Genomic DNA, 57,671 nt, shown 5'->3' on the forward strand with positions numbered 1-57,671 from the left:
CACGGAGGGGGCAGGGCAGGGGGCTGCCCTGCCCCGAGGAGCGATCGCGGGCGATCGCGGTGGAGGAGCGCCGCGGCGTTACCGGCAGAAGCCGTCGATGCAGATCTTGCCTTCGCTGCAGGGCGTCTCTGGATCGCAGTCGCCGCCGAGGTTGTCGCTCGACCCGCAGACCTGGTGCTCGCCGGAGAACGTCGCCACCGTCCTGCACTCGCTCAGCGAGGGCGACTGGTTGTCGCAGGCGTTCGGGTTCGGCTGGTCGCACGAGATGTAGCAGCTGTGGTGCAGACAGATCGACCCCGGCGCGCAGACGTCCTGCGCTCCATCCTCGCCGCACACGAAGTTGCTCGACTGATTCGGGATGCAGCCGTTCTCGACCCAGACGTCGCCCTCGGGGCAGGCGGCGCCGTCGCTCCTCGGAACACAGGCGCCGTCGACGCAGACGGCGGAGGGGCCGCCGCAGTCGTCGGTGATGACGCAGGGCTGCGCAGGGCGGGAGCAGATGCCGAGGGTCTCGTCGCACCGGTAGCTGCTGGGGCAGTCCGCGTCCTCGCTGCAGGCGGGCGTGCATTTGCCCTCGACGCACTTGTCGTTGACCGGACACTGCGTCTGATCGAAGCACTGGTCCTGAGGCGCGGTGCAGATGCCGCTGACGCAGAGGTAGTCCGCGCCGAGGCGGGCGCAGTCGGCGTCGGCGCCGCACGCGGCCGGGCTCGCCGGCACGCACGTCGCGTCGGCCTCGTCGCCCTCGCAGACATAGCCGTGGATGCACCCGAGCGGCTCGCCGCTCGGAAGGACCTGAGCGCAGCTGCCGGGCTGACACGTGCCATCCGGCGCGCAGGTCTCGCCATCGGCGCAGTCGTCCGGGTTGCCGCAGTACACGACGTCGCCGGGGGCCCCGCCGCTGCCCCCTTCCCCGGAGGAGCCGCTCGGGACGCAGGCGGCGGTGCGGTCGTCGGCGATGACGCACTCGAAGCCCCGGCTACACCCCCAGGTCGTGCAGTCGCCGATGTGGCATTGGTTGTCCTCGCCACAGGTCTCGTTGATCCAGCAGTCGGCTGGCCCGTCACAGCCGCTCGGGATGCCGGGCGTGCAGTCCTCGACGACTGCATCACAGAAGGGGCTGTCGGCGTCGTCGTCGTAGATGGGGCAACCCGCGAGGAGGGGCGCCAGCACGCTCGCGAGACCCAGCAGAGTAAGTCGCTTCATTCACCGTCTCCCGAAAGCATTCGGCCGCCCGGCGTCGAGGAGCCGCGCCCTCGCGCGTGACGGTCGCGACCGGACGAGCGTAGCAAGCGACATGCCCCATACAAGCCTGGCAGGTCGCGGCGTATTTCGGCCGATCGCGCGCTCGCCGTGAAGCCGCGTTCACGTCGGCATGTGGCGCGCGAGGCGAGGCGAGGCGCGGCCCGGCCCCGATGTGCCGTGCCTCGCGGAGGTCACGCGGCGGCGGACGCGACATCAGGGGGCAGGGGGGACCCCAGGGGAGGGGGGAGCCGCAGGGAACCGTGAACCCTGAACCGCCGAGGAAAGCGGAGGACGGCGCGGCGCGGCGCGACCCTTTGGGGCGCACAGGGGAACCCGTGCTACCGTTCCGCCGAGTTCCGGGCGGCTACCTCCGAACGAGGAACCCCGGCAGGCTCGCGCCTGGGGGGACCAGCCGTTCGCGAGGACACGGGGACCGGTCGAGCAGATGGATGTCACCTGCGAGCGTTGCAGCACCGAGTACGAGTTCGACGACGCGCTCGTGTCGGAGCGCGGCACGACGGTCAAGTGCACGAACTGCGGCTTCCAGTTCAAGGTCCGCCGCACCGACGGCGCGCTCCCCGAGAAGTGGGTGGTGCGCACGCTCGGCGGCCGGGAGCTCGAGTTCAAGATGCTCCGGGAGCTCCAGGCGGCGATCACCCAGGGCCAGATCACCCGCGATGACGTGATCTCGCGCGGCAACGCGAGGCCGCGGCGGCTCGGGTCGATCGCGGAGCTGGAGCCGTTCTTCAAGGGGCCCGGCAGCATCGTGATGGCCGGGACCGCGCTGGGCATCGGCGGGCCCTCGCCGTTCCCTGGCCGCTCGAGGTCGCTGACGCCTCCAGGGCTCGGCGGTCCGGCGCCGGCGCAGACCGAGCACTCGGTCGCGATCCCGCTCCCGCGGGCGGAGAGCGACGCGGACGTCGCCCCCGAGTCCATCCACGAGGCAGAGACGGTCGTTCGGGACGTGCGGGAGGTCCAGTCGGGCAGGGAGCGCCCGTCACCGCGCCGCGGGGCGCAGACCGCGGCCTATGACTCCGAGGCCAGCGCCCCCGCGCGGGTGATGACGAAGCCGGGCGCGCTGCCCGGGGTCGTGGTGCCGCCGGAAGAGGCGCCGCCGCTGCCGGACGGGCACCCCGCGCGCCGGCAGGAGCCGCGGACCCTCCGCGGCGCGGGGGTCGTCGAGGCGCGCCAGGGCAGCGCCAGGCCCGCGGACGCCGGCGGCGAGGGGCAGGGGCGCGCCGCAGGCGTCGTTCCGCTGCGGATGCCGAACAGCGTCCCACCGCCGCGCATCGAGCGCGCCGACAGCGCGGGAGAAGAAGCCCCCGTGGCGAGGCGCGGGGCGCCGCGCGCGGCGGGCGAGGACCACGCGTCGCGGCGGGCGGCGACGTCGGGGTCGCCGACCGCACCCGCGGAGCCGGAGGGGCGTCCCTCCTATGTCGACGAGGGGGACGGCGACGCGGGGATCACGTCGCTGCCCTCGAGGAGGACGGGGATCGCGCGGTGGGTCGTCGGCCTCATCGTCGTCGGCCTCATGGTGGTGAGCGCGGCGACCCTCGGGCCGAAGTACCTCAAGCCGGCCGTACAGGCCCGGCCTGCCGCGAGCGACGATCGCGTCTCGGCGCTGCTCGCCGAGGGCGAGAGGAGCCTGGCCGAAGGGGATCCGGAGACGGCGAGGGACAAGCTCGTCAAGGCGAGCGCGCTCGCCGAGGACGACCCGCGCGTCGCGGCGGCGCTGGCCCGGGTCGAGACGGTGAACGCGGACGTGCGGTGGCTGCGGCTGCAGCTGCTCGTCGCAGGGGACGCGGATCTGGACACGGCGCGGCACGAGCTCGACATCGCGATCGAGCGCGCCCGCAAGGCGGTCGAGCACGCGCGGCGCGTCGCGCCGGCGAACGCCGAGGTGACCCGCGCGGCGATCGATCTGCTCCGCATGCAGGGCGACCTCGCCTCCGCGCGGAAGCTCGTCGGCGCGATCTCGGCCGAGAGCGCGCAGCCGGAGAGCGCGCTGACGCTGGCCGCGCTCGATCTCGCGGAGGCACATCCGAGCTGGGCCGCCGTCGTCGAGCGGCTCCGGACGGCGGCGAGCATCGAGCAGAGCCCCGGGCGAGCGCGGGCGCTCCTCGTCTATGCGCTCGCGAGGTCCGGCGATCTCGCGGCCGCGCGCGCCGAGAACGAGCGCCTGCTGGCGACGAGCCGGCAGCACCCGCTCGCGCGGCCGCTCCGGGCCTTCATCGACCGGATCGAGAAGGCGCAGGGCGAGCCAGGAAGCGTCGCCGAGCCGGCGTCGAGCGCGCGCGCGGGGAGCCCGCAGGCGGGCGCTCCTCCGCCGAGCCCAAAGGCCGCGGCGAGCGCTCCTCCCGCGAGCCCGTCGGCCGCGCCGGGGCGCCCTCGGCGCGCGCCGGAGTCAGAGCTGGACGACGGCCGCGTGCCCGACGACTACGTCGCCCCGGGCGGCGCCATCGATACGAGCGATCTGCCCGGCGTGCATCCGCCGCCGACCGCCGCGCCTGGGGCGACGGCGCCGCCGATCGACACCTCGGATCTGCCTGGAATGAAGCATGAGTAAGCGCCGAGCTCGCGGGGCGCGGTGGACGGGCGTCGGCGCCCTCGCCGTGGCGGCATCGATGGCAGGGTGCACCGGGAGAGAGCGGGCGGCGGCGCTGCCGGCGCCCGCCGCGGCGGGCCTCGACGAGCCGGCGGTCATCGAGATCGATCTCTCGCGCGGGCTCCCCGAGAGCGCGTCCGCGTCGCTCTTCGGCCCGCCGAGCGGCAGGACCCACGCGCAGCTCGTGCAGTCGTTGCGAGCGCTGTCCGGGTCCGCGAGCGCGAAGGGGTTCCTCGTGCGGCTCGGGAGCGCGCGCCTCGCGTTCGCGCGGGCCCACGAGATCGGCCGGATCCTCGGCGATGTCCGCGCGGCGGGGCGACCTGTCGTGTGCCACGCGGACGAGTACAACAACGCGACCATGCTGCTGGCGTCCATCGCCTGCAGCAAGCTCTGGCTCAGCCCTGCCGGGCAGGTCGACACGGTGGGGATCGCGGCGCAGCTGGTGTTCGCGAAGGGGCTCCTCGACAAGCTCAACGTGGACGTCGACTTCCTCCAGGTGGGGAAGTTCAAGGGCGCGAGCGAGCCGTTCACGCGGGAAGGGGCGAGCCCCGAGGCGCGTCGATCGCTCGAGTCCGCGCTCGGCGGGGTCCGCGAGGCGTGGCTGTCGGCCATCGTGGAGGGCCGCGGCAAGGAGGAGCTCCGGGAGGCCCTCGAGGACGGCCCGTTCGCGCCTGAGGAGGCGAAGGCGAGGGCGCTCGTGGACGAGATCGGCGATCTCGAGTCCGCGACCGAGGACGCGAAGAAGCTCGCCGGCACCGAGCGCACCGTGCCTCGGTTCGGCGGCGCTCCGCGCGATTCGAGCTTCTCCCGGAGCCTCGTGGACGTGTTCCGCTCGGTCTCCGGGGCGAGCTCGCTGGGGACGCCGCATGTGGCGGTCGTCCCGGCGATCGGCGGCATCTCCATGAGCGCCAAGGGGATGCCCATCGGCTCATCGGACGGGATCGGCGAGCGCGAGCTCGGGCAAACGATCACGCGCCTCATCGAGGATCAGAGCGCGAAGGCGGTCGTGCTCCGGATCGACTCGCCCGGCGGCTCGGCGCTGGCCTCGGATCTGCTCTGGCAGAAGCTGATGCGGCTGCGGCAGAAGAAGCCGCTGGTCGTCTCGATCGGCGGGATGGCCGCGAGCGGCGGCTACTACCTCGCCTGCGCTGGCACCAAGATCGTCGCCGAGCGGACGAGCATCATCGGCTCGATCGGCGTCGTGGGCGGCAAGTTCGCCGTCGGGAAGGCGCTTGCGGACATCGGGATCAACGCGGAGACGGTCGCGGCCAACCCGGATCCTCAGCGGGCAGCGCGCGCCGCGTACATGTCGGCGCTCACACCCTGGGACGAGCCCACACGCGCCCGTGTGCTCGCCTCCATGGAGGCGGTTTACGATCTGTTCCTGAAGCGCATCACGGCGGGACGGAACCTCCCGTTGGAGACGATCGCGCCGTCGGCGGAGGGACGGATCTTCGGCGGGGTCGAGGCCGCAGGGCGCTCGCTCGTCGATGAGCTCGGCGGCCTGGAGCGAGCGATCGCGCTCGCGCGCGAGCTGGCGGAGCTGCCGGCGGACGCGCCGGTCGAGATCGAGCAGGACGACGGCGGGCTGCTGGAGCTCCTGGCGACGGGCGACGAAGCCAGCGAGGGCAGCGCTCGGGCTCCCGACCGCGCAGCGCTCAAGGAGCGCGCGCGGGACGCGATGGCTTCCGTCCTCCTGCCGGAGTGGCTCGGCGTCGCGCCGGAGGTCGGGACCTTCGCCGCCTCCATGGCGCCTCTCCTGGCCGGAGAGAGGGCGCTCACGGTGGTACCGTTCGCGGTGACGCTCCGGTAAAGCGCGAGATTGCACCGGAAGACTGGCCTTGTACCTCGGTCGTTCTGGTAGGCTGAGCGGGTTCAGCATACCCGAAGCGGGTCGCCGAAATGAGCTCTTCACCTCCGGATCGGGCAGCATCAGCGTCGGGCGCGAGGAGGTCGCTGCATTCGCCGGAGCTGATGGAGCCCGCCGGGCCCGCCTCTGCGGGGCAGCTGGTCCTCGCGGGGGCCCGCGCGATCGCGCCGGTGTCGCGCCACCGCGGCCCGCGGGCTGAAGAGGCCTACTGGCGCGCGCGGATGGACGAGCGCCGCGCCGCCGGCGACGCGCAAGGGGAGCGCGAGGCGGCCCTCGCCCTCGCGAGGATCCTCGCCGCGCGCGGCGTCGAGCTGGACCAGGCGACGACGCTGGCGCGCCGGGCGCTCTCGCTGGGCGACGACCCGGCGATGAGGAGCGAGCTCGCCGGCTGGCTGGCCGGGCTGGGCGAGCCAGCCCTGGCCGCCGCGGCGCTGCGCGGCCTGCGCGACGACGCGCAGCCGCCCGGCGCGACGGCGCGGATGCTGGTGAAGATCGCCGTGCTCCTCGCGCGCGCCAGCGACGTCGCGGGCGCGGTCGACGCGCTCGAAGAGGCGAGCGAGCTCGCCCCGGACGACGCGATGGCGAGCGAGCTGCTCGGCACGATCGCGGCCTGGGCGTCGGACGAGGTGTTCCCCGCGGCCGCGGCGAAGGCATACCTGGAGGCGGCCAAGCGGCGCGAAGCCGCGCGGGAGCGGGAGGCGGCGTTCGAGGATCGCCTGCGCGCCTTCGAGATCGCGCCTCACGACGACATGGCCGCCAAGGCCATGGCGGCCGCGCTGTTCCTGCGCAGCCGGCAGGGCGCGGCCGACGAGGTGCTCCGGACGCACGCCGACGCGCTCGCGGCGCGGGCGCCTCGCGGCGAGGGCGAGGCCCCCGGCCCCTCCGCCCTGCGGCGCGCGATGGAGGTGCACGGCCACCGGCTCCAGGGCGCGACGAACGAGGGCGACTGGGCGCGCGCCGTCGGGTGCGTGCTCGACGCGGGCCTCGACGGGGCGATCGACGGCGACGCCGCCCGCGCGATCGACGAGGTGCTCGAGCAGGCGGGGCTCTACGAGCTCGTGGCCGCGCGGATCGAGCTCAGGGCGGAGCAGCGGGTCGGGGCGCCGAGGGCGGAGGCGTACGTGGCGCTCGCGCGGCTCCACGCTGGCCCGCTCGCGAGCCCCGACCGCGCCGTGGAGGCCTGGATCGAGGCCGCGGCGAGCGACTCCGGCAGCGCCGCCGCGCGCTCCGCGCTGCGCGACCACGCGGCGACGCTGCACGACATGGCGCCCCTCGTCGAGGCGCTCATCCGCATCGGCGAGGGCTCGGACGCGAGGGCGATGGAGGACGCGGCGGGGCGGATCGACGCGCTCTCGGAGCTCGCGCGCCTCGCGGAAGAGAAGATCGGCGACCCCGGCCTCGCGCGCTGGGCGCTCGAGGCGCTGAGGGACGTCAGCGGCGACCCGACGCACGCCGAGGCAGGGCTCCAGCGGATCGCCGATCGGCTCAAGGGGCAGGACGAGGCGCTCGCCGCGGCGCAGCGCGCGCTCCGCGGCGCGGACACCGCCGAGGGGCGGATCGACGCGCTCCGCCGGCTCGTCGTGATCTACCGCGGCCGCCCGAAGGAGCGCGCGGCCTACGAGGAGGCGCTCGTGGGGCTCTCGCGGGCGCTGCCGGCCGACCGCGGCTGCCTGCTGGCGCTCGATCGGCTGAGCCGGCGGACCGGCGGCGGCGCCGCGCTCGACGCCCTGCTCCGCGCGCGGCTGGCCGAGGCGACGCGGGCGCCCTCGGAGGCCGAGGGCGCGCGCTCCGCGAGGTCCGAGGCGATCCGCGCGGCCTCGCTGACGCGGGTCGAGCTGGTGCGCGCAAGGCTCCTCCTGTCGGCGATCGCCCGGCGGCAAGGCCAGGACGCCCGCGCCCTCGACGAGGTGTTGCCGCTGCTCGGCGAGGCCCCGGGGCACCGCGGCGCGGCGAGCGCCGCGCTCGTGCTGGCCACGCGGACCGGGCGCCTGCGGGAGCGCGCCGACGCGCTCGTGCAGCTCGCCGCGCCGGTCTGGCCGGCGCTGCGCGCGGTGCTGCTCTCGATCGCCGCCGCGCTCTACCACCGGACGCAGCGGGCGCGCGAGGCGGCGCTCTCGCGCGAGGTCGCGCTGCTCGCCTGCGAGGCCGATCCGTCGTCCGCGCGCGCCGTGGCCACGCTCGCCTCCCTCCTCACGGCAGATCTCGCCGCCGCCGCGGAGGCCGGCGAGGCGCCTCCGTTCGAGGTCGACCGGGCGGTGGCGGCCGCGATCGAGCGCTCCATCACCACGGTGTTCCCGCGCGGCGCGCTCTGCGACGGCCTCGCGAGGGCGCTGGAGGCGCTGGGTGAGCTGCCGCTCGCGCTCGCGTGGACCCAGCGCTGGCTCGCGCTGCGGCCAGGGTGCCCCCAGGCGACCGCGGAGCTCATCCGCCGCGCCGCGGCCGCCGGCGACGCGGCCCGGCTCTCGGACGCGCTCGCGTGGATCCTGGCGCAGCCCAAGCCGCTCGGCGAGATGGCGGCGGCGCTGGCGAGCGCGCTGCACGCCCTCTACGACCTCGATCCCGAGCGCGGCACGGCGCTCGCGAGGCGCTCGCTCGACGTCTTCGGCCCGCAGAACCCGCTCTTGCGCGAGCGGCTGCTGGAGCTCGCGCGCCGGGCGGGCGACCCTCACCTCGCGGTGACCGTGCTCGAGCGGTGGCTGGCCGTCGAGATCACGGCGGCGCACGCCCCCGAGCTGATGTTCATGCTCACCGATTGCCGGCTCGACGGCGGCGATCCGGACGGGGCAGCGCAGGAGCTCGCGCGCGCAGCCGCGGTGCAGGCCGACCCTCACGAGATCCTCGCGCGGGTCCAGCGCCTCGAGTCGTCGCTGCTCGACGCGAAGGGGCTCAGCTCCGACGGCGCCATCGCGCTGGTCGAGGCGAAGGCCCGGGCGTTCACCGCGCAGGGCGCCGGCGCGGAAGCCGCGGCCGCGGCCGCGTGGCGTGAGCTCGGCAGCCTGCGCTGGGACCTGGCGGAGGATCACCGGGGCGCCGAGGAGGCGTTCTTCCGCGCGAGCGAGCTCGCGCCGAGCGGCGGCACCGAGCGTTACGCGCGGGACATGTGCGAGTTCGCGGGCGTCGAGGCGGCGATCGAGGCGATCGTCGCGCGCGCCGCGGAGGCGCGGAGCGAGAGGGGAGCGCAGCCCGCCGCGGACGAGAACAGGTGGTCGGGCGACGTCGGGCCCGAGCGGCGCAGGCGCGCCAACCTGCTGATCGAGGCCGCGAACCTGGCGCACGAGCACGGCCTGCCCGAGCGCGCGCTCTCCGCGGCGGCGAGCGCGATCGAGCTCGATCCCCTCCGCGCGGACGCCGTCGCGCTGGTCGAGAAATCGGCGGACGCCGACGGCGGCATCGTCGTCCTCGACAAGACCTACCGGCTGCTCGCCGACGCGGCCCTGGGCTGCTACGGCCGCCGCGCCGCCCATTATCGCGCGGCGCGGCAGCTGGAGAGGCGCGGCGCGTTCGAGCTCGCGCTCGCGCACGCCGTGGCCAGCTTCGAGGCGGTCCCGACCGAGGGCACCTCGTACGTGCTGCTCGCTCGGCTCGCCGAGCACGTCGGCGAGCCGTCGGACGCCGTGCGCGCGCTCGAGCGGGTGGCGACGACGGCCGATCCGGCGTCGCGCAACGCGTGGTTGAAGCGCGCCGCGGCCCTCACCGGCCGCACGGAGGAGGGCCTCCGGCTGCGCCTCGACATCCTGCTCCGCGCGATGGTCGTACGCCCGGACGCGGCGCTCGTCGAGGACGTCGGCGCCGCCATCCGCGATCTCATCGCGTGCACGGGGCAGCCGGAGGTCGAGGCCATCCGCTTCGACCGCGCGGTCAAGGCGAGCATCGCGAAGCTCGACGGCCCCGAGGGGGCCCGCGCGGGGCTCGCGATGGCGCGCATCGCCGTCGCCGTCCTCGACGCGCCCGCGCTCGCGCTCGCCGCGATCGAGCGCGCGATGCTCGCCGACGGCGACGTCGACGAGTTCCAGACGCTCCTCGACATCGTCGACGAGCTCGCGCGGCAGACCGAGCCGGCGTCGCACCTCGTCGCGGCGGTGTACGCCGCGGCGATGAGGCCGCACTCGAGCGTCGGTCCCAGCCTGCTCAGGTGGGCGAGCAAGCTCGCTGGCGCCCTGAACGTGCCGCCGGTCGCCGCGGCGCTGCTCGTGGAGGCGGCCCGGCGCGCGCCGGAGGACGACGCGCTCGCGTACGAGGCGGAGGGGGCCGTCGAGGCCAGCGGGGACGAGGCGCTGAAGCGCTCGCTGGACGACGCCTTGCCGGTCGCGCGGCGCCTCGAGGCGCTGCTGCACCTCGCCGACAAACACGAGCGCGAGGGCCAGCGCGCCGAGGCCACCGTCGCCCTGGAGCGGGCGCTCGCCGGCGGGCAGCTCGTGGGCGAGACGCGCGACGAGGTCGTCACCCGGCTGCGCCGGCTGTACGCGGCCGAACGTCGCAGCGCCGATCTCGAGACGCTCGTCCAGTCCGAGCTCGCGCGCATCGACCTGCCGGATGCCGTCCGCCTCGGGTTGACGCGCGAGCACGCCGGCATCCTCGCCGCCGGCGGCGATCTCCATGGCGCGGTGGAGCTCCTCCTGGAGGCGGCCCAGCGGACGCCGTTCGACAAGGCGCACATCGACGAGCTCATCCGGCTCGCGCGGAGCACCGACGATCGCCAGCGGCTCTTCGACGTGCTCACGCGCCTCCAGGGCATCCTGAGCGGCGACGAGGAGCGGCTGGTCGTGCTCCGCGAGCTCGCGCCGCTGGCCCAGGAGCTCGGCGATCGCGGCGCCGCGGTGGCGCTCTACGAGGCGATCGCCCGGCTGGATCTCACCGACATGCACGCCGTCGAGGTCGTCGAGCAGGACGCGAGCGACCGCGGCGATCACGCCGCGGTCGCCGCCCTCCTCGCGCGCCGCATCGAGGCGGCCCCGCTGCCGGACACGCGGCGCGCGCTGCGGCTCCGGCGCGCCGCCCTGCTCGAGCAGCGCCTCGGCCTCCTCGACGAGGCGTGCGCCGAGCTGGAGGCCCTGCTCGCGGTGTCGCCGGACGACGTGAGCGCGCTGAGGTTCCTCGCGGACATCCACGAGCGGCTCGGGACGCCGCTGCGCGCCGCCCCGCTCTGGTGCAGGCTGGGCGATCTCGCGACGACCACCGACGAGCGGGCCGAGTACAGCCTCCGCGCGTGCAGCAGCTACCTCGGCGGCGGGGACGTCGAGTCCGCGAAGGACACGCTGGAGAGCGTCGCCCGCATCGCGCCGCGCGAGGCCGTGATCGAGCTCCGCGTCGAGATCGCCCGCCGGGAGGGGGACGGCCACGCGCTCGCCGCGGCGCTCGATCAGCTCGCCAGCGCGTCGCGCGACGCCCCCGAGCGGCGCGCGCAGCTGCTGGTCGAGGCGGCGCGCGCCACCTCGATGCTCGGGGACGACGCGACGGCGCTCGAGCGCGCTCGCCGCGCCGTGAAGCTCGCCCCGGAGTCGCCCGACGCCGTCCTCGAGGCGCGGCGCATCGAGTATCGCCTGCGCGGGACCGGGACGCCGCGCGACGCGCAGGCCGCGGTGGAGGAGCTCGGCCGCATCGCGCCGCGCCTGCGCCCGGCGCACGTCGACCTGCACGCGTTCCTGCTCGCCGAGACGCTCGACGTCATCCAGGGCCACGGCGCCGGCATGCGGGAGCTGACCCGGCGCCACGCCGAGGTCGGCCCGAGCACGCTGGTCGCGCTCGGCATGGCGGAGCGGCTGGCCCTGAAGCGGAACTTCTCTGCCGCCCTCCCGCTGTTCGATCGCGCGCTCGGCGGCGATCTCCAGGGGATGCGCGCGCGCGGTCGGGTCGCGCTCGCCGCCGCCGAGACCGCTCAGAGCGCCGGCGATCTCGAGGCGGCCGCGCGCCTGCTCGAGGAGGCCGCGGCGGAGCCGGAGACGCGCACGCTGGCGCTGCGCCGCCAGCTCGAGCTCACGGCTGCGCGAGGTGAGCCCGAGGCGGCCCGGAAGGCGCTCGAAGAGCTCGCCGCGCAGAGCTCGGGGATCGATCGCGCGCGCGCGCTGATGCAGCTCGCGCGCCTGCACGTGTCGAGCGACCCGGATCGCGCTGCGAAGATCCTCTCGCAGGCCACGGTGCTCGCGGGCTCGGATCGCTCGCTGGGGCTGAAGATCGCCGAGCTGAACGCCGAGCTGGCCAGCGAACGGGCGACCCTGCCTCCCGAGGAAGTGCTCCAGGCTGCGACGCTCCGGGCAGCCGCGGCGGAGCCGGTCCAGGCGGCACCAGAGGCGCCGCCCAGCGCTGCGTCGGCGGCGAACGGCGCGAACGGCGCGAACGGCGCGAACGGCGCCGGACCCGCGAGCAGCCGAGCGCCGTCGAGCGGGGTCGGGCCGGCGAGCAGCCGCGCGTCGTCGAGCGGCGCCGGACCCGCGAGCAGCCGAGCGCCGTCGAGCGGGGTCGGGCCGGCGAGCAGCCGTACGCCGTCGAGCGGGGTCGGGCCGGCGAGCAGCCGAGCGCTGTCGAGCGGGGTCGGGCCGGCGAGCAGCCGAGCGCCGTCGAGCGGGGTCGGGCCGGCGAGCAGCCGAGCGCCGTCGAGCGGCGGCGCGCCGGCCTCGAGCAACCCGCACATCGATCTCGTCGAGCTCAACGACCCGCTCGACGAGGGGTTGATCGCCGACGACCCGTCGCAATCGACCCCTCTCGCGGTGTCGGACGACGATCTGCTCGACGGGGCGGCGAGCGCCGCCGCCTCGCCGGCGCCGTCACCGAGCGCTGTGTCAGGTGCCGCGGAGAGCACCGCCGCGCGCGGCGGCGTCGCGTCGGGCCGCTCCAGCGCCGGCGCGCCGCAGCCCGGGCCCCCGGTCTCCGCCCCGGCGTCGATCCAGCCGCCCTCCTCCGCGACGCGGCTCGTTGCCGCCTGGTCGCCGTCCGCGGCCGAGAGCTTCGAGGAGGCAGCGCTCTTCCGCGAGCTCGCCGCGGGCTCGTACGACGCTGGCGAGCGGCTCATCAAGAGCTTCGCTCCGCGCGACGATCGCTCCCGGGAGGCGCTGGCGGTCCGGCGGATGCAGGCCCACCTGCGCCTCGGCGATCGGGGCACCCTGGAGCGCCTCCAGGCGGCCGCGATCGCCGACAAGAACATGACCTACGCCCGCGCCATCGAGCACGTGCTGCGCGCCTTCGACGGTGACGAGCCGTCCGATCGGCCCGGCGAGGGCGTCGTCACGCCGCCGCCCCTCGCCGCGCAGCGCGACGCGCCGGAGCTCGTCAGCGCGCTGCTCTTCCGCGATCTGGAGTCGCCGGTCAACGAGGCGCTCGCGATCGTCTGGGAGACGGGCCTCTACCGCCGCGACGCAGGCCAGTCCGGGCTCGTCCCCTCCGAGCGGATCCAGCCGACGTCGCCTACCCTCCTCGGGGAGATCTACGGCGTCATGGCCGCTCACCTCGGCCTCCTGCGCACCGCGCTCTTCCACCAGCGCGCTCCCTTGCCTGCTCCGTCGCCGCCGGAGGGGCAGATCATCCGGGTCAACCCGCCGGCCGTGCTGCTGCGGGGCGAGGTCCGCGAGGACACCCCCGAGCTGCGTTACCTGCTCGGCGCTCAGCTCGCTGGCGCCATGCCCGACCATGTCCTGGTGAACACCAGCTCGGAGGATGAGCTCCGCACGCTGCTCTCCGCCGTCGTCGCCGCGTTCGGGCCTCTGGAGGCCACCGCGCACAGCGCCCGCGGCAACCCGGCCGTCGTGCGGTTAGAGCAGAACCTCTGGCAGCTCATCCCCCCGCGCGCAGAGCGTCGCCTCCGCGAGATCTGCGACAGCGCCGACAAGATGACCTACGAGGGGGCCGTCAAGACGACCCGCACCGCGATGCGCCGCGCTGGCCTCTTCGCCGCGGGCAACGTCGCCACGGCCGTGCGCGCGACCCTCAAGGAGCGCAGCCTGGAGCTGGCGGTCCCGCTCTCCGACCCCGAAGGCCTCGCCGCGGCCTGCGCGGCGGTCCCCGAGATCGCCGATCTCGTACGCCTCGCGACGCGGATGGAGTACGCCGAAGCGCGATGGCAGCCTGGTACGGTGCCTTCACTCCGGCGGGTCGACACGGGAAGCTCGCGCTTCCGTGCAGGCACATAGGCGTCGCGGCACCCGCTGCGCGGACGTCGGTGGCGTCATGTTCCTCGCAGACCTCGCGCCCCCGCAGCGCCGACCGGAGCCCGGTCGTGTCCCGTCTCACCCGAGCTTTCCGGTGTGCATGCCCGTGCTTCGCCTGGTTGCGATGAGTGCGGGGTGGCCGCATCGGCGCATCCGTCTCGACGCGACAGCGCTGTCACAGCGCCGCCGCGGGTTGCGCGGCGCCCTGTCGAGCGGATGCTCGCCACACGCTGCCCGGAACGCCGTCTGTCGGTTGGCACGAACATCGCCTTCTCGTTCGGGTGTGATTTTCCCCTGCGCCTGCTCGGGTGCGGACCCGTTCGGGCTCCGCGCGTCGCTCTCATCAGCTCGGCGGCCATCGGTCGCCGGCGTCTCCGCGGAGCCGCGGCGCTCTCCCGCCGCACCGCCACGGGGGCGGTCTCTGCTCCGCGCTGCGCGCGCTGCGTCCTTGGCGGGGAGGGCGTCGTGAGCGCGCGACACGTCGTGTGCGCCGCGCTGCTCGCCCTCGTACCGACCTCGGTGGCCTGCGGCATTCCCCTCGAAATGGCGGAGTCCGCCCCCATGAACGCCTGCGACGGGTCGGTCGAGTGCGGCCCGGGGGCGACCTGCGCCGATGTCAGCGGGCAACGCGCGTGCGTCTCGACGAGCGCGAACCTCGACGGGCTCATCCTCGAGATCCGGCCGCGCGCCTCGCCCGAGCTGGGCGCGGAGGTCTCCCACCTCCTCGCCATCGATGCAGCGAGCGGCTTCCCTCCGCAGGACCCTGGCGGGCAGGTGCATTCCGTCGATCTCACGATCCCCATGCCCGCGAGCGTGAAGGCCACGGTGCGCCTCGGCGGCTCCTATTGCGAGAACCGCACCGGCGGGCTGCCTCCCCTGGCCGGCGGGCAGTTCCCCGTGAAGGTCGAGTTCCGGCGCATCGCGCCGATCCTGGGCCTGCCTACCCAGAGCTACTCGACGCTCTCGGAGCCGGACGGCACCGACGGCCAGAGATTCCAGCTCTCGATCCCCGCTGGCGACTACCACATCTCGTTGATTCCGCAGGCGCGCGCCGACTGCCTCGACGACATCCCCCCGCCGATCTTCCTGCCGAACCAGGTGGTCCCCGAGCAGTGGACGCTCGGCATCAACGCCGAGGCGCCCGCCGTGCTCAAGGGCAGCTTGCAGGTGCCCGAGGGCGTGCGCGTCGACGGGTGGAAGCTCGATCTCGTCGACCCGGTGACCGGCAGCGTCCTCTCCCAGGTAGGCCTCCTCGATCAGGCCGAGCCCGACCCGCAGGCGACCGCGACGCAGGTCGGGTTCAGCGTGAAGTTCTACTGGACCGACAAGGGCAGGAGCCCGCTCATCCGGCTGCGTCCGAAGGACGGAGTGCCGAGGCCCACGGTTTACTGGGAGCTCGCTGCGCTCGCGCTCCAGGGCTCCACGGGCAACCTGGACCTGTCGCTCCTCCAGCTCGACGCGGCGGCGCGCCGCGTGGAAGGTCAGACGCTCGACGTGAACGGCAACCCGGTGCTCTCCGCCGTCCGTATCCAGAGCGCCATCATCGACAGGGCGCCCACCGCCGCCTACAGGCTGGACACCGAGACGGACGCGAACGGCCTCTTCCGTGCCGATCTCCCGCCAGGCGAGTACGTCCTCTTCGCGCAGCCGATCAACGACAGCACCAAGGCGGCCGTCAAGCAGCCGCTCAAGTTCGCCGCCGGCGACGACTGCTACTGCGGTCAGTCGGTCGTCATCCCCGAGGCCGGGACGCTGCGCGGCCGCGTCCAGGGACCCATGGGCGAGTTGATGGACGGCGCCAGCGTGTTCGCGGTCCCTGCCCGCGGCCAGGTCGCGCCCTACATCGGCCAGGCGCTGACGCCCGGGCCGCTGCTGCCCCGGCAGGCGTCCGGGGTCCTCCGTGAGGGCGCGTTCTCGATCGGTATCGACCCAGGGGAGTTCGACTTCTCGGTCCGCCCGACCCCCGGCTCCGCCTACCCGTGGCTCGTCAGGCAGCGCCTGACGGTCTCTGCGATGGACGCCGCGGTCACCGACCTCGAGCTCGCCATCTCGTTCCCGGCCGTGCTCCAGGGCGTCGTCCGCGACGCGTCGGGCGCCCGGCTCGGCGACGCCACGGTCGTGGCCTGGCTGCCGGTCCAGGGCGCGACCCCGCAGGAGACGAGGGGCATCCAGATCGGCGAGACCCGGTCGGCGGCCGATGGCTCCTATGTACTGCCGCTCCCCCCATCGATGTCCCGGTGAAGTCGGAGCGAAAAAGGGCGGTACCAGCCCAGCGCGGAGCGAGATAGGCTAACGCCCGTGGCGCAGCCGACGCGCGGTGGGACATCGGAGCCTTCAACCGAGGATGGCCTGACCCTCGCGCCTCCTCTGCGCGGCGACCTGGGCCAGCGCGCCGACGAGGAGCGCGCGACCGGGACCTCGCTTCCGTCTGCGCAGGAGCTCGCCATCGCGCTGCACGAGGTCTCCAACGCGCTCACGGTCATCGTGGGTTGCATCGAGCGCGCGCAGGGCGAGCAAGGCCCCGAGCTGGGCCGCGCGCTCGGCGTCGCAGCGTCCCGCGCGCGCGACGCTCGCCGCCTGATCCGGCGGGCCATCGGCGCCGAGGGGCGTCCGGCCGGCGACGGCGAGGTCGCGTCGAGGCCGCTGGGGGAGCCGGCGCGCCTGATCGCCGACGTCATCGACGACGCCGTGATGGGGCTCGAGCCCGAGGCGCGCCGCTCGGCGATCGCGCTCCGCGCGGTGATCGAGCCCACGGTCGCGCGCACCGGCGTGAGCAACGGCGCTGCGGTCGTGCAGATCTTGACGAACCTCCTGCTCAACGCCGTGGCGCTGTCGCCCCGCGGCTCGTCCGTCCGTGTCGATGCCAGGCTCGAGGGCGCCGCGGTCGTCATCGGCGTCGCGGACCAGGGGCCCGGCGTCCCGCCGTCGCGCCGAGCGACGCTGCTGAGCTCCGGCGTCTCGACGCGGCCTGGCGGAGCGGGCATCGGTCTCCGCCACTCCGCAGCGCTGGCGAGCGCTGCCGGCGGCGCGCTCGCGCTCGTACCCTCGGAGGAAGGCGCTCGCTTCGAGCTGCGCTGGCCCATCGAGGACACGCCGCCCGCCGAGGCCCCGCCCGGCGAAGCAGGAGCCAAGGAAAAGCCGCCTGTGCCGCGGACCATGACGCCGCCGCAGCAGCACGGGACGATCCTCGATGGCGTCAGGATCCTGGTGGTCGAGGACGACGACGCGGTGGTGGATCTGCTCGACACGGCGCTCACCGCGCGTGGCGCGAGCATCGTCAGCGTGCAGAGCGCGGTCGAGCTCCCGGGGGCCCTCGCCTCCGGGCCGTTCCAGGCTGCGCTGCTCGACATCTCGCCGATCCAGCAGGACGTCCTCGGCACCGTCTCCGCCGTGCGCAGGGCCAACCCGGACGTGCGGCTCGTTGTCATGTCCGGCAGCGCCGGCGCCGATCCTCTGCCCGCGAACTCCGGCGTCTCCTGGGTGCGCAAGCCGTTCGAGATCCGCGAGATCGTCGAGGCGCTCGTCCGCTGACGAGCCCGCGGGCGAGGTGCGCGCAGCGCTCCGTGCGTGCGGGCGTGCTCCTCTGGCGCGCGCACCACATCGTGCGCGCGCCGCCGTGGCGGCCGGCGATCGGCCGAGGCCGCGAGGCCGCCACGCCGGGCTGACCAGCGCGGGCGCTGCGCCGTGTGACGACGTTGTGAGGATTAGCTTGACTTCCCCGGCCAGCTGGGTAGGTTCCGTCCCGCAACCGCACTCGCGAAGGTGGCGGAATTGGCAGACGCACTAGCTTGAGGTGCTAGCGGGTAACACCGTGGGGGTTCAAGTCCCCCCCTTCGCACTCCTACTCAGGTTTTGCATCTTCCCCTCATTGTTTCCGATACTTAGCTGAGGCATTCCCTTCAGCTCGTGTGCAGTACCAGCGGCGTCGCTCTTTTACCTCGACGGGCCCGCTCGGCTTCCGAGATCGCGTGTGATCTCGATGGTTTGTTTTAGCGTTGCTGAACAGCCGTTTGTGCCCACACAAACGTACAGCAATGCGCGTGCACTACACACGCCGCCGGGTGAGTGAGCCCCGGATGTGTGCGACAATGCCAATTCCTACTTGAGGCGGATGTCAAGCGGCATTTGATTCGCGTGGCGATCGCGAACCGAATTCCCGCGGGGTCAGCAGGAGCCCTCTGACCAACCGGCGCGGGCGCGGCCCCGTCCGCTCGGAACCACGAACTCCGCACCCTGCTCAGGATGAGGCCTTCTCGACCAGGTGCACTTCGACGCGACGGTGCGCTACAGCGCTGGTGCGGCGCGTTCGGTCGGCTTGCGACGGGCACAACGCGCCCCACTGCGGCCACACGACGCCGGCGCCACCTGTCGAGCCGAGAAGCGCGGCCGCGCCGGACAGGCGTCGCAGATGGGTGTCGTTCGTCGCGCGTCAGACTGAGCGCCGCCTCGGTGAGTGAGCGCCGCCTGGGCGAGGTGCGCGATGCGGCGCTTCGAGCGCTCGAGACGGCATGAGCGATCCGGTGGGCGCGAATCCTCGATGCGAGTGTCAGGGCCGCAGCTTGGCGACGAACGCGTCGCCGAGCCCGTCGCTCGTCAGAAGGCCTCCCCCGAGCTCCACGCTGCCGTTGAAGATACCAACCAGCGCGACGGTGCCCAGCGCATCCACCGCGACGTCCTGAGCGCCTTGGTCGTCTGCGTCGTCGAACGCTGCGCCGCCGAAGGACTTTGCCCAGACCGTTTCCCCGGTCGGACCGAGCTTCGCCAGGAAAGCGTCGTTACTACCGCGGGACACGAGACGGGATTCTTCGAAGTCGATGGCAGTCTCGAAATGTCCGACCACGAGGACGTTGCCCGCTGGGTCGACCACCACCCGTCCTGCGCGCTGAGCTTCCGTGGCCCCGTAGCTACGGCTCCAGAGGTACTCGCCGTCGGGATCGTACGCCCCGACGACCGCGTCGGCCTCTTCGGCACGGAGCCACGGCGATGGACCAAGAGCGATCGTTCCGACCGCGTGCCCTGCAACGACGATGTTCCCCTTGTGGTCTAGCGCGACCCCCGCAAACTCAATTTCCGAACTATATTCAATGTTGCCGAAGGCCTTCCCCCATAATGGGTAGCCCGTCATCCCGTCGAGCTTCGCCAAAAAAGCATCGCGGCCCATCGCGGCGAGGATCGATGGCCCAAAGCTGACCGTGCCCTCGATGCGGCCGACCACGACGACGTCATCGTTAGAGGTGACGGCGGCGTCCAGAGCGACCTGAGGGCTCGCGTCGCCGAAGTTCTTGCTCCAGACGTGGTGCCCGGCGGTGTCGAGCTTCACGACGAAGATGTCCTCGCCGCCGAAGCTTGTCAGCTCAGTTTCGTCGAGCACGTCGGCCGCGTCGGTGAACATGCCGGCGACGATGATGTTGTTGTTGGAATCTACTGAGAGCCCATGAACGCTATCGGCGCCTAGACCTCCGATGGTCTTGAGCCAGAGCAGGGAGCCCCCCTTATCGAGCTTCGCCACGAACACGTCGCTGTTTCCGTGGCTGTTGCGGGTCGCCTCGGCGAAGTACAAGGTGTTGGCGAAGCGTCCGGCCAAAATCACGTTATCATTCTTGTCGCGCGCGACGAGATTGCAGAGATCCGTGCCCGAGCCCCCGAATGCCTTTGCCCACGTTCTGGCCCCGTCGCGGCTGAGGTTCATGACGAAGCCATCGGAGGAGCCTTTGCTGTCTGCAAAATCCACGCTTCCGGTGAAGCTCCCTGCGACCAGGATGTTCCCTTCGCGGCCGAAGGCGACGCCAAGTCCTTGCTGCTGTCCGGCCCCTCCGATCTTGATGCTCCACTCGTGCGCTCCGGTGCATGTGGCCTCACCGTCGCAGCTCTCGTCATCGTCCGTTGTCGCGCAGCCCTCGACCGCAGGGAGCACCTGGCCGACGCATGTACTACCGTCTCGACAGCCGCTCCTACACGCTCCGATGTCGTCCGTCAGGGCAGGGCCTTCGTAACAAGGTTCGCACGTCCCGCCGCTGCCCGTGGAGATGCTCGCCGTCGCGCTACCGCCGGTCCCGTCCACGCCCCCCGTTCCGCCGGTCCCGTCCACGCCCCCCGTTCCGCCCCCGCCTCCACCTCCCGTCCCGTGCCCGCCAGCGCCTCTCGCGTAGCTGTTCCAGTCCGCGCCGATGATCTGAGCGCACCCCACCGCTGCGGAAGCCGCAACCCCTACCAACGCCACCGCTACGCGCGCAGCCATCTGTTTCTCGACAGCCATTGCGCACGAGCGTCGGGCAACAGCGCCCCCGCCGTCAAGAAAGCACGAGGCGCAGCTCCGCGAACCGTGAGATGCGCGTACGTCGTCGGTAGATTGAGCTCCCGACGCAACGGGCTCCGCGTCCGCGTCGATCTCCACGACACGGACGACCTGCGCGACCTTGACGGCATCGCTGGAGCTTCCCTGAACGAACCCGCCGCCGCGGAGGAGCGACTTCCGGCGCATCGCCGCCTTGGGGGACACGTGGGGGCGCCCTCGATGCGCTCGGCGCGCCGTACTACGTGGTGCGCTGGGTCGCCGGGCCTGGGACGCGAGGCGTCAAGGAGCGCGAGCGCCGCTACCGTGCGGCGAGCGATGCGCTGCGGCGAGAGGTGCCGTGGAACTGGGCGGCGTGGCTTCGGCTTCAGGCGACGGGCCGACCGGTCCGGCCGGCGGCCCCGCGTCACGTCCTGCGATCGCTGTCCACGGCGCTCAGCGTTAGGTAGCCAGTCAAGTGGATCGTGGTCGAAGAGCTTCCCAAGCCATGGACGCGACAACCTGCTCGACGATCAAGCGAGTCAGCCGTTGCGCCAGGAACGTCACGCCGGAGCGCCTTGCGTGGAGCCCACCACTGAACCTTGCCCGTGGAGCGCACCGCGCCGAAGGCCACCGGCGGGCGATTGTGGTATTAGCACCGGACGTTGGCATGTACAGGTCTTAAGGGACAGCACCGCCCTGGTTGAGCAGAATAATCTCGCGCACGCGTCTTACTTCTCACTCTGGCACTAAGCCATCTCGTTGCTTTGTGCCGCCAACCGGACCCGGACTTCGTTTAGATGGGCCGCGTCTGCGTCCGCGTAGGGGTGACAGACATCGGTCGCGAATGCAACCCAAACCTGCATCGCATCTATTGCGCCTCGCAGGTCACCGAGCCTCTCATAAGCCAGGCCGAGTGCTCGGGTTGCGAGCATTTGGAGCGCAATAACACCCACCTCACAGGCGCTCTTCACCACGATCTCGAAACAAGAGACAGCCTTACTCAACTCGCCCTGTTTCTCGTACGCGTAGCCCAGATTCCAAAAAAGCTCCACCTCGGTTCGGCGGTCGATCTTGCCAGCCTGCGCGACCAGAGCGAGCGCCCGAACGAAGGCGTCTGCTGCCTCGGGCCACTTCTCTTGGAGACCGTAGGCGATGCCTACGTTGCCAACTAACAGGATCTCGGTCGTTCTGTCGCCGACCTCGCTAGCGATGTCCAGGGCCTGCATGCCGTACTCGAAGAATTCGTGCAGTTCACCTGCCTCTAGGCGCGAAGTAGCCAAGTTGACCAGTGCTCTGGCTTCTACAGAGCGGTGGCCAGCCTCTCGCGCAACACGAAGGCACTGCTGAAGACACTCGAACGCCTCACGAACTGCGCCCTGATCTCGATAGAGAGTAGCGAGATTAGCGAGCTCCTCGGCTTCACTGCGCCGATGGCCAAGCTTGCGGAGTACAGCGACAGTCGTCGAGCGCAGCTCGATAGCCTTCGAGAGCTCATCCAATCGCTCGTACATGTTTGCAAGATTGGATCCTGCTATGCTCTCACAGACATGGTCTCCAATCTGTTGAGCGATAGAGAGTGCACGCTCGCAGCACGAGATGGCATTAGTATCATCGCCGAGAGCTGCGTACGCTATGCCAAGGTTTCCAAGCGCATTGCTCTCGTCTATGTGATTGTTGATTTTGTGGGCAATCTGGAGGGACCTACAGCAAAGAACGGCAGCTTCTTTAGGCTTCCCGAAGCGTAGGCGCGTGTGCCCCAGGTTGCTTAGGATGACCCCCTCGTTTCTCAGGTCGCCAGCTTGGCGACTCATCGCGAGAGCCCGTCTGTAAAACGAACTGGCCTTGTGCCAGTTGCCAAGCGCGATGTGAGCCCCACCCAGCTGTACAAGTGAGGCCACGACGTGCAAGTCTTGTCTCGTTCGCTGAGCGGCAGCGAGTGCGGCTTCACCCCACCTGATCTGCTCATGAGGAGGTCGCCGTTGTAACTGACTGGCGTAATTCGCCGTAGCGCTTAGCAGTGCGTTGCAAGCGAAGGCGGCCGCTTCGTCGTGATCCATGTTTCGAGTGGCCCACGCTTGTGCAACGCTAATGTTTTTCCAATCCCGGTCGAACAGTGCGATTCCCTCTAGAAGACTTAGACCGCCGCGGGTGTACTTGTTGTTCGCAGCGTGAGCAAAATTCACGAAGTACTCTGCGTGTCGACGTTCAGCGGCGTACCTTTCTGCTGCGCCAAGTCGCGACTGTACGTGATTGCGCACGATATCGTGTAGGCTGTACCGCCCTGTGGTCTGGTTGTACTCCACCAGGCTCCACTGAATCAGAGAGCCTAAAATGGACTCCGTAATTTCAGGATCCACTTGGGCCACAGCCGCGCCGGCGGTTGCGTCGAAATCCGCCAGGAAGACGGAGATCTGAATGAAAAGCGTTCGCGTGGGCTCGTCGAGCAGCTCCAAGCTCTCGTTGAGCACGGCATCGACTTCGGAAAAGCGTTCCTGTGAGGCTCGAATCCGCTCTACGTACCTTGCAGCGCTCAGGTTCGCGCGTTCGGCGAGAACACGTGCGGCGACGCGCAGAGCAAGCGGAAGGTAGCCGCAGACCTTCGCTAGCTCGGCCGCGTGTGCCTGATCAACTGTGAGCGCCATGCTGCGGATGAACTCAGTAGCTTCGTCAGGGCCGAGGTTGCCGAGACGTCGGCTGCTGATGCCGGGCAGCACAAAGTGCTGTCGCGAGGTCACGAGGAGTAGACATCCGCGCGGGGGGACGAGCGGCTCGACCTGAGCGCGGTCGCGGGCGTTGTCGAGCAGGAGGAGCACGCGCCGTCCGTAAAGCGTAGTTCTGTAGAGCCTCGCTCGAGCCTCTTGGTCGTCCGGGAGCCTGGCGTCCGGCTCGAAGGCGTGGATGACCTCGGCCATCACTTCGGACGAAGAATAAGGCTCATGGCTGGTACCACGCAGGTTCACATCGATCTGGCCGTCCGGGTACTGCTCCAAGAGACTCTGTGCGAGCACCAAGGCGAGCGCCGTCTTACCCACGCCTCCTTGGCCGGTGAGTCCCGCAATGATCACCCCGCCGGTGTCGAGCTTCGCCCTAAGCTCGGCGAGTTCCGCAGCGCGGCCAGTGAAGTCTGCGGGGGGCGACCGAAGTTGGTGCGGCACACGCCGCGGCTGCGCCCCCGAAACAATGTTTACGCCGGTGCCACCCGGGCCCACGTGCAGCGCCCCGATGTGAACCGTCGGTCCGCCGTCAGGCCGTTCAGCTAAGGTCAATCCCGATGCTCCCGTTACCTGCAACCTCCATCCGCGACACGAACACTCGCCGCCGCGCGTTGGCGCCTACGCGGATTCCGATGGCGCCCCCTCCCACGGTCTGGACGTCTACCCGGACCGCCTCGCCGAAGTCGCCGCCGCTCTCAATCTCCTTCTGGAACCGCTCGCGGAAGTCCGCGAAGTCCTCGCGAACACCGCCGAGCGCCTCGAGAAGCTCAGCCTTGACGTTGTGCTGCACGCGCACCACCTGCAGCACGGCTTGACAGATGAGAAGCTCGACGGCGTCTGCGATCTGCGAGACGAATGCGCGCTGGCCCTCCTCAGCCTCGAGCTGAGCGAGTTGGCGTCGGAAGAAGTCGTCGGCCGCGCTGGAAAAGGCGCGACTCGCAGCCTTACTGGCGAACGGGGCGAGGAGCACGATGTGCGGGTTGGCCGTAGCCAGCGCGGTGACCAGTGTAATCGTGCTCCCGATGAAGCCGGCGCGGTCCCCTGCGGTAAGCTGCTTCGCCATCTCCTGGAGCGTTGTCTCGTGAGGTTTCAGTAACGTGGTAAGGTCCGCGGTGTCCATTGGTGGAGCTTAAGCTACTCTCTCTCCGCTGTGCAGCCGCGTTCGCGTAGACGGCAGCAACGAACTCCCCCCATCCCGCGTCGGCGAGCCTCGAGCAAGGCAGCGCCATGGAGCTGCGCCGCGCTGTGAGCGCCTGTCGCTGGCTCAGGCAAACGGTCGCTCGCCGGATCCGGCGCAGACACGTCCGCGCGGAGCGCCAGCTGGAGCCGCACGTCGACCGGCGTCATCCCGCGCACCGCCTTTTTCGCGAGGATCCTGAGCTGCGCGCGCGCGTGTTCGGCCTTTGCGCACCCGTAGCTGACGACCTGCCGCGCGCGCAGGTCGCCTCCGACCTCGAACGGTGGACTCCCGCAGTCACATTGCGCCCCGTTAGAACGCCCGGCCGCCGCGGTTCTGGACGCGCTCCAAGACCTCCAACCGCCCATAGCGTGGCTCGACATCGGCGGCCCTGGATGGAAGCCGGCGTGCTCCTGTCGTGCTTGGCTGCTCCGCGGTCTTCGAACGATCCGTCGAATTGTGTTGACATTTTACCCGGTGCTGATCTGCCGTGTTCTCGTGGCGCTTCAGCCACTTCGTCCATGCGGCGAGCATGCCGAGGCGCGCGCGCCGGTCGGCGACCTTGCATGCTCCGAGCTCCACGTAGGTCGGCGAGCCTGCCGCAGCCGCGCAGCTTAGTACCTCCTGACTCAGGTTATGGGTGCTGACCAGCCGGATTCGCGATCCTGGATGCGCAGTTTTGTTCCGATGTCAATGAAAATGTCCGCGTGGCCGTCGCGGATGTCAGACGCGCTCATCGTCCGAAGCTGAGGCAGGCGAGCGCCGACGCCAACCTGTGCCCGCCTGCGTGCGTGAGGCCGTGCGACGGCGAGGTCGTTTCCAGCGTCTTGCTCTCCGTCGCGTCGAGCGGGTTGCTGAGGTCGGTTGCTCTCGTGCGGAACGCAGGGGTGTGTTGCCGGTGGCGGCGGCCTTGCGCTCGAGCGACCGGTGGTCATAGTTGCCGGTCCCAGCTACGGCTGGTCAACAAGGAGAGAAAACATGACAAGAATGCTTTTTGTTACATTTGATTTGGAAGATGCGAATTCCGCCGCCTACAACCTTGCGTACGAGGTCTTCGGGAAGTCCGGTCTGTACCCGGCTTCTCCGGGGGAACAGGTTTCTCTGCCACGGACGACCGTCATGGGTGAGGTCAAGGCGGGGGTGCCTGCTGCTCCCATTCGCGACGTCCTCTGGACGGCTCTTGTGAGGGCGGGACTAACGCCATCCAGAATGTTGTGCGGCTTCTTAGAAGACTGGGCGGGTACCACCGCGAAGTAGCGTACGCAGGCACCCCTCTGCGGTGCTTGGTTGCATCGCGGAGGGGTCCGCCTTCCGGGGCTCGGAGCAAATCCCGCCGTACGAGGGTGGACGAGCTCCATCCGCCCTACGTGGAGTTGCGCCTAGGGGGTGCGGCCTCTCGCTGGGCCCTCCGGCGGGTTTGTGTCAACTTTGAGGGCACGCTGCGCCGCCCTCTGTAGCCGAACGTCGACCGGAGTTCTGCCGTGCGCGCCGCGTTCTTTTACCAAGATCCTGAGCTGCGCGCGTCCGTGCTCGACCTTCGCGCAGCCACAGCTAACGACCTTCCCCGCGCGCAGGTCGCCACCTGCGACCTCGACCGGTCGGCTCCCGCAGTCGCACTGGGCCCGGTAGAACGCCCGCCCGCCGCGGTTCTCGACGCGCTCTAGGATTTCGAGCCGCCGGTAGCGCGGCTCGACCTCGGCGGCCCTGGAGGGCAACCGGCGTGCTCCTGTCGTGATCGCCTGCTCCGTGCTCTCCGGCGACGTTGCCAACAAATTCGCTTGACCACTTGCCCGTCGCTCCTCCACCGCCTGCTCGTGGCGCTTCAGCCACTTCGCCCAAGCAGCGAGCGTCCCGAGCCGTGCGCGCCGACCCGCGATCTTACAGGCTGCGAGCTCGACATGGGTCGGCTGCCACGTTTCAGGGTCATGGGGCCACCCCGTTGCAGGGTCATGGGGCCAGGGGGAGACGACGTGATCGGCCTCGACGATGCCCGAGACCGCGAAGCGTGTCGAGGTCCCCGGAGCCGGGCGCGAAGCGACCGGCGACGTCTCTCTTTTTTGCAGGGTCATGGGGCCACCCAGGCCCCCTGTAGGCTCCGGCGGAGGGGCCGAGACGCTCACGAACAGGAAGGTCCCGCCGCCCTCGCGGCATGGGCGGTTACCTCGACGAGGGTGGGCCAGGCGCGCTGCGTGGAGCAAGGGGGTCAGAGACGGCGCGGTCCCGGGCTCGACGTCCTTGCCGAGACCGCAGCGGTCATCGACGCTTGGTGCGTGGATGGGTGGGCAGCTTGCTGCGCGCAGGCCGCGGCGCGGCCGCGTTGCTCTCGTCGAGCTTCGGCTTCAGCCGTGGCCTGTACGACTCGCCCTCCATGATGAAGTCGAACGCCGCATTCTTGAACCGATCGACGGCGCTCTGCGCGAGCAACACGTCGTCGAACATCCCGAGCCACTCGGCCGTGTCGCGATTGCTCGTGACGATCATCGACCCGCGGCCCGTGCGTTCGAGGAAGAGCTGGTAGACGTCACGGCTCTCTTCCTTGTTCATCGCCTCGAGCGCGAAGTCGTCCAGGATGAGCAGGTCGACGGTCGTGAGCGCGACCATCTCGGCGTCGCGTGAGTTGTCGAGCCTGCTCTGGCGCAGCCTGCGCAGCATCGCGTCGGCGCGCAGGAAGCGCACGCTATAGCCGTGCTGGCACGCGAGGTGTCCGAGCGCGTTGGCGATGAAGGTCTTGCCTACGCCCACCGAGCCGAGGATGACGATGTGCTTGTGCTCCTCGAGGAAGAGCAGGCTCGTGAACCCACCGAGCAGGCGCCTGTCGAAGCTGACCTTTGCGGTCTTGTCCCAGAGCTCCAGGCGCATGCTGGGGTCGAGCCCGGCGTCGCGCACGCGGCTGTCCGTCGCGCTCGCCTCGCGGCGCGCGATCTCGTCGGTCAGCAGCATGAGCAGCATCTCCTCGTGCCCCATCGACTGCTTCTCGGCGAGCAGGAGGCGCTCACGCAACGTCGTTGCGATGCGGCCGAGGCGCAGTCGCTTGAGTGCCGTGACCAGCGCAGGGTCGACGTCGTTGGCGCTCATCGCACCTCCTCCTTCGTCGCGGCAGCCGCCGTCGTGCGTGTCGCGAAGTGCTCGGTGCTGCGCGCGAACCGCGGCGTGGGGAGCGCAACGACCTTGCTGTCCTCGGTCGACGGTGACGCGGCCGGCTTCGCCGTCTCGAGCATGCGCGTCACGCGCTGCACGTCGACGACGTCGAAGGCGAGCGCGCTCTGGCAGATGGCCTCGACGCGCCCATCACCGAATTTCTTGCACAGCCGCAGCAGCGCATAGACGAGCCGCATGCGCGTCCAGGGCAGCGGCACGTCGAGCAGCCGCTCGGCGTAGATGCCGACGTGTGCGCCGCACTTCCTCGCGCTCGCGACGAGCGAGGCCACGTCGCGCACCGCCGCGACGGCCTTGCCCGTGGGGTAGTCGCTCGGATCGGTGGAGCGCTTGCCCGGCGCGACCCGCGCGTGCAACTTCACGAGCTCCGTGCCCGCGTAGATCCTCACCGACGCGCGGTCGGCGCGGACGCGCACCGTGCTGCCGACGTAGCGCGTGGGCACGCTGTAGAGCGACCGGAGGACCTGCACGTGATGATCGGGGTGTACCTTCGCGTCAGTCCAGTGCGGCACGTCGAACGGCGCTGCCGGCGCCGGTTTCATGGCACCCTTCTCGCGTGACTCGAACACCTCGCGCGGCACCTCGCGTGTCGTGCCGTGGATGCGCGCGCCGGCGACGTCGCGACACCACAGCTCCGCAGATGCGCGGGCCTCGCTTCGGCGGCGCCCTACCACTGATCCACTTCGCGGCGCCGAAGTGATCCACCCATCGCGCCGTGCGGCGGCGCCCACGTGGATCTCAACCGCGACATCGCGATCAGGTGCGATGACCTTCGTGCGACCCAAGGCGCGTGAGACGCCTAGGCGGCGCGAGTTCGTGGGCGAGCCGGCGCCGCCCTCCGCCTCGGCGTCGAGGGCGCAACCGCGCGGCTCGCAGCGCTGATCTCGCGCGCGGCGTATCGTGCCGCGCGGAGATGGATCATCGTTGATCCATGTTCGGGTTGCCACGTGGCAACCACTGCAACTCCCTCCGCTTGGCGGCGCCTTCCAACCTGCATACGACATGCCGCGCAGCGGGGTGGCACCGGGTGGATCACGATCCCGCCGCAAGGTGGATCAGTGGTAGAGCGCCGCTAAAGCCTTCCAGCGTCCGGCGGTCGCGATGCCGCGTGCGCTCCTGCACGGCGCGCACGTCACCCGTCGAAGCGAGCACCGCGGCGAGCTCCAGCGTCGCGAACGTGTGCCGCAAGCTGTGCGTCACCCAGCGCTCCGGATCGGGCAACCCGGCCGCGCGCACGACGGCGCGGATCTCTCGCTCCGGATCGATGGCCTGCCCGCAGCTCCGCCAGTCACCCGGACGCTTGCCCCAGGTCGCGGGGAACACGGGACCGTTGAGCCGGTACCATCCGCGCGCGCGTAGCTGCTCGCGCTGCTGGCGGAGCGCCCACACCGCGACTGGGTGCAGCTCCTGGGGCTTGTCGGCCTGGTCGTCTCCGTCGCGATCCTTCGGCGGCGTCAGGGGCCGCGTCCACGCGGGGTTTGCCAGGCGCCAGCCGTCGATCGCCTGATGCCGCACCCTGAGGAACACGCGCGTCCCGAGCACCGGGATCTCGCCGTCGAGGTTGTCGAAGTCGTCCCACCCGAGCCCCGCGAGCTCGCCTTGGCGGAGGCCCGAGAGCGCTGCGACCAGCACGCGGTACGCGAGGTCCGCGAAGCCCCGGAAGGCTCGCGTTCTCGCATCGCGCGCGGTGGCAGCGCGCACGAGCAGGAGCAGCTCGGTCGTCGATCGGCAGGCCTCACGCTCCGGTCCATTACCTCCGCCCTTGGGCGCCCACTTGCCCCACGGCAGCGATGCGAGCCGCTTGTTCCCGATGGCGCGGTTGAACGCCGCTTTCAGCAGGTCGAAGACGTTCTTGATGGTCTTCTCCGCGAGCGGGCGCATCTCGCCACGTCGGCGGACGCGGTGGGTGAGCATCCACTCGTCCCACTGCCGCATCCGGTCCTCCGTGAGGTGCGCCGCGGCGCAGTCCTCGAAGCGCGGCTTCAGGTACCGCCTCCAGTACCCCTTCGCCTTCGGTGCCCACCGCGGGCTCAGCGCAGCGACGTGCGACTCCCACGCCTTCTGCACCGTCAGCAGGCCCTCGATGCCCGCCTGTGCCCGCTGCACGAACTCCTCGTGCGAGATGATGCCGAGCTTCGCGTCCTCGATCTGCTTCCGAATGAGCTCGATCCTGGTGAGCACCTCCCCGGGCGTCTTGCCCCAGATCCACTTCCTTTTCCCGTCGCGCGGGTCGGTGATCTGCCGCCCATACAGCTCCGGCCCCGGCTTTCTCACGTCCACGTAGACACCCCGCCTCGGTTTGCTGCGCGTGGAGACGGGGCGCGCGGGCTGTCCTCGCGTCGCCATTAGTGACCGCCGGTCTTACACTAGGTGCGTAAGGCGTTTCCCACTCGCGCGCGCCAAATTGTTGCTTCTCCAACCACCGTCAGGCACTCCACCCGCACGCGCGGCAATGCATGCCGCCGCTGCTCGTGAGCACCTCGCGCAGGCCGCACGCGCGGCAGACGCGGAGCTCGGTCCCGCAGGTCGTGCACGTCGCGATCAGCATCTTGAGCACTGCGAGCCCAGGGCCGCAGCGCGGGCAGGTCACCGCGATGCGCCGCACGACATCAGCCCGAGGCTCTGCTTGCGCCTGCGATCCCGTGCCTCCGAGCGCAGCGCGGTAGCGCTCCAGGTGCACCGCGCAGAGCCCGAGCGGGTTGAATCCCGCAGCGGGCACGTTGGGGCACGCCGGCATGCCGTTGCCGCACGAGCGCTCGGCGCGCGACACGCCAAGCGCGGCGAGTACCCCGCGAGCACCGGACGCCGTGATGCGCCTTCGCTCCGCGCGCTCGGCTGTAGGCTCGGGAGCTCGACCAGGTGATCGCCTCAGGCGACCCGCGGTGCTCATGACGAACCTCCGCCGCGGCAGGCCTCGCAGGAGATCACCGCGCGCCAGAGCCACGACACGGCGCGGATCCCTGGGCCCGCGATCTCGCCGCAGCGGGTGCGCACCGCACCGCTCTCGGCGACGTGGACGACGCCGCGTGCGCAGAGGACACCCGTCCGCCATGCCCCTGCGCACGCGGTGCAGGTGACCTCCGTCGCCCACGGCACATCGACCGCCACGCCGCGGCCGAGCTCCGGATCGAGCCGGCCGCAGCGCGTCCACACCGGCTCGCCGGGCGCGACCAGGTGCACGGCGACAAGCCCACGGCCGCGCGCAAGCAGCCGGTTAACCCACGAGACGTGGGAGCCGATCAACGCGGCGAGCTCCGCGGGCGTCCAGCGCAGCGGATCCACCAGGTGCACCGCGCGGAGCACGGCCGCTCGCGCCGCCACCGCGGCCGCCCCGCTCGCGCCGAAGGCCTGCACGAGCGGCAGCGATCCTGCGACGCGTGTCGCCCGATCGCGGAGCCCGTAGCGCTCGAGCTCCTCGATCACCTTGTCGGCGGGCTTCATCGACGCCCCCGATCAGCCATGGGAGCGCTCGGCCGCTCATCGAAGAACAGCCCGAGCTGATGGGTGCCCCCGTCGAACGTGTTGCGATGGACAAAGCCGCCCCGCGGACGCGCGCGGCGCGTCCGCTCGATGTTCGTCTCGGCCATGTCACCCTCCGAACGACAGCCCGAGCTGCACCGCGCGCGGCGGCGCCGCGCACCCCTCGCACTGCACGCCGCGCGACCACGCAGCGTCCGCGAGCGCCATGTCGGGCACGATCGCGCGTCCGCATCGCGTCGCGCAGTCGCTGTCCTTGACGTGGTACGTGCGCCGCGGGCCCGGCGCGTTGCGCGCTGACGCGGCGATGCACGCGGGGCAGCTCACGTCGTCGATCCAGCGCGAGGGCGCCGTCGCGTACACCTCCACGTCACCCGAGAGGCGCCCGCACCATGCCCAGACGCCGTCGTCCGAACGGTGCACGAGGGTCTCGTGCTCCATCTCGCGGTCGGTGGCCATCATGCGCGCACCTCGCCTGGGTGCAGGTAGCGATCAGCGTCCGCGTGCCGCTGCTCCATCGAGCTCGGCGCGTGCTGTATGTAGACGGACAGTCACGCGTTCACGGCGCGCGCTCTGCTCGACTACATCAGCTCGCCCTGACGGAGCGCGAGCACGGCGCCGACGAGCTCGCCCATGGGCGCCGTGTCCATGGAGACGCCCTTGAGCCCGAGCGCGGCGGCGCTGCGACGGAGCGTCGTCTCGATGGTGGGGTTCATCGGGACACCTCCGCGTCAGGAACCGACGTGCACCCCGTCGAGCAGCTCTCGCCCGGAGGCGCGCCGCACCCCTCGCATCGCTCCGACTCCTCCCACGCGTACGCGTCGCTCAGGTCCCCGTCGCTCGGATCAGGCGGCGACGTCGGCTGCCCCTCGACGCGCTCGCGGTCACGCTCTCTCGTCGCGTCGTCTTCCGGCGCGTTCGCCGGCAGCACGGTGCACGCCTCCGCCTCGGCCGCGAACGGGTAGCGCCCGAGCGCGTGGAGCGCGACCGCGAGCGTCCATCGCCTCGCTGCCTCCCGGTGCCCGCTCACGACCGCGGCGCTCACGTCGGGCGCCACCGCCGTCTGCTCCGCGAGCGCAAGCCACGCATGCGCTCTCACCGCGGCCTCGAACGCGAGCGCCACGTGGATGCGTGCCCCGCCGACGCGCGCCTCCAGCAGAGCCGCGATCGCGCTCGCCGCGATCGCGACCGCTTGCGCGCCCGTGCGGCGCGCCTCCCAGCGGAGGAGCTCGGCGTCGGCGTCCTCGAGCGGCCACCCCGGCGGCGCCCCCCCTGGACCCTCTCTATTAAGGAGGCGGGTGTACCTGAAGTCCCGGAGGACCACCGGCGCCCCGTCGTTGCTTCCCGCCCCCTCCGCCGCCCCGATCACGGCCCCGAGGAGCGCGCCGAGATGCAGGATGTTCGCTCCTGTGCGTGAAACAGCGTAGATGTGGCGCCATGTTAGAACGAGTCGGAGAGCTGCCGCTGCTGACGCACCCCCTCGGAGCGCCGGGTCAACCGGCGCGCCGCCGACGGCCTCTGCACAGGCTCGGCACACCTCCTCGCGCAAAGTCGCGATAGCTACATGATTCCGAGCACTTGCCGCCCCCGTGCGACAAGTCCCCCCCTTCGCACTCTCTCTCTCGACGCCTCGTTCTCCACTCCTTGTGTACACCTGCCTGAGCGCATTGCCTCGGCTCGTGTGTGGTGCCGGTGACGCTGCCCTTGTGTCCTTACGGGGCAGCCCGGTTTCGGAGCGCGCGTCTGGGCCTCGACGGCTTGCCCTGGCACCGCTGAGCGGTCGTCTGCGTCCAGCTGGACGCACGGCGATGTATGCGGGCAGCACATGCCGCGTGGGGAGTGGTGCTCCGGCGGGCGTGCGACAGACCGCCTGTTCGGGGCGGATGTCACACGAGCTCGCGCCGGGATGCACAGGAGAGCGCGCAAGGGAGCCCTCAGGGCTCCTCCGAGCGGTTCGCCGACGTGGTGTTTCGGCGGCTGCCCCGAGGCTCCTCGCTGGCTGTCTGGTCCAGGTGAGCCTCGCAGACTCGCGCGATACGGACGATGGTTCATCGTGCCCATCGCACCGGCGTTCACGCCAATCGATCCATCGGTTGTGCGCGCGAGGTGTCCGCGGCAGGGGCGCTTTGAAGGCGGACCCATGCTGTTCGTGGAGGGGCCACTCAGCATGTTCCAGCGTGGAGTCCCGGGTGCCACGATGACCGTGTCGTGCGCAATCCTGCTCAATCCTCCGTTCGGACGCGCGTCGACGGCACACGCAGGCTTGCGTCGGTCGCCGGGCGGCCTGGTCGGGCTCGGCCGAACGCCTTCCTTGACGCCCGTCTGGTCCTCCCCCACGCTCGCATCGGATGCTCCGCCTCCGGCGACCCCATCGTGACCGCAGCGCGATCCTTCGCTGGATCCGCGCCGCGCTCCCGGTGCTGCTCGTCGTCGGTCTCCTGGCGCAGGGCCACACCCTCCAGGCGCTCGGCATGACGATCGCTTGCGAGCACCCGATGCTCGAGGCGTCATCGGCCCATCACGAGGAGGACGCGGCGCCGGACAGCTCCCACGAGGACTGTCCGCCCAGCTGCAGCGACTGCGCTTGTGGCCGTATCCCCATGACGCTCTCCGTCGGCGCCGCGCTGCCCTACATCCTCCTGGAGGCGTACGAGATCGCCGCGTCGACGCTGCCGGAAATGCCAGGGCGCAGCCCCCCTCACCGCCTCGAACGGCCACCCCGACACCCGCGCGCCTGAGGCGCCCGCGTCAGGTGTCGCACCCGCGAGCACGGCAGCAGCGCACAGGCGTTTGAGCGCCCCTGCGCCGCGCCGCCGTGAGCTCGGCCCTCTCACGCGATCCTGACCGGGCACAACCGCGGTTCTTCGCGCGAGCGCTTCACGCGCTCGAGGGCTGTCCGTCCATGTTCCGTCCCCCCGTGCGTCGTCTGTTCGTCGCTTCCTCGCTCGCCCTGCATCTCCTGTCGTTCGCGCCCCCGGCGGCCCTCGCCGCAGAGCCGCCCCTGACCCGCGCCCGCGTCGCCGACCTCGCCCGCGCAGCCCCGAGCGCGCGCGTGGCCACGGCGGAGGCCGGCGTCGCCCGCGCCGCGACCTCAGCTGCAGGCGCGCTCTCCCTGGAGAACCCCGTGCTGACCGGCATGGGCGGCGTTCGGCTCAACCCCGACGGGAGCAAGCCGGCGGCCGCTTCGGTGTCCCTCGCGTGGCCGATCGAGCTCGGCGGCCAGCGAGGTGAGCGCATCGCAGCCGCGAAGGCCGAGCAGCGCGCCGCCGAGATCAACGCCGAGGACGGCCGGCGCCGCGTCCTTCTCGCCGCCCTGCTCCAGCACGCCCTCGTGCTCCGGGGCGAGCGGCAGGTGCGGCTCGCCCGCGCCCGCGTCGCGCTCGCAGAGCGGCTCCACGCCGCCGCGGAGCGCCAGCGCAAGGCAGGCGAGGTGTCGGAGGTCGATGTCACCCTGGCGTCGCTCCAGAAGGGGCGCGACCAGGCGGCAGCGAAGGCGGCGGAAGGCACACGCGACGCCGACGAGGCGGCGCTCCTCGGCCTGCTCGGCCTCCCCCTGCGAGCAGCGCAGCAGCTGCCCCCGGTGGAGGGGCCCCTCGTGCCGCCTGACGATCCACCGCCGCTCGCGTCGATCCTCGGCGACCTGGGGCGGCGCCCCGATGTCGGGGCCGCCGAGGCTTCGGTCGACGCCGCGCGGGCCAAGGCGGAGCGCGAGCGGGCGGCCGGGTGGCCCACCGTCAACGTCGTCGCCCAGGTCGAGCGCGACGACGGCGCGAACATCGGCATGCTCGGCCTCGCGATCCCGCTGCCGATCCTCAACGCCAACCGCGCCGGCGCCGCGACCGCCGCCGCGGAGATCGAGGTCGCCCAGGCGCGCGCCGAGGCCGCGCGGACCGGCGCCGCGGGCCACATCACCCAGCTCTACGCGCGCTACAAGGCGACGAAAGAGGCCCTCCAGGCGCTGACACCGACGGCCACCCTGATGGAACAGGCGGCCGCGATCTCGGCGCGGGGGTACGAGCTCGGCGAGAAAGATCTCGCGAGCGTCCTCCTGGTGCGGCGTGAGGTCATCGACGCCGAGGCGGCGCTGCTGGAGGCGGAGCACGCCCACGCGGCCGCCAAGATCGAGCTCCTGGTCGCCGCGGGGAGGGCACCCCGATGAGCGCTCCTCCGCGGAAGATAGAGCTTTCCCCGAAGGTGATCGCCGCGATCGCGGCCGCCGTCCTGGCGCTCGTCGTCGCGGCCGTCGCCATCACGGTGCGCGTCGAGCATCGACGCCACGGGCACGACCGCGAGGCCGGCCATGAGGAGCACGACGGGCATCAGCACGGCGAGAAGGAGGGAGCGCACGGCGATGGCCACGACGGCGATCACGAGCACGACCACGCGGAGAAGCACGCGCCGGACGAGCCCGGGGAAGCGCACGCCCACGGCGACACGCTCAAGCTGTCGCCGGCGATGATCCAGAACGCCGGGCTGGAGATGCTCACCGCCGGACCGGGCAACGTCGCGGTGACGGTCACGCTCCCCGGCGAGGTCGCGCTCAACGCGGAGGCCATCGCGCACGTCACGCCCCGCGTGCCGGGGACGGCGCGAGAGGTGAAGAAGCAGCTGGGCGACACGGTCACGCGAGGAGAGGTGCTCGCCGTGCTCGACAGCCGCGAGCTCGCCGAGCTCCAGCGCGAGCTCCTGGCGGCCAAGGAGCGCCTCTCCCTCGCCGAGGCGAGCTTCACGCGCCACGAGGCGCTCTGGAAGGAGCGCATCTCGGCCGAGAAGGAGTACCTCGCGGCCAGGCAGGCGGTCGCCGAGGCGCGGATCGAGCACCGCAGCGCCGCGCAGAAGCTCAGCGCCGCCGCGGGCTCGGGCGCGGGCAAGGGCACCGGTTACGCGCTGGTCGCCCCCATCGACGGCACCATCATCGAGAAGCACATCGCCATCGGCGAGGTGCTCAAGGAAGACACCCAGGTCTTCGTGATCGCCGACCTGTCCACCATCTGGGTCAACGTCACCGTCTACGCCAAGGACCTCAGCCGCGCGCGGATCGGCCAGACGGCCTGGGTCAAGGCCGAGGGGATCGAGCAGAGCGCGCAGGGCACGCTGGCGTACCTGGGGCAGGTCGTCGACGAGCAGAGCCGCTCCGCCGTGGCCCGCGTCGTCCTCCAGAGCCCGGGCGCCGCGTGGCGCCCCGGGCTCTTCGCGACCGCCGACATCGCCGTCGAGGAGGCGGCCGCGCCCGTGGTCGTCTCCGAGGAGGCCATCCAGCGGGTCGAGGGCAAGGACGTCGTCTTCGTCGAGGAGGGCGACGGCTTCGAGGCCCGCCCCGTGAAGATCGGGCGCCGTGGCACGAGCGGGGTCGCGCTCGGGGCAGAGGGCGCCGGCGGGCCACCCGGCGCCCCCGCCGCCGAGCCGCGACGCGGCGCGCCGGTCGTCGAGATCGAGGCCGGCGTCGCCGCAGGCGAGCGCTACGTCGGCAAGAACAGCTTCATCCTCAAGGCGGAGCTCGGCAAATCCGAGGCCGGACACCAGCACTGAGGCGCGCGAGGAACCCATGCTCACCCTGCTCTCGCGGCTCCTGTCCGTCTCGATCCGCCATCGCTTCCTCGTCGTCGCCGTCACCCTCGCGGTCGGCGCGCTCGGGGCCTACAACTTCACCCGCCTGCCGATCGACGCGGTCCCGGACATCACCAACGTCCAGGTGCAGATCAACACGTCGGTCAAGGCGCTCTCCCCCGTGGAGGTCGAGCGCCAGATCACCTTCCCCATCGAGTGGGCCATGGGCGGGATCCCGGGCGTCCAGCAGGTGCGCTCGCTGTCCCGTTACGGGCTCTCCCAGGTGACGGTGATCTTCGAGGACGGCACCGACATCTACTGGGCGAGGCAGCTCGTGGCGGAGCGCCTGGGCGCCGCGAAGGAGAGCCTGCCGCCAGGGCTCGGCGAGCCCCAGCTGGGCCCCATCGCGACCGGCCTCGGCGAGATCTACATGTGGACCCTCGAGGCCGCGCCGGACGCCAGGCGGCCCGACGGCAAGCCCTACGACCTCACCGACCTACGCACGATCCAGGACTGGATCGTGCGGCCCCAGGTCCGGACCGTGCCCGGGGTGACGGAGGTCAACTCGATCGGCGGCCACGAGCGGCTGTACCAGGTCTCGCCGGATCCGGCGAAGCTCGTCGGCTACGGGCTCTCGTTCCGCGACGTGCTCGAGGCCCTCGCGGCCAACAACGCCAACGCGGGCGGAGGGTACATCGAGCACAAGGGCGAGCAGTACCTCGTCCGCGCCACGGGCCTCGTGCAGAGCGAGGACGACATCCGGGGCATCGTCGTCGGCAACCACCGCGAGGCGCCGATCCGGATCGAGGACATCGCCGAGGTCAGCGTCGGCCAGGAGCTCCGCACGGGGGCGGCCACGGAGGACGGAGAAGAAGCGGTCATCGGCACGGCCATCATGCTCGTCGGGGAGAACGGCCGCGCCGTCTCCAGGCGCGTGGACGACCAGATCAAGGCGGTGAACAAGTCGCTGCCCGCGGGCGTGACGGTCAAGACCGTCTACGACCGCACCTACCTCGTCGACGCCACCCTGAGCACCGTCAGGAACAGCCTTCTCGAAGGGGCGGCGCTGGTCGTCGTGGTGCTCTTCCTCCTGCTCGGCAACCTCCGGGCCGCGCTCATCGCCGCGCTCGCGATCCCGTTCTCGATGCTGATCGCCGTCACCGGCATGGTCGAGAGCAAGATCAGCGGCAACCTGATGAGCCTCGGCGCCATCGACTTCGGGCTCATCGTCGACGGCTCGGTGATCATCGTCGAGAACTGCGTGCGGCGCTTCGCCGAGGAGCAGCGCCGGCTCGGGCGGGTGCTCACCCGCGAAGAGCGGCTCGACCTCGCCTACGAGGCGTCCCAGGAGGTCCGCCAGGCGACGATCTTCGGTGAGCTCATCATCGCGATCGTCTACCTGCCCATCCTCACGCTGACCGGCATCGAGGGGAAGATGTTCCGGCCGATGGCGCAGACCGTCGTCCTGGCGCTCGCGGGGGCGACGATCCTGTCGATGACGTTCATCCCGGCGCTCGTGGCGCTGCTCCTCAGGGGCAACGTGTCGGAGAAGGAGAACTTCCTCTTTCACCACGCGAAGCGCGCCTACGGGAGGGCGCTCGCCTGGGCGCTGTCCCACAGGCCGATCGTGATCGCGATCGCGGGCGTCGTCCTCGCCGCCTCCGGCCTGGTCGCCGCGGGGCTCGGCAGCGAGTTCGCCCCCAAGCTGAGCGAGGGGGCGCTCGCGCTCCAGCCGGCGCGCATCCCGTCGATCAGCCTCACGACGAGCGTGGCCATGCAGGCGCAGCTCGAGCGCCTCCTCCGGGAGCGGTTCCCGGACGAGATCGAGCACGTCTTCGCCAGGACCGGGACGGCCGAGGTCGCGACCGATCCGATGGGCCCGAACGTCTCCGACACCTACCTGATGCTGCGGCCGCGGAGCGCGTGGAAGAAGGCGAAGACGCAGGAGGAGCTCGCCGAGGCGATCGAGGCGGTGATCCACGAGCTGCCGGGGCAGAACTACGAGTTCAGCCAGCCGATCGAGCTCCGGTTCAACGAGCTCATCAGCGGCGTGCGGAGCGACGTCGCGGTCAAGGTCTTCGGCGACGACCTCGACGTGATGCTCAAGGAGGCGAGCAGGATCGGCGCGCTCCTCAAGGCGACGCCGGGCGCGGCCGACGTCAAGGTGGAGCAGGTCACGGGCCTGCCGGTGCTGACCATCGACGTGGATCGGCGCATGGTGGCCCGCTACGGGCTCAACGTCGCCGACGTGCAGGCGGTCGTCGAGGCCGCGATCGGGGGCGTGAGCGCCGGCGAGGTCTTCGAGGGGGACAAGCGCTTCGATCTGGTGCTCCGGCTGCCCGACTCCATCCGCCGCGACATCGGGGCGCTCGAGCGGCTCCCGATCCCGCTCCGGAGCAAGGGGGGCCACGCGACAGGACCGAGCGGCCCGACCATCGCCGCCGCGGCCGGCGCGCCCGAGCGGGCGGCGTTCGTGCCGCTCGGCGCGGTGGCGAAGATCGGCGTCGAGGAGGGCCCGAACCAGGTCAGCCGGGAGAGCGGCAAGCGCCGCGTCGTCGTCCAGTGCAACGTGCGCGGGCGCGACCTCGGCGGCTTCGTCGCCGACGCCGAGGCGCGGATCGACGCCGCGATCAAGCTCCCGCCGGGCTACTGGATGTCCTGGGGCGGCCAGTTCGAGAACATGCTCGCCGCCCAGCGGCGCCTCGCCGTGGTGGTCCCTGTGGCGCTCGGGCTGATCTTCGGCCTGCTCTTCCTCTCCGTCGGGACGCTCAGGAACGCCGCGCTGATCTTCACCGGCGTCCCGCTCGCGCTCACCGGCGGCGTGCTCGCGCTCTGGGGCCGCGGGCTCCCGCTCTCGATCTCGGCGGCCGTGGGCTTCATCGCGCTCTCGGGCGTCGCCGTGCTGAACGGGCTCGTGATGGTGACGTTCATCGAGAACCTGCGGCAGCGCGGCGAGGCGCTCGACGACGCCGTGCTCCACGGCTCGATCGCGCGGCTCCGCCCCGTGCTCATGACGGCGCTCGTCGCGGCGCTCGGCTTCGTCCCGATGGCGCTCGCCACCGGCACCGGCTCCGAGGTGCAGCGCCCGCTCGCGACGGTCGTCATCGGCGGGATCCTCTCGTCCACGACGCTCACGCTCGTCGTCCTGCCGGTCCTCTACCGGCTGACCCATCGACAGGAGAGCTCGACATGAACCGACCCTGGCTCGCCCTCGTTCTCTACGGGATCTACCTTGCGCTCGCGTTCGGATGGCGCTCGCTCCGGCAGCTCCGCGCGACGGGATCGGCCGGCTTCCGCGGCATCTCGGGGCCACCCGGGTCGCTGTCGTGGCTCGGCGGCGTGCTCTTCGTGATCGCGCTCGTCCTCGGAGCGCTGGCCCCCGTCGCGGAGCTCGCGGCCTGGATCGGGCCCCTCGCCGATCCCGGCCCGCCCCTCGTCGCCCTCGGCGCGGCCATGACGATCGCGGGGACGCTCGGCACGCTCTGGTCCCAGGGCGCGATGGGCGCGTCCTGGCGCATCGGCGTCAGCGATGCGGAGCGCACGGGCCTCGTGACCGGAGGCCCGTTCGCGGTGGTGCGGAACCCTGTCTTCAGCTTCATGATGCTGGCCGCGCTCGGGCTGCTGCTGATCCTCCCGAACGCGGCCGCGCTCGCCTCGCTCGTCGCGCTGGTCCTCGCGATCGAGCTCCAGGTCCGCCTCGTCGAGGAGCCGTACCTCCTGCGCACCCACGGCGGCGCCTACGCGGCCTACTGCGCGAAGGTCGGCCGCTTCGTGCCCGGGATCGGCCGAGGGGGCTCGCCGCCGTCGCCCTGACGCCCCTCAGCTCGCCAGGGGCAGCGAGAAGTGGATCGTCGTCCCCTGGCCCGGGGCGCTCTCGACCGCCATGGTCCCGTGGTGCGCCTCGACGATGCCGCGCGCGATGTAGAGGCCCAGCCCCGCCCCGGTGCGCGACTCCTGCGAGGCCTTCCAGTAGCGATCGAAGAGGTGCGGCTGGTGCTCGGGCGGGATGCCCGGACCCGTATCGGCCACCGAGAAGCGCGCGCTGTCGGCGACCCGGCAGAGCGACACGCTCACGACGCCGCCCCTCGGCGTGAACTTCAGCGCGTTGCCGAGCAGGTTCGAGAAGACCTGGAGCACGCGATCCCGGTCGGCGAGGACCTCCAGGCCCGCGTCGAGCGGCCCCTGCGTCACCCGGCAGCCCTTCGCCTCCGCGAGCGACGCGGCCGCGTCGAGCGCCTCGCGGACGAGCGTCCCGCCCCGCTCCACCCTCGGCGACACAACGAGCCGCCCCGCCTCGATGCGCGACGCGTCGAGCAGATCCTCGATGAGCCGCGTCATGCTCTGGATGCCGCGATCCATGCGGTCGACGAGCTGGACGGCGTCGTCGTCGTCGCCGTCCTCCCGCTGGAGCAGATCGCTCCGCAGCAGCGACGCCGTGATCGCGATGGTGTTGAGCGGGTTCCGGAGATCGTGCGACACGATCGCCAGGAGGTCGTCGCGGGCGCGCGTCGCGGCCTGCGCCTCGTTGTAGAGCCGCGCGTTCTCCAGGGCGACGGACGCCGACTGCGCGAGCTGGGTGAGCAGCACCTCGTCGCTCTCCACGAAGGGGCCGTCGCGCCGATCGAGCAGCTGGATGCTCCCGATGCACTGGCCGTCCCGGCCGCGCAGCGGCGCCGCGAGGAGCGAGCGCGGGTGGAGCTCGGCCGGCGCGCGCGAGAGCAGGTCGGCGCACGTCGGATCGCTCGCGATCTCGTCGCCCGTCAGCCGGACGCCGGTGCTCCTCCGCTCGATCAGGCCGAACGCGACCTCGCGGATGCCGTCGCGGTCCTCCCGCGCGGCGTACTCCTCGGACAGCGAGATGCCCGTCAAAGGCCGCTGCTCCACGCCCCGCGCCGAGAGCCGCGAGGCCGCGACGCCCGCGTCGAGCAGCGCGCGCGCCTCGTCGGTGGTGCGCTGGATCAGCTCGTTCAGCGAGAGCGACCGGTGGATGCGCAGCGTCGCCTCGGTGAGCTGCGCGAGCTGGCTCGCGTGGCGGGCGAGCGCCCTGCGCGCCTCTTCCTCCCGGCGCTCCACCTCGCTCAGCCGCAGGACGTGGCGCAGGCTCTGCACCAGCCGCTCGGGCGTCAGCAGGTTCTTCGGCACGTAGTCCGCCGCGCCCCGCTTCATCAGATCGACGGCGAGCGACTCGTCGCCCTGCCCGGTCAGCATGATGAACGGCGCCGTGAGCTTCGCCTTGCGCGCCGCCTCGATCACCGCGAGCCCGTCGCCCCCGGGGAGGTAATAGTCGAGCAGCACGCAGTCGACCTGCTGCTCGTACAGCACCGCGAGCGCCGAATCGACGGAATCGGCCTCCCTGATCTCGGCGTCGACGCGGCCGCTCCGCAGCGCACGCAGGATCGCGATCCGATCGACCGTGTCGTCGTCGACGACGAGGAGGCGCACCGACCTCGGGCTCAAGGCATCTCCACGAGCGTCCAGTACCGGTTCAGCGCCGTCATGAGCTCGACGAAGCTCAGGAACGTCACGGGCTTGAGCAGGTAGCCCGCGACGTTCAGATCGTACGCGTCCACCTTGTCCCGATCGTCGTTCGACGTCGTCAGCACGACGACGGGCGTCGGCCGCAGCGAGACGTCGGCCCGGAGCTCGCGGAGGAACTCGATGCCGTTCATCCTGGGCATGTTCAGGTCGAGCAGGACGAGGCGCCGATCCCTGGGCACCTGGTTGCCGCGCAGCAGATCGAGCCCCTCCACGCCGTCGCCCGCCACCCAGAGCGGGTTCGTGATCTTGCCCCTCTCGAACGCCCTCCGGACGTTCATCACGTCGACGGTGTCGTCCTCGACCAGGATAATATTCAGGAATTTACCGTCCATCCTCGTCCTCGTGGAGGGGCAAAGCGGAGGCTCGTTGATAGCATCAACCGCAGGCCGCGCGCAGGGGCTACGGGGCTACGGCCAGCTACCAGGCTTGCCCGCGCGGCCGACGAGGTGCGCGACGGCGGTCACCAGGCTGTTCGGCTCGATGGGCTTGGCCAGGTGCATCTGGAAGCCCGCGGCGATCGCCTGGCGGCGGTCCTCCATGCGCGTGTACGCGGTGAGCGCGAGCGCCGGTATGCCGCTCGCGGGGACGTCGGTCCCCAGGGCGCGCAGCCGCCGCATCATCGCGTAACCGTCCTCACCCGGCATGCCGATGTCGCTCACGAGCACGTCGAACTCGCCCATGTGAAGGGCCTCGAGCGCCGCGCCAGCTGAGGCCGCCTCGCTCACGGTCGCCCCGGCGCGCACGAAGATGATGCCGAGCAGCTCGCGGGCGTCGGTCTCGTCGTCGACCACGAGGACCCGGATGCCCTCGAGCACGCGCCGCGCGGCGCCCCCCGGCGCCTCGCCGCCCCGGCGCTGCGGGGACGGCGGCGCCGCGGGCGCATCGGCGCGGATCGGCAGCCGGACCCGGAAGCGCGCGCCCTTGCCCTCTCCGTCGCTCTCGGCGTGCACGCTGCCGCCCTGCGCCTCCGCCAGGTGACGCACGATGGCGAGGCCGAGCCCGAGCCCGCCGTGGGCCCGGGTCATCCCCCCGTCCGCCTGCCGGAACCGCTCGAACAGGAACGGCAGGAAGCTCTTCGGGATGCCCTCGCCGTTGTCCTCGACCTCGACCTCGAGCGTCGCCTCGACGCGCCGGGCGAGGGCCCGCACCCGGCCCCCGGACGGCGTGAACTTCACCGCGTTCGTGAGCAGGTTCCAGACGACCTGCTGGAGCCTCTCCGCGTCGCCGAGGAAGATGCCCACGTCGTCGGCGACGGAGGTGTCGACCGCGACGCCCTTCGCCAGCGCCGCCGGGCGCACCAGGTCGAGCGCCGTGGCGAGCACCTGCCGCACGTCGACCGGATCGGTCCGGAGCTGCAGCTTCCCCGCGATGATCGTCGAGGCGTCGAGGACGTCCTCGATGAGCTGCGACTGCGCCTTCGCGTTGCGCTCGATCGTGGCGAGCCCCCGCTCGAGCGACTCGGCGTCCACCTCGCCCGTCCGGAGGATCCGCGCCCAGCCCAGGATCGACTGGAGCGGCGTCCTGAGCTCGTGCGACACCGTCGCGAGGAACTCGTCCTTGAGCCGGTTCAGCTGCTCGGCGTGCTGGCGCGCGCGCTGCTCGTGCTGGAGGAGCTGGGCGCGCTCGGCGTCGGTGCGCTTCTCCTCCGTGATGTCGTGGAACGAGAGCCCGACGCCGTCGCCCAGCGCGACCGCGATGGCGCGGAACGTCCGCGGAGCGCCCTCGTGCGCGCAGAAGAGCTCGACCCGCGCGGGCTCGCCGGTCTCCACGACGCGCGCGTACGCGTCGAACGCGCTCGCGAGCGCGCTGCCAGGGACCTCGATCAAGAGCCGCTTGCCCTCCAGATCCTTGCCCCGGCCCCCGACGATCGGCCCCGTGGCCGGGTTCACGTAGACCCACTCGAAGTCGGAGATCGCCCCGGACGCGTCGCGCACGCTGCGCAGCATCATGAACCCGTCGGGCGACGCCTCCTGCACGGTGCGGAACCTCGCCTCGCTCGCCCGCAGCGCCTGCTCGATCGACTTCCGCTCCGTGATGTCCGTCGCCGTGCAGGTGATGCCGATGATCTCGCCCGTGTCATCGGCCAGCGGCTCGATCGAGACGTCGATGTGCTGGGTGCGCCCGCCGGCGCGCACCGCGATCTCGCGCCGCTGGCCGACGCCGCTGGCGAGCACGTCGCGCTTCGTCCGATCGAGCGACCTCGCGGCCTCCGGGTCCTCCAGCACCTCCCCGTCGGTCTTCCCGAGCACCTCGCGCTCGGACTTGCCGAACGAGTTGTGCATCCACGTGTAGCGCAGGTCCCGGTCCTGGGTGAACACCATGACCGGCGACCCCCGGAGCGCCTTGCGGAAGCGCTCCTCGTTCACGCGGAGCGCCTGCTCCGCGCGCAGGCGCTGGGCCACGCTCTGCTGGAGCTCGAGCGCGAGCCGCTCCGCCTTCCGGCGCGCGCCGATCTGCTCGGTCACGTCGAACGCCGTCATCATGACGCCCTCCACGGCGCCGCCCACGTCGTGCACCGGCTTGCACAGGACGTTGTACAGCCGCTCGACCGTCTCGCCGGTCCAGCGCGTGATCCGCACCGGGATCTCGCTCGCCACGCTCGGCTCGCCGCTCGTCAGGACGGCCTCGAGCTGCGCGTGCAGCGGCTGCCCGCGCAGCTCCGGGACCGCCTCGACGAGCGGCTTGCCGAGGAGATCGTCGCGGCCGACCATGCGGCAGAAGAGCGGGTTCGCGAGCTCGAACACGAGCTCCGCGCCCTTGAGGAAGCAGATCGGCGCGGGCGCCTGCGAGAGCAGCGAGCCGCTCCTGCCTCGCTCGATCTCGGTGCGCCTGCGCTCGGTCTCGATCGCCTCCAGCTGGAGTCGGGTGTGCTCGGTCACCGCCTGGGCGATGCCCGCGTCCACGCGCTCGGAGAGCGCCTCGATCTCCCGTAGATCCGGCGTGAACCCCGCCTCCTCCAGCTCGCGGAGGATGGATTGCCGGAGGACGCCGTACTCGCGGACCATCACGCTCAGGTCGAGCCCGTGCTCCCAGCGCATCTCGCCGTGCTCGCGCGCGGCCTCCTTGCTGCCGGCCGTCGATGCGCGTTGCTCCATGCTGGCGGCCACCTCGTCGAGGAAGCTCGGCAGCGAGTTGATGATGAGCGGCTTGGGCATGTTGCGCACCGCGGCGCTTCGCTTGCGCAGCTCGCCCACGAACCGCTCGATGATGGCCTCGCGGCGGGTCCTGATGAGCGTGGAGAGCGGGATCGTCATGATCGGATCGTTCGCGTCGGGAGCCCGACCTCGGCAGGCGTCGCCGTCAGGGGGCCTGGGCAGCGAGCGGCGAGCGACGGTGGGCGATCGGCGGCGCCGGTGGCATCGGCGAGCACTGTATCTTCGGAGAGCTGACCGACCGCCACAAGGCGCACTGCTGACAGCGCGGCTCACCCGGCCTCGGTCGGCCGGCCGCCACCCTCAGACAGCCGCGGCCGGCTCTCCGTCGGCGTCGATCTCGACACCGGCCTTGAGCCGAGCCTGACTTCCATCTCGCCCGCACAAGCCCAGGCGCGAGCAAGCGTTGTGCCGAGATCGGCCAGCCGATGAAAGAGATGATGCGCGGTGCGCGACGTCACGAGTGAGGCAATTTGCCGCAGCTACCCCGCCCGCCCGTGTCGTGCGGCGGCATCTGCAGCGAGCCGCCGGGGCGCCCGGGCGCTCCGCGGATCCGGGGAACTCGCGATGTCGCGGCACGTCGGCTGCAACGACGTAACGCCGTGACGCGGTGACGACGTAACCGCTGCAATCGCTGCAACAACGCAGCATCGAAGCGCTGGAACATTCATCCACCCAGTGATTCACCCAGTCATTCACCCAATGAGGAGGTTATCATGCTCAGCTGGAGTGTCGCGTTCTTCGTCGTGGCGATCATCGCTGCAATCCTCGGCTTCGGCGGCCTCGCGGCGAGCGCCGCCTCGGTGGCGAAGTTGCTCTTCGTCATCTTCCTCGTCCTGGCGGTCGTCTCCCTCGCGTTCGGCCGACGCGCACCGACCTGACCCCGTGCGGATCGCACGTGCTCGGAGGCCACGATCGGGGCGACATGCCTCGCCAGGCCGAGCGGTATCCATGGTTCCGCATGGCACGCCTGTCGCAATGCCCGCGGACCGACCCATCTATCGCGCCATGAGGCCCATCCCGGGCGGCGCGCGGGGTCGAGAGCGCGTCCGTGTCGCGCCGGGCGCTCGCCCGGGCGCAAGGTCGCGCGTCGACCGCAGACCAGAGGAGATCATCATGTTGACCGTCCGAACATTCCTGCCTATCGCCATCGTCATGAGCGCCGTCGTGGGCTGCGAGTCTCCCACGGCGGACGCGCAAACCAAGGCCGAGCGCGCGCAGCGCGAGGCGCAGCAGAAGGCGGCGGAGGTCGCCACCGAGCTCGACAAGAAGGTCGCCGAGATCGACCAGAAGGCCGAGCGGGCCACCGACGACGCGCTCCGCGAGGCCGCGGAGAAGCTCAACAACGCCGCCGCCGAGGCCCAGGAGAAGACCGCGGAGGCCCAGTCGGAGCTGGCGAAGGCGCGCGCGGACGTGCGCGCGTCCACGTCGCGCCGGATCGAGGACCTCGAGAAGGATGCCGTCGAGCTCCGCGAAAAGGCCGAGAAGAAGCTGCCCAAGGACGAGGTCGGCAGGCTGATGAAGGACGTGGAGGACAAGTCGGAGGCGGTCCGCAGGAGCCTGCGCGACCTCGACGCGGCGAGCGGCGAGACCCTCGACCGGGTGAAACAAGGCGTCTACCAGCGCGTGGAGGAGCTGGATCGCGCGATCCAGGCGGTGAAGCGGCGCGTTTGATGCAAGCCCGCTCGCCTGGGCCCAGCAAAGCTCGACACGAGCACGAGGAGGACATGATGGCGAATCAGAAGGCCACTCAGCAGACCCCGTCGGCGGACATCGAGGGAGAGGGCAACCGCACGGCCGATCGGCGTTACCGAGAAGGGGTGGAGAAGTCGGTGAAGGCCGGCAAGATCAAGGAGCACGCCGAGGAGGCCGCCCGCGCGCTCGACGGACCCGAGGGCGACGAGCTGCGCGAAGCCGAGGAAGCGGCGCGGCGAGGTCAACCCAACTGAACCGGGTGAGCAGCGATGATCCGCGAGCTCCGATGCAAATCCTGTGGCCGCCGGTACGTCTTCGTGTCGACGGCGGCCACGCCCTGCCGGGCCTGCGGCTCGGCCCTCGACGAGGTGGAGCTCGAGCGCGGCGTTTACGAGCTCGTCACGAACGACGCGCGGAGCCCCGCCTCGACCGCTCCGTCGAGCCCGGCGGACCCCATGGTCCCCGAGGATCTCGGCTACGGCGAGTCCCATGGATACGGACCCGCGCACGGCGGCCCGACCGGCCCCGGCGACGCGCCCGCGACCGGCCCCTGATCCACCACCACCCGCCGGACGAGGGCGCCGGCCGTCAGGCCGCCCTCGCCGTGCGGAGCGGGGCGTGGCTCGAGGCGTGGGGGCGGCGGGAGTGGGCGATGAGCGCCTCGAAGAGCTCCAGCATCTGCCGGCCGAGGCGCTCGTTCGTGTCCTCGGTCAGCTCCGCCTCGATCCTCGGCAAGAGGTCCCGCTCCTCCTCCTCGGCGTGGTGCATGACGAGCTCCCTCAGGGTGGCGAGCCTGGCCTTGAAGCTCGGGTCCTCGGGCGCCGTGCCGACCACGCGGCGGATCTCGAACCGCGTGACCGTATGCTCCTCGCAAGCTCCGCCGATGAGGTCCGGCTCGATGGCGAGCAGCTCCGGGAAGAGGACCACCTGCTCGGCGAGCATGTGGGCAAGGAGGTGCTTGGTCAGCTCGTCCGTCGCTCCCCGGACATCGCCTGTGGTCGAGAGGGCCAGATCGAACAGCCTCTCGGCTTCGCGGTGCTGCCCCTTCAAGAGCTGTGTCGCCTTCATGCATTCTCCTCTCGAGGACCGGACGTCGGGTTGTTGTTCATCGGGGTGGAAAGGAGCTCGTCGCGCTCGCTCGCGATCAGCGCGCGCAACGGCGTCGGCCGAGGGCCCGCGACGGTGCGCCGAGCCTTCAGCGGGGCGACATGGCGCCGTCGCGCAGCGCGCGCAGCGTCAGCGGCAAGGCCCGCGGGCGCGCGAGTCCCCCCTCACGCCCCCTCTTCTGCATGAGGCGCAGTCAAGCAATCACCGTGCCGATTAGGTTTATTCCGGATGCGAAGAGACGCTGGACGCCGGACAGGGAATATCGATGTGGAATTTCGCCTCTCGCATGGCTCCCGGAGCACGGGCGAACTCGGCTGTTGCCGGCAGGCGGCGCCGACCGATCGAGAGCGGCGCGCGGCGTCCGGGGGGGGGGAGACCGCGGCGATGCCTCGGTAGCGGCCCCTCGCCCGCGTGGCCCGTCGGAGGCGCGCGATATGCGCCGCGGAGGCGCGCTGCCAGCCCGTGCCGGTCCATGGCTGCCGGCCCGTGCCGGTCCGTGAAGGAGGGGCGGGTCGGTGGGTCCCCCTGCCGGCCGCGGCACCTGGGGCGCAGCGGCGCTCGCTGGCCCCCGTCGGCGGCGGACCGCTCGGCCGCTGCGCGCGGCCGGTGCCATCCAGGATGGGGCAAGAACGCGCACCTGTGGCGAAACGTCACGTTCGAAGGACGTCGGTGAGGAGCGGACTGGGCTTGATGGCGCGGACTCCCCGTGGCACGTTCCCTGCAACTGCAGGCAGCGGTCGACCTTTAGAAGAGCTGCCGGGGAAGGACACGCGATGAGCGGCAGGATACTCGTCGTCGACGACGACGAAGCGACGTGCGATCTGGTCGAAGCCCTCCTCAAGAGGCAGGAGTTCTCCGTCGCGGCGCGCACCTCGGCCAAGAGCGCGCTCGAGCTGGTGAGCGAGGACGATTTCGACGTCGTGTTGACCGACGTCGGCATGAGCGAGATGAGCGGTCTGGAGCTCTGCGAGCGCATCCTCGGCGCGCGCCCCGACATGCTCGTCATCGTCATGACGGCGCTCGGGAGCATGGAGACCGCCATCTCCTCCATGCGCGCCGGGGCGTTCGACTTCGTCACGAAGCCGCTCGACGCGAACCTCCTCGGCCTGACGGTCTCGCGCGCCGTCCAGCACAGGCGCCTCCGCTCGGAGGTGAAGCGCCTGCGCGAGGCGGCCCACGACGTCCAGCAGACCAAGGGCCTCGTCGGGCGCAGCCCTGCGATGAAGCGCGTCTACGATCTGATCGGGCGCGTCGCGCGGAGCGACGCCTCGGTCCTCGTGCACGGCGAGACGGGCACCGGCAAGGAGCTCATCGCCCGGGCGATCCACGAGGCCAGCGGCCGGTCCGGCCCCTTCGTGGCGGTCAACTGCGCCGCGGTGCCCCAGGCGCTCCTCGAGAGCGAGCTCTTCGGCCACGCGCGCGGCGCCTTCACCGACGCCAAGACCCAGCGCACCGGCCTGTTCCTGGAGGCCAGCGGCGGCACCATCTTCCTCGACGAGATCGGCGAGATGCCGCTCGAGGTCCAGCCGAAGCTGCTCCGCGCGCTGCAGGAGCGCAAGGTGCGGCCGGTGGGCTCGAACGCCGAGATCCCCTTCGACGCCCGCATCGTGACGGCCACGAACCGCGACCTCGAGACCGAGGTGTACGAGAAGCGGTTCCGCGAGGACCTCTACTACCGGGTCAACGTCGTGAAGATCGACCTGCCGCCCCTGCGGGAGCGCGGCACCGACGTGCTCCACCTCGCGATGCACTTCCTCGAGAAGTTCTCGTCCCGCAGCAGCAAGGGCGTGCTCGCGCTCTCGACCGCGGCCGCGGAGAAGCTCACGGCGTACAACTGGCCGGGCAACGTGCGCGAGCTCGAGAACAGCATCGAGCGCGCGGTGGCGCTGGCTCGCTTCGAGCAGATCACGGTCGAGGACCTGCCGGAGAAGGTCCAGGCCTACCGGCCCGACCGCTTCGTCGTCGCCGTCGATGAGCCGGCGGAGATCATGACGATGGACGAGCTCGAGAAGCGCTACATCAAGCGCGTGCTCGCGCTCGTCGGCGGCAACAAGTCGCGCGCCGCCCAGATGCTCGGGTTCGACCGGCGGACGCTCTACCGCAAGCTGGAGCGCTACGGGGAGCAGGACGGCTCGGGCGGGGACGAGGGCCCAGACAAGGCGGCCTCTTCGCCGGGCTCGGCGAGCTCCTCGTTGAGCTGAGGCGGGGCGCGAGGCGAGGCGTATCGAATGAGCGAAAAGGGGCTGTCCGACTCGATTTACAAGCTGTTCGCGCGCGCGGGGCACGACGTGCGCGGGCCCGCCGGGGTGGTGGCCACGGCGCTCAACGAGCTGGAGAGCGTCCTCGGGGGCGACGCCACCGCCCAGAACGCGGCGTACTTCACCATGGCGCGGCGGGGCGTGCGCCGCCTGCTGCGCCTCGCCGACCGCTACACCGCCGCGTCCGAGCTGTCGCGGCAGCTCGACGCCCCGGCGCAGCCGCTCGACCTCGAGGCGCTCGTCCAGAAGGCCGTCGCGGAGGCGTCGTTCGTCTACGGGCGGCGCGACGTCACGGTGGCGCTCGACCTCGCCCCCGTGCGCGGCGTCGCGCACGCCGCGTCGATGACCGCGGCGCTCTCGGACGCGCTCATGCTCGCCCTGAACGTCGCCCGCGCGCGGGTCGTCGTGGCGCTCGCGGCCCATGGGGATCGCGCGCGGGTGGTGCTGACGAGCGACTCGAGCGCGGCCTCGGTGGAGAAGCTCTTCGAGGCGGCGCTCGCGCCGGACGCGGATCCGCTCGCCGACGGCGGGCTGCCCGTCCGGGTGATCGACGGCGTGCTCAAGGCGCACGGCGGCGAGGCGCGGGCCGACCGCGTCGGCGCGGAGACGCAGATCACCCTGGAGTGGCCGCTGAACGCGGCCGATCGCAAGGCGGGGGCCTGATGAGCGCGGAGCTGCCGCAGGTGCTGGTGCTCGACGACGACGACGACACGGCGGCGCTGCTCGGCATGGCGCTCCGCCGCCGCGGCTTCCGCGTGCTCGTGGCGCGCACGTGCGACGAAGGGCGCTCGATGCTCGCCGGGAACGCGGTCGACGCCCTCGTGACGGACGTGTCGCTCCCCGACGGCAGCGGCGTCGAGCTGGTGGCGTCGCTCGCGGACAGGCCACGGGCGGTGATCGTGGTGAGCGGGTTCGGCGGGGACGACGATCGCGAGAAGAGCCGGGCGGCCGGCGCTCACGCGCACATGGTCAAGCCCATCGACGTGGCCCGGCTCGTGGCCACGCTCAACGAGCTGATCGGGCGGCCCAGCTGAGCGGGCCGCCGGCTCGCCTCACTTGTCGACCGACGCGTAGAACGAGACGCCCCGCCGGTTCTCGTCGAGGCGGAGCGGGTGCTGCAGCGCCGGCAGCGCGCGCTGGGCGCAGTCGAGGCGCTCGCACGTCCGGCACGTGACGCCGACGGGCACGGCCGCGCCGATGTTGTCCAGGTCGATCCCGTCGGCATAGACGAGCTCGCGGGCATAGCGGACGTCGCAGCCCATGCCGATCGACTGCACCGTGTGGGGGACGTGGTAGCCGCCGCGGTCGCTGCGCACGGTGCGCGCGATGCAGAAGTAGACGGCGCCGTCCGGCATCTGCGAGAGCTGGATCCGGATCATGCCGGGCGTCATCAGGGCGGCGTGGACGTTCCAGCGGGGACACGCGCCGCTGAACCGCGCGAACCGTATGCCGGAGCCGCTGAAGCGCTTCGAGATGTTGCCCGCGATGTCGATGCGGACCATGTGCATCGGCACCCCCTCGGCGCCCGGGCGGCGGAGCGTCGTCAGCCGGTGGCACACCTGCTCGAAGCTCGTGCCGAACCGGTGCGCGAGGAGCTCGATGTCGTAGCGCTCGGCGCGCGCCGCCTCCAGGAACGGCTGGTACGGCATGAGGATGGCGGCGGCGAAGTAGTTGGCCAGCGCGACGCGGGCGAGCGCGCGGGACTCCGGGGTCGTGAGGTTCTCGTCGCGCAGGATGCGGTCGATGGCCGTCGATTGCGTCAGGAGGCCGAGCTGGTGCGCGAGCTGGAACCTGCGGCTCCGGGGCGGCAGCACCTCGGAGATGCTCAGCACGCGCCTGTCGGGGTCGAACCGCCGCATCGCCTGGCGCTCGTCCGCGACCCGGACGATGCGCACCTCGATGCCGCGCGTCGCGTGGAGGTACCGGACGAGGCCGCGGTAGACGTCGTCCGCGTCGAGCTCCGCCTCGCGCCAGAGCGCCTCGGCGCCTTCCTCGAGCTCCGCGAAATGGTTCATCCGGCGCTGGATGAGATCGCTGACCTCCTCGGACGGTAGCCGCGAGTTGTCGACCCCGACGAACCCGTCCCCCGCCAGCCGCTCTCCCAGCGTATCCAGCGATTCGCGTGTCGTCGCGTAGGTCCGGTAGAGCGTGAGCACCGCGCGCGCGACGTTCGGGGACGCCGCGACGAGCTCGCGCAGATCCGCGTTCGTCAGCCCGTGGCTCTCGAAGATAGGGTCGCCGAACACCTCGTGGAGATCGGCCGTGAGCCGGACGTCCTCTTCCGACGCGAAGTTCTGGAGGTCGAGCTGGAATATCTGGGCGAGCCGGATGAGCAGCGGCGCAGTCAGCGGACGCCGGTTGTTCTCTATCAAGTTCAGATAGCTCGCCGAGACACCGAGGCGCTCCGCCAGATCGACCTGCGTCATGTGCTCGCGACGCCGGAGCGCGCGGACCTTGGCTCCGAGAAGAGGTGCATCGGCCATGGGGACCCTCCCGACGTGACCAGGACAACCTGGATGAAATGTAGGCGCAGCTCGCCTGGTGGAAATTTACAATAGTTTACACGTTAACAAGCTGTAAAGCCCTTTCGTCTACATCGTTATCCGCCTGCATTTCAGAGCGAAGTTGACGCTGAAACCTCGTCGACAAACATAGGTTGCTTGTAACGACGCGCAGCGTTGCAGGAGATGTGGATGAGCCAGAATCATGAGACCGCAAGCGTTCGCTTGCTCGCTCCTCGGGTCGGGGGCGACGAGTCCGTCCTCACGCCAGAGGCCCTTCGCTTTCTCTCCGGTCTTGGGCGCAAGTTCGCTGACCGGGTACCCGCCCTGCTCGCCCGGCGGCGCGCCGTGCAAGAGCGGCTGGACGCGGGCGAGCGGTTCGATTTTCTCCCCGAGACGCGCGATGTGCGCGAGGGCGACTGGACCGTGGCGCCGCTGCCCGACGACCTCCTCGACCGGCGCGTGGAGATCACGGGGCCGGTCGATCCCAAGATGATCATCAACGCGCTGAACTCGGGCGCGAGCGTGTTCATGGCCGATTTCGAGGACGCCACGTCGCCCACGTGGAAGAACCTCATCGAGGGGCAAGCGGCGCTGCGGCTCGCGGCGCGGCGCGAGCTCCGTCACGACGACCCGGCGACCGGCAAGCGTTACGCCCTCGGAGACAGGCTGGCGACGCTGCTCGTGCGCCCGCGCGGCTGGCATCTCCCGGAGAAGCACGTCGAGCTCGACGGCAAGCCGCTGCCGGGCGGGCTCTTCGATTTCGGACTCTATTTCTTCCACAACGCGCGTGAGCTCGTCCGCCGCGGTACCGGGCCTTACTTCTATCTGCCGAAGATGGAGAGTCACCTGGAGGCGCGCCTCTGGAACGACGTCTTCGTGTTCGCGCAAGAGGCGCTCGGCCTCCCCATCGGCACGATCAAGGCCACGGTCCTCATCGAGACGCTGCCCGCGGCGTTCGAGATGGACGAGATCCTCCACGAGCTGCGGCAGCACTCGGCCGGCCTCAACTGCGGTCGCTGGGACTACATCTTCAGCTTCATCAAGAAGCTCCGGAACGACCCTGCCTGCGTGATGCCGGACCGCTCGCAGGTGACGATGGAGCAGCATTTCCTGCGCTCGTACACGCAGCTGCTCGTGAAGACGTGCCACCGCCGCGGCGTCCACGCGATGGGCGGCATGGCGGCGCAGATCCCGATCAAGAGCGACCCCGAGGCGAACCGCGCGGCGCTCGACAAGGTGCGCGCCGACAAGCTGCGCGAGGTGAAGGACGGACACGACGGCACCTGGGTCGCGCACCCGGGGCTCGTGCCGCTCGCGCGCGAGGTGTTCGACGCGCACATGCCGGCTGCGAACCAGATCGAGCGCAAGCGCGAGGACGTCCGCGTCTCGGCGGCCGACCTGCTGCGCGTCCCGGAGGGCGCGCGCACCGAGGCCGGCCTGCGCCACAACATCCGGGTCGGCGTCCAGTACCTCGAGGCGTGGATCAGCGGCCTCGGCTGCGTCCCGCTCTACAACCTGATGGAGGACGCGGCCACCGCGGAGATCTCCCGCACCCAGGTCTGGCAATGGATCCGCCACGGGGCGACGCTCGACGACGGCCTGCCGCTCACCGTGGAGCGCTTCCGCGCGGCGGTGGACAGCGAGATGGCCGCGCTCCGCGGCGCGCTCGGCCCGGCGCGCTTCGACGGCGGCCGCTTCGCCGAGGCGCGCGCGCTGTTCGAGCGGCTGTCGATCGGAGAGACCTTCGAGGAGTTCCTCACGCTGCCTGCTTACGAGCTCTTGATCTCCAGCGCCGGAGAGCAGCGCTCGTGACGCCCGGCGCGCTTCGTTTGACGTCGACACAGCGGCCGCTGCCGCCCCCAACCCCAACGCACTAGGAGCCCAGTCATGTCCGCTGCTTTCCCGCTGAACACGCCGATCTCCGCCGACTCGCTGCACGCGCCGCCGAGCGACACCGTCCCGGGCCGGTGGAGCGGCGTCGTCCGCCCGTACTCCGAGGCGGACGTCGCGCGCCTCCGCGGCACCGTCCGTATCGACTACACGCTCGCGACCCTCGGCGCCAAGCGGCTCTGGAACCTGATGCACGCCGAGCCCTACGTGGCGGCGCTCGGCGCTCTCACCGGCAACCAGGCGATGCAGCAGGTCCGGGCCGGGCTCAAGGCCATCTACCTGAGCGGGTGGCAGGTGGCGGCCGACAACAACGAGGCCGGGACGATGTACCCCGACCAGAGCCTGTACCCGGCGAACAGCGTCCCGACGCTCGTGCGCCGCATCAACCAGGCGCTCCTCCGCGCCGACCAGATCGAGAACGCCGAGGGCAAGGCGGGGCGCTACTGGCTCGCGCCCATCATGGCCGACGCGGAGGCGGGCTTCGGCGGGCCGCTCAACGCGTTCGAGCTGATGAAGGCCATGATCGAGGCGGGCGCCTCGGGCGTTCACTTCGAGGACCAGCTCGCCTCCGAGAAGAAGTGCGGGCACATGGGCGGCAAGGTCCTCGTCCCGACCAGCCAGTTCATCCGCACCCTGATCGCGGCCCGCCTCGCCAGCGACGTCATGGGCGTGCCGACCGTCCTCGTGGCCCGCACGGACGCCGACAGCGCCAAGCTGATCACGTCCGACGTCGATCCGCGCGACAAGCCGTTCGTCACGGGGGAGCGCACGCCCGAGGGCTTCTTCGTGCTGAAGGGCGGCCTCGAGGCGGCCATCGCGCGCGGGCTCGCGTACGCGCCCTACGCGGACCTCGTCTGGTGCGAGACGTCGACGCCGGATCTCGATCAGGCGAAGCGCTTCGCGGAGGGGATCCACAAGCAGTTCCCGGGCAAGCTGCTCGCCTACAACTGTTCGCCTTCGTTCAACTGGAAGAAGCACCTCGACGACGCGACGATCGCCCGGTTCCAGCGCGAGCTCGGCGCGATGGGGTACAAGTTCCAGTTCGTGACCCTCGCCGGGTTCCACTCGCTGAATCACAGCATGTTCGAGCTCGCCCGCCAGTACCAGCGCCGGGGGATGGCGGCGTACTCCGAGCTCCAGCAGGCCGAGTTCGCCGGCGAGCAGTTCGGCTACAGCGCGACCCGCCACCAGCGCGAGGTCGGGACGGGCTACTTCGACGAGGTCGCCCAGGTGATCTCGGGCGGCGCTGCGTCCACGCTGGCCCTCCACGAGTCAACCGAGGCCGCCCAGTTCTGAGCGCCCGCGCGGGCGTGCGCCGTCCGTCGCGCCCGCCCGCGCCTGTCCGCCGCGGCGCCGCCCGCGCGGCGCCGGCCCGCCGCCGCCCCGGGTAACCCGCCGGCCCCGTCCGCGCGGCGTCTCTTCCGCGCCGCGTCTCTGCCCGGTCTGCCCGCGGGCCCCGGCCGCGCCTCTCCCTCCTCTCCTCGTGAATCCTCGCGAAGCGCCCGTCCTTGCGGGCTCCGCGCCGGGCGGACGCCGTCTCCGCGGTGGCCCGGCGGGTGCCGTTTGAGTAGGCTCGGCGCGGGCGGCGCCGCCCGAGCCGAGGTGAAAAGAGCTGTGACAACGCAGAGCCCCAGAGCGAGCGACGCTGACAGCAGCGTCGCCGCGTCCAACTTCATCCGCAACATCATCGCCGAGGACCTCGCCGCCGGCAGGCACACGCGGGTCGTGACCCGGTTCCCGCCCGAGCCGAACGGCTACCTGCACATCGGACATGCGAAGTCGATCCTGCTCAATTTCGGGCTGGCGGCGGACTTCGGGGGCGCGTGTCACATGCGCTTCGACGACACGAACCCGGCCGCCGAGGACATGGAGTACGTGGAGTCGATCCTGCGGGACGTGCGCTGGCTCGGCGGCGACTGGGGCGACAAGCTCTTCTTCGCGTCGGACTACTTCGAGCGGCTCTACGCCTTCGCGGTGGAGCTCATCCAGAAGGGCAGCGCCTACGTGTGCAGCCTGAGCGAGGCAGAGACCCGCGAGCTCCGCGGCACCGTCACGGAGCCCGGTCGGGAGAGCCCCTACAGGAACAGGTCCGTTGCGGAGAGCCTGGATCTCTTCGCCCGGATGAGAGCAGGGGAGTTCCCGGAGGGCGCGCACGTGCTCAGGGCCAAGATCGACATGGCCGCTCCCAACATGAAGATGCGCGATCCGCCGATCTACCGCATCAAGCGCGCGCGCCACTACCGGACGGGCGACGCGTGGTGCGTCTACCCGCTCTACGACTTCGCTCACAGCCTCTCCGACGCGATCGAGGGGATCACCCACTCGATCTGCACGCTGGAGTTCGAGAACAACCGGGAGCTGTACGACTGGATCATCGAGCACCTCGACGTCCCGTCCCGCCCCCGCCAGTACGAGTTCGCTCGGCTCAACCTGAGCTACACGGTGATGAGCAAGCGAAAGCTGCTCGCGCTCGTGAAGGGCGGGCTGGTGACGGGCTGGGACGACCCGCGCATGCCCACCATCGCCGGCCTCCGGCGCCGCGGGGTGACGCCCGAGGCCATCCGCTCGTTCTGCGAGGAGATCGGCGTCGCCAAGACGAACAGCATGGTGGACATCGCCAAGTTCGAGTCGTGCGTCCGCGACGATCTGAACCTGCGCGCCCCGCGCGTCATGGCGGTGCTGCGCCCCCTGCGGGTCGTCCTCGAGAACTACCCCGAGGGGCAGGTCGAGGAGATCGACGCGCCCTACTGGCCCGAGGACGTGCCGAGGGAAGGCTCCCGCAAGGTCCCCCTGTCCCGGGTGCTCTACATCGAGCGCGACGACTTCCTCGAGGACCCCCCCAAGAAGTGGTTCCGGCTCGCGCCCGGGCAGCAGGTGAGGCTCCGCTACGCCGGGTTCATCACCTGTCGCGACGTGGTGAGAGACGAGGCGACAGGAGAGGTCGTCGAGCTCCGCTGCACGTACGATCGCCCCACGAAGAGCGGTGAGGCGCCCGACGGCCGCAAGCCGAAGGGGACGTTGCACTGGGTCTCGGCCGCCCACGCGCTCACCGCCGAGGTCCGGCTCTACGACCGGCTCTTCGCGGTCGAGCGGCCCGACGCGGTCGACGAAGGAAAGGATTTTCTGGAGAACTTGAATCCTGGTTCGCTGGTTGTCCTGAGCGGGTGTCAGGTGGAGCCGAGCCTGTCCACGGTCGCGAAGGGGAGCCATGTGCAGTTCGAGCGCCAGGGGTTCTTCTTCGTGGACCCCGTCGACTCCGCGCCCGGCGCGCCCGTCTTCAACCGCACGGTGGCGCTCAAGGACTCGTGGTCGAGGCTCTCGGCC

The 57,671-nt window shown here is 71.3% G+C and carries 37 protein-coding genes and 1 tRNA gene (1 of these 38 running past the window's edge); 21 read left to right on the forward strand and 17 right to left on the reverse strand.

What is annotated here, in order from left to right:
* Positions 1 to 78 precede the first annotated feature (78 nt).
* Positions 79 to 1,206 carry a hypothetical protein gene (locus WMF45_RS48370; RefSeq protein ID WP_437713867.1) on the reverse strand — a complete coding sequence of 376 codons (1,128 nt, stop codon included), beginning with the start codon at positions 1,204 to 1,206 and terminating at the stop codon, positions 79 to 81.
* A gap of 484 nt (positions 1,207 to 1,690) precedes the next feature.
* Between WMF45_RS48370 and WMF45_RS48375 the strand changes: the two genes are divergently transcribed.
* From WMF45_RS48375 to WMF45_RS48400, 6 genes are all read left to right on the forward strand, one after another.
* Entirely contained in the window at positions 1,691 to 3,811 is a 2,121-nt protein-coding gene (locus tag WMF45_RS48375; protein ID WP_437713869.1) for a zinc-ribbon domain-containing protein, read from the forward strand.
* A complete protein-coding gene (locus tag WMF45_RS48380; RefSeq protein WP_437713871.1) occupies positions 3,804 to 5,663 on the forward strand; it encodes a S49 family peptidase in 1,860 nt (619 codons plus the stop codon). Before WMF45_RS48375 ends, WMF45_RS48380 begins: the two co-directional genes overlap by 8 nt.
* Before the next feature lie 89 nt (positions 5,664 to 5,752).
* Positions 5,753 to 13,840: a hypothetical protein gene (locus WMF45_RS48385; RefSeq protein WP_437713873.1), complete on the forward strand. Its 8,088-nt coding sequence runs from the start codon at positions 5,753 to 5,755 to the stop codon at positions 13,838 to 13,840.
* A 483-nt stretch (positions 13,841 to 14,323) separates the two neighbouring features.
* Complete coding sequence (locus WMF45_RS48390; RefSeq protein WP_437713875.1) at positions 14,324 to 16,099, forward strand: carboxypeptidase-like regulatory domain-containing protein; 1,776 nt, start codon at positions 14,324 to 14,326, stop codon at positions 16,097 to 16,099.
* 57 nt (positions 16,100 to 16,156) lie between these two features.
* Positions 16,157 to 17,389 (forward strand): ATP-binding protein, encoded by a 1,233-nt coding sequence (locus WMF45_RS48395; RefSeq protein ID WP_437713877.1) that lies wholly within the window; start codon positions 16,157 to 16,159, stop codon positions 17,387 to 17,389.
* A gap of 225 nt (positions 17,390 to 17,614) precedes the next feature.
* Positions 17,615 to 17,696: transfer RNA gene (locus WMF45_RS48400), tRNA-Leu, on the forward strand.
* A gap of 708 nt (positions 17,697 to 18,404) precedes the next feature.
* On the opposite strand, the gene WMF45_RS48405 is transcribed toward WMF45_RS48400, so the two are convergent.
* The 11 genes from WMF45_RS48405 to WMF45_RS48455 all read right to left on the reverse strand — a co-directional run bounded on the left by WMF45_RS48405 (position 18,405) and on the right by WMF45_RS48455 (position 31,755).
* Entirely contained in the window at positions 18,405 to 19,772 is a 1,368-nt protein-coding gene (locus WMF45_RS48405) for an SBBP repeat-containing protein (RefSeq protein ID WP_437713879.1), read from the reverse strand.
* Positions 19,773 to 20,878: 1,106 nt separating this feature from the next.
* Positions 20,879 to 23,287, reverse strand: coding sequence for a tetratricopeptide repeat protein (locus WMF45_RS48410; RefSeq protein WP_437713881.1), 2,409 nt, complete (start codon positions 23,285 to 23,287; stop codon positions 20,879 to 20,881).
* Between the two features lie 97 nt (positions 23,288 to 23,384).
* The gene (locus WMF45_RS48415) at positions 23,385 to 23,966 is read right to left on the reverse strand and encodes a hypothetical protein (protein WP_437713882.1); all 582 of its coding nucleotides are present in this window, start codon (positions 23,964 to 23,966) and stop codon (positions 23,385 to 23,387) included.
* Positions 23,967 to 26,276: 2,310 nt separating this feature from the next.
* Entirely contained in the window at positions 26,277 to 27,098 is an 822-nt protein-coding gene (locus tag WMF45_RS48420) for an ATP-binding protein (protein WP_437713883.1), read from the reverse strand.
* A complete protein-coding gene (locus tag WMF45_RS48425; RefSeq protein WP_437713885.1) occupies positions 27,095 to 27,721 on the reverse strand; it encodes a Mu transposase domain-containing protein in 627 nt (208 codons plus the stop codon). The genes WMF45_RS48420 and WMF45_RS48425 overlap by 4 nt, the downstream gene beginning before the upstream one ends.
* A gap of 490 nt (positions 27,722 to 28,211) precedes the next feature.
* Positions 28,212 to 29,459: a site-specific integrase gene (locus WMF45_RS48430; protein ID WP_437713887.1), complete on the reverse strand. Its 1,248-nt coding sequence runs from the start codon at positions 29,457 to 29,459 to the stop codon at positions 28,212 to 28,214.
* 145 nt (positions 29,460 to 29,604) lie between these two features.
* Positions 29,605 to 29,949 carry a hypothetical protein gene (locus WMF45_RS48435; RefSeq protein ID WP_437713889.1) on the reverse strand — a complete coding sequence of 115 codons (345 nt, stop codon included), beginning with the start codon at positions 29,947 to 29,949 and terminating at the stop codon, positions 29,605 to 29,607.
* 116 nt (positions 29,950 to 30,065) lie between these two features.
* Positions 30,066 to 30,620 (reverse strand): hypothetical protein, encoded by a 555-nt coding sequence (locus WMF45_RS48440; protein ID WP_437713891.1) that lies wholly within the window; start codon positions 30,618 to 30,620, stop codon positions 30,066 to 30,068.
* Positions 30,621 to 30,767: 147 nt separating this feature from the next.
* Positions 30,768 to 31,118 (reverse strand): hypothetical protein, encoded by a 351-nt coding sequence (locus WMF45_RS48445; RefSeq protein WP_437713893.1) that lies wholly within the window; start codon positions 31,116 to 31,118, stop codon positions 30,768 to 30,770.
* Between the two features lie 119 nt (positions 31,119 to 31,237).
* Entirely contained in the window at positions 31,238 to 31,372 is a 135-nt protein-coding gene (locus WMF45_RS48450) for a hypothetical protein (protein WP_437713895.1), read from the reverse strand.
* Positions 31,369 to 31,755: a hypothetical protein gene (locus WMF45_RS48455; protein ID WP_437713897.1), complete on the reverse strand. Its 387-nt coding sequence runs from the start codon at positions 31,753 to 31,755 to the stop codon at positions 31,369 to 31,371. Before WMF45_RS48455 ends, WMF45_RS48450 begins: the two co-directional genes overlap by 4 nt.
* A gap of 1,249 nt (positions 31,756 to 33,004) precedes the next feature.
* On the opposite strand from WMF45_RS48455, the gene WMF45_RS48460 reads away from it, so the two are divergent.
* The 5 genes from WMF45_RS48460 to WMF45_RS48480 all read left to right on the forward strand — a co-directional run bounded on the left by WMF45_RS48460 (position 33,005) and on the right by WMF45_RS48480 (position 40,016).
* The gene (locus WMF45_RS48460) at positions 33,005 to 33,394 is read left to right on the forward strand and encodes a hypothetical protein (RefSeq protein ID WP_437713899.1); all 390 of its coding nucleotides are present in this window, start codon (positions 33,005 to 33,007) and stop codon (positions 33,392 to 33,394) included.
* A gap of 164 nt (positions 33,395 to 33,558) precedes the next feature.
* Positions 33,559 to 34,815: a TolC family protein gene (locus WMF45_RS48465; protein WP_437713900.1), complete on the forward strand. Its 1,257-nt coding sequence runs from the start codon at positions 33,559 to 33,561 to the stop codon at positions 34,813 to 34,815.
* Positions 34,812 to 36,185 (forward strand): efflux RND transporter periplasmic adaptor subunit, encoded by a 1,374-nt coding sequence (locus WMF45_RS48470; protein WP_437713901.1) that lies wholly within the window; start codon positions 34,812 to 34,814, stop codon positions 36,183 to 36,185. Before WMF45_RS48465 ends, WMF45_RS48470 begins: the two co-directional genes overlap by 4 nt.
* A gap of 16 nt (positions 36,186 to 36,201) precedes the next feature.
* Positions 36,202 to 39,396: an efflux RND transporter permease subunit gene (locus WMF45_RS48475; RefSeq protein WP_437713903.1), complete on the forward strand. Its 3,195-nt coding sequence runs from the start codon at positions 36,202 to 36,204 to the stop codon at positions 39,394 to 39,396.
* Positions 39,393 to 40,016 carry a methyltransferase gene (locus tag WMF45_RS48480; protein ID WP_437713904.1) on the forward strand — a complete coding sequence of 208 codons (624 nt, stop codon included), beginning with the start codon at positions 39,393 to 39,395 and terminating at the stop codon, positions 40,014 to 40,016. The genes WMF45_RS48475 and WMF45_RS48480 overlap by 4 nt, the downstream gene beginning before the upstream one ends.
* 6 nt (positions 40,017 to 40,022) lie before the next feature.
* Here the strand turns inward: WMF45_RS48480 and WMF45_RS48485 are convergent, their stop codons facing one another.
* From WMF45_RS48485 to WMF45_RS48495, 3 genes are all read right to left on the reverse strand, one after another.
* A complete protein-coding gene (locus WMF45_RS48485; RefSeq protein WP_437713906.1) occupies positions 40,023 to 41,660 on the reverse strand; it encodes an ATP-binding protein in 1,638 nt (545 codons plus the stop codon).
* Positions 41,657 to 42,073: a response regulator gene (locus WMF45_RS48490; protein WP_437713908.1), complete on the reverse strand. Its 417-nt coding sequence runs from the start codon at positions 42,071 to 42,073 to the stop codon at positions 41,657 to 41,659. The genes WMF45_RS48485 and WMF45_RS48490 overlap by 4 nt, the downstream gene beginning before the upstream one ends.
* A gap of 75 nt (positions 42,074 to 42,148) precedes the next feature.
* Positions 42,149 to 44,995: a PAS domain-containing hybrid sensor histidine kinase/response regulator gene (locus WMF45_RS48495; RefSeq protein WP_437713909.1), complete on the reverse strand. Its 2,847-nt coding sequence runs from the start codon at positions 44,993 to 44,995 to the stop codon at positions 42,149 to 42,151.
* Positions 44,996 to 45,609: 614 nt separating this feature from the next.
* On the opposite strand from WMF45_RS48495, the gene WMF45_RS48500 reads away from it, so the two are divergent.
* The 4 genes from WMF45_RS48500 (at position 45,610) to WMF45_RS48515 (ending at position 47,142) form a co-directional block, all read left to right on the forward strand.
* Positions 45,610 to 45,774: a DUF1328 domain-containing protein gene (locus WMF45_RS48500; protein ID WP_437713911.1), complete on the forward strand. Its 165-nt coding sequence runs from the start codon at positions 45,610 to 45,612 to the stop codon at positions 45,772 to 45,774.
* A 235-nt stretch (positions 45,775 to 46,009) separates the two neighbouring features.
* Complete coding sequence (locus tag WMF45_RS48505; RefSeq protein WP_437713913.1) at positions 46,010 to 46,567, forward strand: hypothetical protein; 558 nt, start codon at positions 46,010 to 46,012, stop codon at positions 46,565 to 46,567.
* Between the two features lie 53 nt (positions 46,568 to 46,620).
* Positions 46,621 to 46,842 carry a hypothetical protein gene (locus tag WMF45_RS48510; protein ID WP_437713915.1) on the forward strand — a complete coding sequence of 74 codons (222 nt, stop codon included), beginning with the start codon at positions 46,621 to 46,623 and terminating at the stop codon, positions 46,840 to 46,842.
* 15 nt (positions 46,843 to 46,857) lie between these two features.
* Positions 46,858 to 47,142: a hypothetical protein gene (locus WMF45_RS48515; RefSeq protein WP_437713917.1), complete on the forward strand. Its 285-nt coding sequence runs from the start codon at positions 46,858 to 46,860 to the stop codon at positions 47,140 to 47,142.
* Positions 47,143 to 47,176: 34 nt separating this feature from the next.
* On the opposite strand, the gene WMF45_RS48520 is transcribed toward WMF45_RS48515, so the two are convergent.
* Positions 47,177 to 47,656, reverse strand: a complete 480-nt coding sequence (locus tag WMF45_RS48520; RefSeq protein ID WP_437713919.1) for a hemerythrin domain-containing protein — start codon at positions 47,654 to 47,656, stop codon at positions 47,177 to 47,179.
* A gap of 812 nt (positions 47,657 to 48,468) precedes the next feature.
* Between WMF45_RS48520 and WMF45_RS48525 the strand changes: the two genes are divergently transcribed.
* From WMF45_RS48525 to WMF45_RS48535, 3 genes are read left to right on the forward strand one after another with little or no spacing between them, the layout of a single operon-like run.
* Positions 48,469 to 49,896 (forward strand): sigma-54-dependent transcriptional regulator, encoded by a 1,428-nt coding sequence (locus tag WMF45_RS48525; RefSeq protein ID WP_437713921.1) that lies wholly within the window; start codon positions 48,469 to 48,471, stop codon positions 49,894 to 49,896.
* 27 nt (positions 49,897 to 49,923) lie between these two features.
* On the forward strand, positions 49,924 to 50,616 hold the full coding sequence (locus tag WMF45_RS48530; protein ID WP_437713923.1) for a histidine kinase: 693 nt from the start codon (positions 49,924 to 49,926) through the stop codon (positions 50,614 to 50,616).
* Positions 50,616 to 50,987: a response regulator gene (locus WMF45_RS48535; protein ID WP_437713925.1), complete on the forward strand. Its 372-nt coding sequence runs from the start codon at positions 50,616 to 50,618 to the stop codon at positions 50,985 to 50,987. Before WMF45_RS48530 ends, WMF45_RS48535 begins: the two co-directional genes overlap by 1 nt.
* An 18-nt stretch (positions 50,988 to 51,005) precedes the next feature.
* On the opposite strand, the gene WMF45_RS48540 is transcribed toward WMF45_RS48535, so the two are convergent.
* Positions 51,006 to 52,436 (reverse strand): helix-turn-helix domain-containing protein, encoded by a 1,431-nt coding sequence (locus WMF45_RS48540; RefSeq protein ID WP_437713927.1) that lies wholly within the window; start codon positions 52,434 to 52,436, stop codon positions 51,006 to 51,008.
* 210 nt (positions 52,437 to 52,646) lie between these two features.
* Between WMF45_RS48540 and aceB the strand changes: the two genes are divergently transcribed.
* From aceB to WMF45_RS48555, 3 genes are all read left to right on the forward strand, one after another.
* Entirely contained in the window at positions 52,647 to 54,269 is a 1,623-nt protein-coding gene (gene aceB, locus WMF45_RS48545) for a malate synthase A (protein WP_437713928.1), read from the forward strand.
* Between the two features lie 75 nt (positions 54,270 to 54,344).
* Positions 54,345 to 55,643: an isocitrate lyase gene (gene aceA, locus WMF45_RS48550; RefSeq protein WP_012241336.1), complete on the forward strand. Its 1,299-nt coding sequence runs from the start codon at positions 54,345 to 54,347 to the stop codon at positions 55,641 to 55,643.
* Between the two features lie 318 nt (positions 55,644 to 55,961).
* Positions 55,962 to 57,671, forward strand: the 5' portion of a protein-coding gene (locus tag WMF45_RS48555) for a glutamine--tRNA ligase/YqeY domain fusion protein (RefSeq protein WP_437713931.1). 651 nt of this gene lie beyond the right edge of the window; only the first 1,710 of its 2,361 coding nucleotides appear in the window; the start codon lies at positions 55,962 to 55,964; its stop codon lies beyond the right edge, outside the window.

It is taken from the genome of Sorangium sp. So ce448 (genome assembly GCF_051520915.1).
Taxonomy (GTDB): domain Bacteria; phylum Myxococcota_A; class Polyangia; order Polyangiales; family Polyangiaceae; genus Sorangium; species Sorangium cellulosum_B.

What these genes read in the sequence shown, in the direction of transcription:
- WMF45_RS48490 (WP_437713908.1), bottom strand. Translation starts at nt 42,073, where the DNA reads ATGGACGGTAAATTCCTGAATATTATCCTGGTCGAGGACGACACCGTC.
- WMF45_RS48470 (WP_437713901.1), top strand. Translation starts at nt 34,812, where the DNA reads ATGAGCGCTCCTCCGCGGAAGATAGAGCTTTCCCCGAAGGTGATCGCC.
- WMF45_RS48515 (WP_437713917.1), top strand. Translation starts at nt 46,858, where the DNA reads ATGATCCGCGAGCTCCGATGCAAATCCTGTGGCCGCCGGTACGTCTTC.
- WMF45_RS48530 (WP_437713923.1), top strand. Translation starts at nt 49,924, where the DNA reads ATGAGCGAAAAGGGGCTGTCCGACTCGATTTACAAGCTGTTCGCGCGC.
- WMF45_RS48420 (WP_437713883.1), bottom strand. Translation starts at nt 27,098, where the DNA reads ATGAGCGCCAACGACGTCGACCCTGCGCTGGTCACGGCACTCAAGCGA.
- WMF45_RS48475 (WP_437713903.1), top strand. Translation starts at nt 36,202, where the DNA reads ATGCTCACCCTGCTCTCGCGGCTCCTGTCCGTCTCGATCCGCCATCGC.
- WMF45_RS48445 (WP_437713893.1), bottom strand. Translation starts at nt 31,118, where the DNA reads ATGATGGCCACCGACCGCGAGATGGAGCACGAGACCCTCGTGCACCGT.
- WMF45_RS48385 (WP_437713873.1), top strand. Translation starts at nt 5,753, where the DNA reads ATGAGCTCTTCACCTCCGGATCGGGCAGCATCAGCGTCGGGCGCGAGG.
- aceB (WP_437713928.1), top strand. Translation starts at nt 52,647, where the DNA reads ATGAGCCAGAATCATGAGACCGCAAGCGTTCGCTTGCTCGCTCCTCGG.
- aceA (WP_012241336.1), top strand. Translation starts at nt 54,345, where the DNA reads ATGTCCGCTGCTTTCCCGCTGAACACGCCGATCTCCGCCGACTCGCTG.
- WMF45_RS48540 (WP_437713927.1), bottom strand. Translation starts at nt 52,436, where the DNA reads ATGGCCGATGCACCTCTTCTCGGAGCCAAGGTCCGCGCGCTCCGGCGT.
- WMF45_RS48500 (WP_437713911.1), top strand. Translation starts at nt 45,610, where the DNA reads ATGCTCAGCTGGAGTGTCGCGTTCTTCGTCGTGGCGATCATCGCTGCA.
- WMF45_RS48375 (WP_437713869.1), top strand. Translation starts at nt 1,691, where the DNA reads ATGGATGTCACCTGCGAGCGTTGCAGCACCGAGTACGAGTTCGACGAC.
- WMF45_RS48460 (WP_437713899.1), top strand. Translation starts at nt 33,005, where the DNA reads ATGCTCCGCCTCCGGCGACCCCATCGTGACCGCAGCGCGATCCTTCGC.
- WMF45_RS48450 (WP_437713895.1), bottom strand. Translation starts at nt 31,372, where the DNA reads ATGAACCCCACCATCGAGACGACGCTCCGTCGCAGCGCCGCCGCGCTC.
- WMF45_RS48480 (WP_437713904.1), top strand. Translation starts at nt 39,393, where the DNA reads ATGAACCGACCCTGGCTCGCCCTCGTTCTCTACGGGATCTACCTTGCG.
- WMF45_RS48370 (WP_437713867.1), bottom strand. Translation starts at nt 1,206, where the DNA reads ATGAAGCGACTTACTCTGCTGGGTCTCGCGAGCGTGCTGGCGCCCCTC.
- WMF45_RS48535 (WP_437713925.1), top strand. Translation starts at nt 50,616, where the DNA reads ATGAGCGCGGAGCTGCCGCAGGTGCTGGTGCTCGACGACGACGACGAC.
- WMF45_RS48465 (WP_437713900.1), top strand. Translation starts at nt 33,559, where the DNA reads ATGTTCCGTCCCCCCGTGCGTCGTCTGTTCGTCGCTTCCTCGCTCGCC.
- WMF45_RS48505 (WP_437713913.1), top strand. Translation starts at nt 46,010, where the DNA reads ATGTTGACCGTCCGAACATTCCTGCCTATCGCCATCGTCATGAGCGCC.
- WMF45_RS48425 (WP_437713885.1), bottom strand. Translation starts at nt 27,721, where the DNA reads ATGAAACCGGCGCCGGCAGCGCCGTTCGACGTGCCGCACTGGACTGAC.
- WMF45_RS48495 (WP_437713909.1), bottom strand. Translation starts at nt 44,995, where the DNA reads ATGACGATCCCGCTCTCCACGCTCATCAGGACCCGCCGCGAGGCCATC.
- WMF45_RS48510 (WP_437713915.1), top strand. Translation starts at nt 46,621, where the DNA reads ATGATGGCGAATCAGAAGGCCACTCAGCAGACCCCGTCGGCGGACATC.
- WMF45_RS48520 (WP_437713919.1), bottom strand. Translation starts at nt 47,656, where the DNA reads ATGAAGGCGACACAGCTCTTGAAGGGGCAGCACCGCGAAGCCGAGAGG.
- WMF45_RS48525 (WP_437713921.1), top strand. Translation starts at nt 48,469, where the DNA reads ATGAGCGGCAGGATACTCGTCGTCGACGACGACGAAGCGACGTGCGAT.
- WMF45_RS48415 (WP_437713882.1), bottom strand. Translation starts at nt 23,966, where the DNA reads ATGGACACCGCGGACCTTACCACGTTACTGAAACCTCACGAGACAACG.
- WMF45_RS48380 (WP_437713871.1), top strand. Translation starts at nt 3,804, where the DNA reads ATGAGTAAGCGCCGAGCTCGCGGGGCGCGGTGGACGGGCGTCGGCGCC.
- WMF45_RS48440 (WP_437713891.1), bottom strand. Translation starts at nt 30,620, where the DNA reads ATGAAGCCCGCCGACAAGGTGATCGAGGAGCTCGAGCGCTACGGGCTC.